Genomic DNA, 54,315 nt, shown 5'->3' with positions numbered 1-54,315 from the left:
AGGAGCTAGAAGAAAAATCGCAGGCAACAAAAAACCCGCACTAGGCGGGTTTCTTGTGTCGCTTCGGGTAACTTTGCAACCACCAGAAGCTGAAGGTGGTGCCCAGAGACGGAGTCGAACCGCCGACACGAGGATTTTCAATCCTCTGCTCTACCGACTGAGCTATCTGGGCGACGGGGTGAATTAAATAGATTTTCTCAGAGGCCGTCAACGACTTTTTCAAAAAAATTTAAATTAATTCCGTCGCTTACGTTTTCTGGGGTCAATTCGAGGGTGGAACGTAGCCTTCGGCCTGGGCGTAATCCTCGCCGGCGAAGAACTTGTCCATCTCGGCCTGGATGAACTTGCGGTCCTCGGCATTCATCATGTTCAGGCGCTTCTCGTTGATCAGCATGGTCTGGTGGTCCTGCCACTCCTTCCAGGCCTTCTGCGAGATGTGCTCGAAGATGTCCTGGCCCTTGGCGCCCGGGTAGGGTGGGCGGTCGAGGCCTGGGAGCTCTTCGTTGTACTTGCGGCACTTCACGGTGCGGGTCATCGCTTCTCTCCTGCAATCAGTTCGTCGGCCGCGCGTTGCAGCAGCTTCTTGACCGGGGCGGCGAGGCCCAGGCGCGGCGGGGTGGCGAGGTTATACCAGAGCCAGTCGGGCTCGGCCACGTGCGCGCCGGCGGGGTCGACACGCACCAGCCATGGCTCGATGGCCAGCTGGAAATGGCTGAAGGTATGGGTCAGGCCTGCCAGGGCCTGGCTGCCGGCCAGGCGCAGGCCGTGCTGGTAGGCGAGGTCTTCGAGCTGCTCGAGGCTGTCCAGCTCCGGCAGGCTCCACAGGCCGCCCCACAGGCCGGTGGAGGGCCGGCGGTAGAGCAGGATCGCGCCTTCGTGGTTGGTCAGCAGCGGCATCAGGGTCTTGCGCTGGGGCAAGGCCTTGCGCGGCTTTGGCTCGGGGTAGCGGGTCTCCTCGCCGTGCAGGTGCGCTTCGCAACCGCGCTGCAACGGGCAGATCAGGCAGCTGGGCTTGCTACGCGTGCACAACGTCGCGCCCATGTCCATCATCGCCTGGGTGTAGTGGTTGGCCCGGGCCATCGGCGTGAAGCGCTCGGCGCTGGCCCACAGCTGGTTGGCCACCTTCGGCTCGCCCGGGTAGCCGGCCTGGGCGGTGAAGCGGGCCAGTACGCGCTTGACGTTGCCGTCGAGGATCGGCGCGCGGATCCCCATGCTGATACTGGCGATGGCCCCGGCAGTGGAGCGGCCGATACCGGGCAGCTCGGTGAGCTGCTCGACGCTGCGCGGGAACTCGCCGCCATGCCGTTCGACGACGATCTTCGCGGCTTTCTGCAGGTTACGGGCACGGGTGTAGTAGCCCAGGCCCGTCCACAGGTGCAGCACCTCGTCCTCCGGCGCCTCGGCCAGCGCCTGCACGGTGGGCAGCGCCTGCATGAAGCGGTCGAAGTAGTTGAGCACGGTGCTGACCTGGGTCTGCTGCAGCATGATTTCCGACACCCACACCCGATACGGGGTGATGTCCTGTTGCCAGGGCAGGTCATGGCGACCGTGCTGGTCGTACCAGTCCAGCACGGCGCTGGAGAACTGCTGGGGTGTCATCGCTTGAACAGCCCCTTCAATGCATCTTTGAGTTCAGGGCTCACCTTGTCTCCGAGTTTCTCTTCGAGCTTTTCATCGATCTTGTCTTTCAGGCGATTGCCGGCCAGCTTCGCGGCCACCTTGCCCAGGCCGTCCTGGTCCAGGCGGCACGCCTTGGCACCCAGCTCCAGCGGGCCGCGGCAGCGCAGTGGCACTTCGACGCCGACATAGCGCTCGTTGACCTGGCAGGCCGGGTCGGGCATGGCGCGCTGGTCGCCTTCGACGACCACGCCGACGTTGTAGTCCATGCCCAGCACGCGCAGGTCGAGGTCGCCGTGGCCGTTGACGGTCAGGCCTGGGATACGCACCTTGAGGTCCGGGTTGCTGGCCACGCCGTTACGCATTACCAGGCTGCCGCGCAGCTCCTGGAACGGCGTGTCCTTGCCACGGGGTTCGCCGCTGAGCTGCTTGCGGTTGAGGGTGGCGATGGCCTGGCACAGTTGCTGTTCCAGGTTGGCGTTGACCAGCACGCCGTCGTTGATGGTGAAGCTGGCATTGCCATTGAGCGTATCGACCAGCGCCTTCTGGCTGTTGCCGGTGGCGGTGAGGTCGCTGTTCAGGGTCAGCAGGCCCTTGACCGGCGGCGCCTGCTCCGGGGATTCACGCTTGATGAAGTGTTCCACTGGCACGCGGTTGATCTTGGTGTTGACGCCGATCTGCGGCACGGCAGGGCGTACATCCACGGTGCCCTTGGCCTCGAAGGTGCCGTTGTACAGGGCACCGCGCAGGGTCTGCAGGGTGACCAGGCCGCCTTGGCCGCTGGCGGTCAGCTGCGCGTCGCTGATCGGCAGCTTGTCCAGCGTCAGGGCGCCGAACGACAGGTCGGCCTGCAGATCGAGGGCGCGCAGGCGGTCGACCGGCAGCAGCTTGTCACTGCTCCAGGCAACTTGCGTCGGTGCTTCGGGTAGCGGCGTGGAGCCGGCGCCGGCGACGGCAGTGGCTTCCTGCTGCTTGACCTCGGCCTGGCGCGCTGCGGTGGCACCCTTGGCTTCCTCGCTCTTGGCCGGCAGGTAGCGGTCGGCGTCGAACTTGTCGCCCTTGAGGCGCACGCGCAGGGCCTGCTTGGCGAAGTCTTCCACGGCGACCCGGCCGGTGAAGGTGCTGTCGTCCAGCTTCACCGCCAGGTCTTCGAGGGCGATGCTGTTCGGCGTGCCTTGCAGGCGGGTGACCAGTTCCAGCTTCTTGAACGCTGCCGCGTCGGCGGTGGCGGGCAGCGGGTGGCCGATACCGTCGAGGAAGGTGCGCAGGTCGAACTGGGCGATGGACAGGCCGCCGCTGACCTGCGGCGCCTTGTCGAGGTCGCGCACGTTCAGCTCGCCCAGGGCGCGCAACTGGTTGGCCGAGACCTTCAGGCCGCTCCAGGAGGCGACATTGGCCGCCAGGTCGACCAGCACCTGGCCTTGGGCGGCGAAGGTCATGGTCTTGCTGGCCAGTGGCTCGCCCGAGGTTTCGCCAGACAGGCGCATGTCCTCGAGGTTGTAGCGCTTGAGACGGCGATCGAAGCGCAGTTCGCCGGTCAACTCGGTACGCGCCTTCAGGTTCGGTTGGCTGGCGCTGAGGAAGGCGCTGGCCTTGAGCGGGATGTTCACGCCTTCGTGCACGGGGCCGGTGCTCAACTGAATGCTTTCGGCGCCGTAGGTTTGGCCGGCTTTCTCGTCGGTGTACAGCACCCGGGCGTTGTTGACGGTCAGGCTGTCGATGTCGAGCTTGACCGAGCGCTCGTTGCCTTGCGGTTTTTCCGCTTCGGCGGCTGCTGCTTCGCCTGGCGTGGCGGTCGGGGCATTGGCCACGGCCGGGTTGGGCAATGGCTTGCCGATGTCTTCCCAGTTGCCATGGCCGTTGGCATCGCGGGTCAGCGTCAGGTTGAGGCCTTCGACCCGCACGTCGCTCATCTGCACTTCACGGCGCAGCAGCGGCAGTACGCGTACCGACAGGCCGAGCATCTGCAGGTCGGCGAAAGGCACCTTGGGGTTGTTCAGCGTGGCGATGCTGGCCTCGTGCAGCTCCAGGCCCAGCCATGGGAACAGGCTCCAGCCGATATCGCCATTGAGGGTGAGCTCCACGTGGGCCTTGTCGCGGGCCAGCTGGCGGATTTCTTCTTTGTAGTCGTTGGGATCGAAGAGGTGGGTCAGGGCGAAGCCCAGCGCCACGATGATCAGCAACAACCCGAGAAGCCCCAGCCCCAGGATTTTGCCGAACGCTTTCATGGGCGAGTCCTTGTAGTCCGATTATGAATTTCAGCGGCGAGTATAGCGCCGTGGGTATAGGCACTGCTTATCCGACATTTCGACAATGGGATTGACGGCAGTTCATTTGTTGCCTGCTCTGGCCTCATCGCGGGGCAAGTCGCATCGGCGCACCGCCGCTCCCACGCAGATAGCACGCCTGCCTCGGCAATGCGTGGGAGCGGGCTTGCCCCGCGATAAGGCCAGAACAGGCGACACAACCTCACCTGAATACGCGAAATACCGATTCAGCTGACGAAAAAAACACGATATCAGATTGCTTTCATGTCACCCGCTGCTGGTAATCTTGCGCCCGCCCGTGCAGCCCCGCGACCCATTGTCGCGGGTGATGCCTGAAGCGGTCGGGCTGCCTTGCGTGCAGCCATACAGAGCCGTCCACGCGCACAGCCCACCTACAAAAGGATCAATCCATGAACAGCAGTATCACGGCGGGGGCGGCGGCAAGCACGCCGGGCTTCCTGTCGAAGGAGCGCATCATCGCCCGCCCGGGCTTCAACCGCTGGCTGGTGCCGCCGGCGGCCCTGGCCATTCACTTGTGCATCGGCATGGCCTATGGCTTCTCGGTGTTCTGGCTGCCGCTGTCCCAGGCTCTGGGTGTCAGCGCTCCGGTGGCCTGCGCCGCCGACATGGGCTTCGTCGCCCGCCTGTTCAGCGCCGAGTGCGACTGGCCGATCTCCATGCTCAGCTGGATCTACACCCTGTTCTTCGTGTTTCTCGGCTGCTCTGCCGCGGTGCTCGGCGGCTGGCTGGAGCACGCCGGCCCGCGCAAGGCCGGCCTGGTCTCGGCATTGTGCTGGTGCGGTGGCCTGCTGATCTCGGCGATTGGTGTGAAAACCCACCAGCTGTGGTTGATGTGGCTGGGTTCGGGGGTGATCGGGGGGATCGGCCTGGGCCTGGGCTACATTTCGCCGGTCTCGACCCTGATCAAGTGGTTCCCGGACAAGCGTGGCATGGCCACCGGCATGGCGATCATGGGCTTCGGTGGAGGTGCCATGGTGGGCGCTCCTCTGGCCACCGCGCTCATGGGCCACTTCGGCAGCGCGACCGAGGTGGGCGTATGGCAGAGTTTTGTCGCCATGGCCGCTATCTACTTCGTGTTCATGACCGCGGGTGCCCTGGCCTACCGCGTGCCGCCGACCGGCTGGAAGCCCGAAGGCTGGACTCCGCCGGCGAAGAAAGCCAACGCCATGGTTACCGACCGTCACGTGCATGTGAGCGTGGCCTGGAAAACCCCGCAGTTCGCCCTGGTGTGGCTGGTGCTGTGCCTGAACGTCTCGGCCGGTATCGGCATTCTCGGCATGGCTTCGCCACTGCTGCAGGAAGTGTTCGCCGGCAAGTTGCTGGGCAACGAGCTGACCTTCAGTGAGCTGAATGCCGCGCAGCTGGCGCAGATTGCCGCGATCGCCGCCGGTTTCACCGGTCTGCTGAGCCTGTTCAACATCGGCGGGCGCTTCTTCTGGGCGTCGTTCTCCGACTACATCGGCCGCAAGAACACCTACTTCGCCTTCTTCGCCCTGGGCGTGGGCCTCTACAGCCTAGTGCCGAACATGGGCCACATCGGCAACGTGGCGCTGTTCGTGGCGGCGTTCTGCATCATCCTGTCGATGTACGGCGGCGGCTTCGCCACCGTGCCGGCGTACCTGGCCGACCTGTTCGGCACGCAGATGGTCGGTGCCATCCATGGTCGCCTGCTGACTGCGTGGGCGGCGGCCGGCGTGCTCGGCCCGGTGCTGATCACCTACCTGCGCGAGGCGCAGCTGGCGGCGGGCGTGGAGCGGGCCGCGGCCTACGACATGACCCTGTACATCCTGGCCGGCCTGCTGGTGCTGGGGTTCATCTGCAACATGCTGGTGCGCCCGGTGGCGGACAAGTACTTCATGACCGACGCCGAACTGGCGGCCGAGCGCGCGCTGAGCCATGACAAGGGCGCCGATTCCGCGCGTTCGCTGGAGTGGCACGCGGCGCCGGGCAGCCTGCCACTGGTGCTGGTGGCCTGGGCGGTGGTGGTGATTCCGCTGGCCTGGGGGGTGTGGATTACCCTGCAGAAGACGGCCGTTCTGTTCCATTGATATAGCTGTACTGGCCTCATCGCCGGCAAGCCGGCTCCCGCAGCTATTGCACTGCCGCGAACTCTGTGGGGGCCGGCTTGTCGTGGCGAAAGGGCTGCAAAGCAGCCCCAACTACACGCTTGTATAGACCTGTAAGCCTGTTATCCCCCCGTAATTGCTTGCCCTGCCATATGTCATCCGCGTTTCAAGCCGGCGCGTTCTGGGCCTATAATGGAGCCCTTTTCGCCCAATGATTTTGCGGAGCTGGTGATGGTCGAACGTAAGGCTTCCGTCGAGCGCAATACCCTGGAAACCCAGGTCAAGTGCTCGATCAACCTCGATGGCAGCGGCAAGGCCCGATTCGAAATCGGTGTGCCTTTCCTTGAACACATGCTCGACCAGATCGCCCGGCATGGGCTGATCGACCTGGATATCGAGTGCAAGGGCGACCTGCATATCGACGACCACCATACCGTCGAGGACGTCGGCATCACCCTGGGCATGGCGTTCGCCCAGGCCATCGGCGACAAGAAAGGCATCTTCCGCTACGGCCATGCCTATGTGCCGCTGGACGAGGCCCTGTCGCGGGTGGTCATCGACTTCTCCGGCCGTCCGGGCCTGCAGATGCATGTGCCGTATACCCGTGCCACCGTGGGCGGCTTCGATGTCGACCTGTTCCAGGAGTTCTTCCAGGGCTTCGTCAACCATGCCCTGGTGACCCTGCATATCGACAACCTGCGTGGCCACAACACCCACCACCAGATCGAGACTGTGTTCAAGGCGTTCGGCCGCGCGCTGCGCATGGCCGTTACCCTCGACGAGCGCATGGCCGGGCAGATGCCTTCCACCAAAGGGTGCCTGTAAATGCAGACGGTAGCCGTGATCGACTATGGCATGGGCAACCTGCACTCGGTGGCCAAGGCCCTGGAGCATGTGGGCGCCGGCAAGGTATTGGTGACCAGCGATGCCGCGGTGATTCGTGAAGCCGACCGCGTGGTGTTCCCAGGCGTCGGCGCGATCCGCGACTGCATGGTCGAGATTCGCCGCCTGGGTTTCGACAGCCTGGTGCGCGAAGTCAGTCAGGACCGCCCGTTTCTCGGCATCTGCGTAGGCATGCAGGCGCTGCTCGAGCGCAGCGAGGAGAACGACGGTGTCGACTGCATCGGCCTGTTCCCAGGCCAGGTGCGCTTCTTCGGTAAAGACCTGAAGGAAGACGGCGAGCACCTGAAGGTGCCGCACATGGGCTGGAACGAAGTCGGCCAGACCATCGACCACCCGCTGTGGCATGACATCCCCGACCGTGCGCGTTTCTACTTCGTGCACAGCTACTTCATCGAGGCCGGCAAGCCGGGCCAGGTGGTCGGTCGCGGCCACTACGGCGTCGATTTCGCCGCGGCGCTGGCCGAAGGCTCGCGTTTCGCCGTGCAGTTCCACCCGGAGAAGAGTCATACCCATGGCCTGCAGCTGCTGCAGAACTTCGTCGCCTGGGACGGGCGCTGGTAAATGAGCCGATCGAAGACCAAGGCCCCGATCATCACCCTGACCCCGGAGCAGGAGCGCGAGGCGCTCGACACGCTCAAGCGCTTTCTCGAAGACCGCTTCGAGCTGGAGCTGGGGTCGTTCGAGGTGGCCGAGGTCCTCGAGCTGTTCAGCAAAGAGATTGCACCCCATTACTACAACAGGGCGATTGCCGATGTTCAGCTGCACCTCAAGGAGCGGTTCGAGAGCATCGAAAGCGACCTGTGGGCGCTCGAGAAGCCCTGAATTCCAACGATTAGACAGGTTCCTCACATGCTGATTATCCCCGCTATCGATCTCAAGGACGGTGCCTGCGTACGCCTGCGCCAAGGCCGCATGGAAGACTCCACGGTATTTTCCGACGACCCGGTGAGCATGGCCGCCAAATGGGTCGAAGGTGGCTGCCGCCGCCTGCACCTGGTCGACCTCAACGGCGCTTTCGAAGGCCAGCCGGTCAACGGTGAAGTGGTCACGGCTATCGCCAAGCGCTATCCGACCCTGCCGATCCAGATCGGCGGTGGCATCCGCTCGCTGGAGACCATCGAGCACTACGTCAAGGCCGGTGTCAGCTACGTGATCATCGGCACCAAGGCGGTCAAGCAGCCTGAGTTCGTCGCCGAAGCGTGCAAAGCGTTCCCTGGCAAGGTCATCGTCGGCCTGGACGCCAAGGACGGCTTCGTCGCCACCGACGGCTGGGCCGAAGTGAGCAGCGTGCAGGTCATCGACCTGGCCAAGCGTTTCGAGGCCGATGGCGTCTCGGCGATCGTCTACACCGACATCGCCAAGGACGGCATGATGCAGGGCTGCAACGTGCCCTTCACCAAGGCCCTGGCCGAAGCCACGCGCATTCCGGTGATCGCCTCGGGCGGCATTCACAACCTGGGCGACATCAAGGCCCTGCTGGACGCCAAGGCTCCGGGCATTATCGGCGCCATCACCGGCCGTGCCATCTACGAAGGCACCCTCGACGTCGCCGAGGCCCAGGCCTTCTGCGACAACTACCAAGGCTGAGGAGCGACCATGGCACTGGCCAAGCGCATCATCCCTTGCCTGGACGTGGACAACGGCCGGGTGGTCAAGGGCGTCAAGTTCGAGAACATCCGCGATGCCGGCGACCCGGTGGAGATCGCCCGGCGCTACGACGAACAGGGCGCCGACGAGATCACCTTCCTCGACATCACCGCCAGCGTCGATGGCCGTGACACCACCCTGCATACCGTCGAGCGCATGGCCAGCCAGGTGTTCATCCCGCTGACCGTGGGCGGTGGCGTGCGCACCGTGCAGGACATCCGCAACCTGCTCAACGCCGGTGCCGACAAGGTGTCGATCAACACCGCCGCGGTGTTCAACCCGGAGTTCGTCGGCGAGGCGGCTGACCGTTTCGGTTCGCAGTGCATCGTCGTTGCCATCGACGCCAAGAAAGTCTCCGGCCCGGGCGAAACCCCGCGCTGGGAGATCTTCACCCACGGTGGGCGCAAGCCTACCGGGCTGGATGCGGTGGAGTGGGCGAAGAAGATGGAAGGCCTGGGGGCTGGCGAGATCCTGCTGACCAGCATGGACCAGGATGGCATGAAGAATGGCTTCGACCTGGGCGTGACCCGCGCCATCAGCGATGCGCTGGGGATTCCGGTGATTGCTTCCGGTGGCGTGGGTAACCTGCAGCACCTGGCCGACGGCATCCTGGAAGGGCATGCCAGCGCGGTGCTGGCGGCGAGCATCTTCCACTTCGGCGAGTACACGGTGCCGGAAGCCAAGGCCTACATGGCTTCGCGGGGGATCGTCGTACGCTGATCCACTGATTGGGGCCGCAAGGCGGCCCCAATTAAATCACCCGTGATTCTTGCCGAGCAACGCGTGATACAACTCGGTATCCCCGAGTATCCCCACCACCTTGTCGTTATCCTGCAGCACCAGCTTGTTGCCGGTCTGGTAACGAATCTGCAGCGCTTCGCGCATGCCGATATCAGCGTGTACCACGGTTGGCCTGCGCTCCAGCAAGCCGACGTCCTGCCCCGGCGCCCAGTTCTGCATGTCCAGGCCATTCTGGCCCTGGCGTGCGCGCTTGAGCGAACCGCCTTCGCCAAGGTCCAGCCATGAGTCGATGCCCGGGTCCAGGCACACCGAACCGTTGACTCGCCGGCAATTGTCCAGGCTGCGCATCAGGCTGCGGCCACACAGCACGTTGAGCGGGTTGGTGTGGGCGACGAAGGTGCGCACGTATTCGTCGGCCGGGTTGAGCACGATCTCTTCCGGCTTGCTGTACTGGATGATGCGCCCGTCCTTCATGATGGCGATGCGGCTGCCCAGTTTCAGCGCCTCGTCCAGGTCATGACTGACGAACACGATGGTCTTGCTGAGTTTGCTCTGCAGGGCCAGCAGTTCGTCCTGCAGGCCCTGGCGGATCAGCGGGTCGAGGGCCGAGAACGGCTCGTCCATCAGCAGGATATCGGCGTCCATCGCCAGCGCCCGGGCCAGCCCCACGCGCTGCTGCATGCCACCGGAGAGTTCGTCCGGTTTCTTGTTGCGCCACTGGGTCAAGCCCACCAGCTCGAGCTTTTCATCCACCAGCTTGCGCCGTTCCTTCTCCGGCCGGCCCTGCATCTCCAGGCCGAAGCTGATGTTCTCGCGCACCGTCAGCCAGGGCATCAGGGCAAACTTCTGGAACACCATGGCGATGCGCTTGGTGCGCATCATCTTCAGCTCTGCCGGGGTGCAGTGGGCGATATCGATGTGCTTGCCTTCGTGCTCGACGAACAGCTTGCCGCGGCTCACGGTGTTGAGGCCGTTGATGCAGCGCAGCAGGCTGGATTTGCCCGAGCCGGACAGGCCCATGAGCACGCATATCTCGCCCTTGTTGATGTCCAGGTTGGCCTTTTCGACGCCGACCACCAGGCCCGTCTGCTTGAGGATCTGCTCGCGGGTCTGGCCTTGGTCGAGCAGGGCCAGCGCCTCGCGCGGCTTGCTGGAGAAGATGACGTCGACGTCTTCGAAACGAATGATGCTCATGCCTCACCCCTTACCGGCAGCTCCGGTTGCTTGCAGATACGGTCGAGCATGATCGCCAGCAGCACGATGGCCAGGCCCGCTTCGAAGCCCAGGGAGATATCGGCGGTGTTCAGTGCGTTGACCACGGGTTTGCCCAGGCCGTCGGCACCGACCAGGGCGGCAATCACCACCATCGACAGCGACAGCATGATGCATTGCGTCACCCCGGCGGCGATGCTCGGCATGGCGTGTGGCAGTTCGATGCGGGTCAGCAGCTGGCGGCGCGAGCAGCCGAAGGCCTTGCCGGCGTCCATCAGTTCCTGCGGCACGTCGCAGATGCCCAGATAAGTGAGGCGGATGGGCGCTGCGATGGCGAACACCACGGTGGAGATCAGCCCCGGCACCACGCCCAGGCCAAACAGGGTCAGGGTCGGGATCAGGTAGACGAAGGTGGGCACGGTCTGCATCAGGTCCAGCACCGGGCGCATGGCGGTGTAGAACATCGGCTTGTGCGCGGCGGCGATGCCCAGCGGCACGCCGATGACCACGCAGACCACCGTGGCGAAGGTGACCTGCGCCAGGGTTTCCATGGTTTCCTGCCAGTAACCCAGGTTAAGGATCAGCAGGAACGACAGGGCGACGAAGACGGTGAGCGCCCATTTGCGCTGGATCAGGTGCGCGAGGGCGGCGAACAGGGCGATTAGCACGAACGGGTTGAACCAGGTCAGGGCGCTGGTGACCCCATGGATCATGAATTCCAGGCCTGCGGCGATGGCGTCGAAGTAGCTGGCGCCATTCTGGGTCAACCATTCGACGAATGAGGCGATGTACTGCCCCAGGGGTATTTTCTGATCGATAAGCATGATAGCGAGCTTCCACCTGCAAAGATTGAAATCAGTCCGGGGTGGGCACGGTCCCACCCCGCGGTGTTGCCATGGCGTCTTGCGTTATTGCGTCAGTTTGGCCTTGGCCGCCTCAAGGCCGGGTTTGCCGTCCACGGTGGTCACGCCGGCGAGCCAGGCGTCGAGCTTGCCGGGGTTGTCCTTCAGCCATTTTTTCGCGGCCGCCTCGGGCTTCATCTTGTCGTCCAGGACATAGCCCATCATGGTGCTTTCATCCTTGAGCTCGAACGACAGGTTCTTCAACAGCTGGCCAACGTTGCCGCATTCCTGTGCGTAGCCCTTGCGGGTGTTGGTCAGCACGGTGGCCTTGCCGAAGTCGGGACCGAAATAGGCATCCCCACCGGTCAGGTACTGCATCTTGAAGCGGGTGTTCATCGGGTGCGGTTCCCAGCCGAGGAAGACGATCGCGTCTTCACGCTTCTGCGCCCGGTCGACCTGCGCCAGCATGCCTGCCTCGCTGGACTGCACGATCTGGAAGCCCGCGTCCTTCAGGCCGAAGGCGTTGTCGTCGATCATCTTCTGGATGGTGCGGTTGCCATCGTTGCCTGGCTCGATGCCGTAGATCTTGCCCTTGAGCTCCTGCTTGAACTTGGGAATGTCGGCGAAGTCTTTCAGGCCTTTGTCATACAAGGCTTGGGGCACGGCCAGGGTGTACTTGGCGTTTTCCAGGTTGGCGCGCACGGTCTCGACGGTGCCGGCATCGCGGTACTGCTTGATGTCGTTCTCCATGGTCGGCATCCAGTTGCCGAGAAATACGTCCAGGTCCTTGCCGGTGGCCAGCGACTTGTAGGTCACCGGTACCGAGATCATGGTGGTGTGGGTCTTGTAGCCCAGGGCTTCGAGCACGACGCTGGTGGTCGCGGTGGTGACCGTGATGTCGGTCCAGCCGACATCGGAGAACCGTACCGTCTGGCACTGCTCGGGTTCGGCGGCCTGGGCCAACAGCGGAGCGGACAGCAACGCGACCAGCAACAGCTTGGGTGAACCTTTCATGGATGGACTCCTGTGATTTTATCTTCGGGTTCGCGTGGGCCGCCGGGCGTTCTCAGGGCTCCGGTCGACCAGGCCTGCAGAGGGCAGGGTGCGAGGCCGTGCAATACGAGTCGCTTTCGATAATCCTCCAGCGTTCGGCAATCGCCTACTGGTGGCGTCGTATCCAGTACAGGACGGGTCGTATCCAGTACGGACGATGTCGCAACTGGGTTTTTCCACCCCCATACCTCGGTTTTTGCGTCGTCCCGCCGCTGGAAAACGGCGCACGAAAGGCCCGTGCAGCGGCGGCGCTGCTGGACAAAAGTACGTCGGTTGCAGACGGCGAAGGGCTGGGCAAAAGCCCGATGATGCGAGCATTCAAGGCGGCTCGACTGTTTCAGCCTAGCAGTTGCTCCGCCCTGCGCCTGGCGCGCAGAGACAAGCCCAGCAAGAGGTGATTCGACAATGGCCATCAGCGTGTTCGACCTGTTCAAGATCGGTGTCGGGCCCTCCAGCTCGCACACCGTCGGCCCCATGCGCGCCGGTGCGCTGTTCGTCCAGGGGCTGCGTGAGCGCGGCGAGCTGGAGCAGGTGCGGCGTATCGAAGTGAGGCTGTATGGCTCGCTGTCGGCCACCGGCGTCGGCCACGGCACCGACAACGCCACGATCATGGGCCTGATGGGCGAATGGCCGGACGCCATCGATCCCAGCCAGATCACCCCACGCATCGCCGACCTGCGCGAAACCAACGTGCTCAAGCTCGACAGTCGCCTGCCCATCGAGTTCGTCTGGGCCCGCGACATGCTGCTGTTGGACGAGAACCTGCCGTACCACCCCAATGCCATGACGCTGATTGCCGAAGGCGGGGCGGGCGAGCTGCACCGCGACACCTATTACTCGGTGGGTGGAGGCTTCGTGGTCGATGCCGCCCAGGCCGCCAGTGGCGTGCTGGACGCCGACCAGACCGTGCTGCCCTACGACTTCGACAGCGCCGCAGAACTGCTGCGCCTGTGCAGGCAAAACGACCTGCGCGTGTCGCAATTGATGCTGGAGAATGAAAAGGTCTGGCGCAGCGAAGCCGAGATCCGCGCCGGCCTGCTCAAGCTCTGGCAAGCCATGCAGGAGTGCGTGAACAACGGCCTCAAGCATGAAGGCATCCTGCCCGGCGGGCTCAATGTGCGTCGCCGCGCCGCCCGTCTGCACCGCAGCCTGCAGGAGCTGGGCAAGCCCAACGTGATCGGCTCGACCATGAGCGCCATGGAGTGGGTCAACCTGTTCGCCCTGGCGGTCAACGAAGAGAACGCCGCCGGCGGGCGCATGGTCACTGCGCCCACCAACGGCGCGGCGGGGATCATCCCGGCGGTGTTGCACTACTACATGCGTTTCTCCGACGCGGTGGACGAGTCCAATGTGGTGGACTTCTTCCTCGGCGCGGCGGCGGTGGGCATCCTGTGCAAGAAGAACGCCTCGATCTCCGGCGCCGAGGTTGGTTGCCAGGGCGAGGTCGGCTCGGCTTGCGCCATGGCCGCCGCAGGCTTGGCCGATGTCCTCGGCGCCACCCCGGCGCAGTTGGAAAACGCCGCCGAGATCGCCCTGGAACACAACCTCGGCCTGACCTGCGACCCGGTCGGTGGCCTGGTGCAGGTCCCGTGCATCGAGCGCAACGCAATCGCTGCGGTAAAGGCGATCAATGCCGTGCAGATGGCCCTGCGCGGTGATGGCGAACATTTCATCTCGTTGGACCAGGTGATCCGCACCATGCGCGACACCGGCGCCGACATGCACGACAAGTACAAGGAAACCTCCCGCGGAGGCCTGGCGGTCAGCGTCATCGAATGCTGATGCGCCGTTCTGGCCCGTGCGTGACCAATGCGCCACATTCTGGCGCATTGGTTGTCATCTACCGGCCGTCGCCTGTCGTTACCAGCAGGACCGTTGTCGGTGACACTTAAGTCTGTCGCATCTGGGCAAGCTTCCCACAAGTGCTACCGATTTGCTCAGGGGTGACGCGCAGAGGCGCTGGCTCGCCTGTTTGCGTTTGACGCAAGGCTGATTGCCCAGGCCGCTGGAAGGCGCGTGCCGACGTCGCTTTTGGGTTTTATTGGATGGGCGTTCAAATTCAGGCATGCCATTTGCGTTGAGATTGGCAAAGCCCCTGCATACGAAACGGGGCCATTACAAGAACAGTGCTCGCCTGAGGCACACCCTGCATTGTGTGAGGAGAAATCGCGATGACGTCGTACACCTCCGGGACCCCAACCCAGAACCGCACAGCACCCCAGTCCATCGGCTTTCTCCTGCTGGACAACTTCACCCTCATTTCCCTGGCGTCGGCGGTCGAACCGCTACGCATGGCCAACCAGCTGTCCGGTCGCGAGCTGTACCGCTGGCACACCCTGACCGTCGACGGTGGCCAGGTGTGGGCCAGCGACGGCCTGCAGATTACCCCCGACGCGGCCATGCACAGTGCCCCGCCGATAGACACCGTGATCGTCTGCGGTGGCGTCGGCATCCAGCGCACCGTCACCCGTGAGCACGTCACCTGGCTGCAAGCCCAGGCCCGGCAGTCGCGTCGCCTTGGCGCGGTGTGTACCGGCAGCTGGGCGCTGGCCTGCGCCGGCCTGCTCGACGGCTTCGATTGCAGCGTGCACTGGGAATGCCTGGCGGCGATGCAGGAGGCCTACCCGCGGGTGAACATGAGCACCCGCCTGTTCACCCTCGACCGCAACCGCTTCACCAGCTCCGGCGGCACCGCGCCGCTGGACATGATGCTGCACCTGATCAGCCGCGATCACGGCCGCGAGCTGTCGGCGGCGATCTCCGAGATGTTCGTCTACGAGCGCATCCGCAACGAGCAGGACCACCAGCGCGTGCCGCTCAAGCACATGCTCGGCACCAACCAGCCGAAGTTGCAGGAAATCGTCGCGCTGATGGAAGCCAACCTCGAGGAGCCGATCGACCTCGACGAGCTGGCGGTCTATGTGGCGGTGTCGCGGCGCCAGCTCGAGCGCCTGTTCCAGAAGTACCTGCACTGCTCGCCGTCGCGCTACTACCTCAAGCTGCGGCTGATCCGCGCCCGGCAGTTGCTCAAGCAGACGCCGATGTCGATCATCGAGGTGGCTTCGGTGTGCGGGTTCGTCTCCACGCCGCACTTCTCCAAGTGCTACCGCGAGTATTTCGGCATTCCACCGCGTGACGAGCGGGTGGGTTCGAACACAACTCAGCAAGTGGCGATGATGCCGATCCCGCAGGCCATGGCGCTGTCGCCCCATAGCGGGCCGATGGCGGCGCTGAGCCAGGCGCGCAATGAGTCGACCTTTGCCAGTGTGAGGCTCTGAACCCCGCGTTTTCGATGCGGGATAGCTGCAACCAAGCGCTTTCAATAGCGTAGCTGATTACTCTTCAGCCTGGTCGCTCATTGCGACCAGGCTTTTTTTTGAGTTACACCTGATATTTCTACTAGTTGTTGATATTGATCTGTGGGCGAATAATGCCTGGGAGCGAGTGTCCGAGTAACTCTTCTAATCCGGTAATTTGAATTTTTTGTATTGTGTTTGAGCGAGGTGAAGAAAGATGAAAGGAAGATGTTTTTGCATTGCCTCAATTCTTGCAGTGGGTAACTTCATGATAGAAGCGACGGCTGCATCGGAGCCGTTAGCCGAAAAAAGAACGTACAGCACAATAGCGGTGACAGCATTTAGGGCTGACTACCTGCAAGGTGAAAGATGTACTGTTAATGCGCAGCCGGCTTATAAAATAGAGATGTGTGATGTCGCAAAAAATAAAGAGATTCGATCATTGATGCTTACACAGCTTCCCAATAGCACTATGACACTCTGTTTGACAACTGAATCAAATGAGAACGCACTGTGCATAACAGGTTCGCGCAATGGTCAGGAATTCAAGAGCAGGGAGATTATTGTGCTGCGTCCACAAAACTTAGTTGGTCTCTCGCCTTATAGGGTCTCGTCGTATAATACGGCTTTGTATGACAAGGTCGCTTATGTGACTTACACGGCTTTAAGAGCCGTCACGGTAAGTATATATCCGCGGGTAAGTAGTTCGCCTATTTGTAAATTCGCGGTTGACGAAGGAGGCGAGGTTGATGTCAGGGCGATGTGCCCTGGGGCAGATTTTTCAAAGACGGATCTTCGCCTACAGATCTCCGAAAAACCTGTAAGTGGAAAGGTATGTTTTCAAGGGGCGACTAGTTCTGATAGCGCTTGCTACAGTACTGCTAGATCGGAATTTGAGGTGCCGGAGCTGGGCGGGCCCGCCCGTGGCGGGCAGGTGGAGCTTGAGACGAGAGGGGATGTCAGAGGTAAACTGCAGAAGGTGAAGTACTAGGCTCTGTACGAGAGAGATATTGCAAACACTGCATGGTACATGCCAGTGAGACCATGTCGGCGTAGCTTTTCGCGATTCTGTCGAAGCATTTCACGTTCAGGGGGCTGCCTTTCAGCCAGCCAAGCATGTGTTCGAGAATGCGCTGAGGCTCTTTGGACCGATCAATTAGTCTGGGTAAGTCAGATTGCGCTTTGCTTTGTCGAGCGCAGAGTGAAGAGAGGTGACTATGAAGTCCAATAAAATCATGGCGATGGTTGGGGCTATCTTGTGCATGGCGTCATCCGCTTTGTGGGGCGCACAGCCCGGTGTCGAAGGCGAGTATGACTTCATCATGCAATTTAGACTGTTTGACGGTGATCAGAAGGAACTTTGCAAAGTCAAACACTGGGGGTTCGATGAAGCGAAACCTTGCACATGGTCTGGCAAACCTGCTGAGTGGCTGGAGCTCTTTGCCGGCACTGATAATCGGGCCTATAGTTTCGGGCGCGTGTGTGGAAAAAAACCTACTGGAGAAAGCCTGTTTTGCGTGATGTTTGACCTGACTGATGGCGGTTATGGTGATCACGGTCTTCTCAAACTCATTCAACAGGACGAAAGATCTATGGCTTTTTATCAGTATCAGCCTTCTCCCTACTCGGAAGTCGAATTTACCTATGAGCATGGGGCAATGTTCGTTGATTTCTATCCTTTCCAGAATATGCAAGGAGATAAACTATGTACGATTGAAGTCGGGCGCGGCGCCTCCGTTTCAGCCTGTGGAGAAAGCGGTGAGCGTGCCCACTCTGCAAAAATAATCGGCCTTCCGAAAAATGCAAAGGCCTGTTTTCGAGCAGTGAAGGACGAGGCCAACCGGTGCTATGAGGGCGATCGACACAACTATGGCGTATATACACTTTCTATTCCGGACCTGAATAGCAAGGCCGTGCCTAGGGCAAAAGTAACGAGTAAAGGTGATGTATTAGCAACCAAGTTGTACAGTGTTGACCTGTTGCAATAACGCTTATTTGTCGGGAACCGGCCGATTGAGCATTGCTCGGCTTGCACAGGGTCTCGACCTCGCTGCCGCTGGCGGTCTTGGAACGCCACCGTGGTACTGTGATGTCGCGGTGGGGCGAGTCCATTCAATTACGATGGCCAGTCAAAGCTTCAGGCGCGCTTGTTGAACTGCGCCAACGCCGGCAGCAACTGCTTGTCGATAGCCTGACGCACTGCCGGGAGAATGGTCGCGCTGCCGGTGTACAACTGCTCGACCATGCCCTTCAGTGCCCGCACATTGGGCTCGGTCAGCCCGCGTATCACCACCTCGCAGGCCTGCTCGGCGCTGGCGCCGGCCGGAATGTCGAAACCCCGCGAGCGCAGTTGACCCAGTAGGTCATCCTGGTCGATCAAGTCCGCATGCATCATGACTAATGTCCTTCGCTGCTGTTGTTTGCCATCGATTCTGTGTCCGACGCACCAGCGTGGCAAGGGCGGATTGTCGCGATGGCCGCTTTGGCTAAGAACAGGTCGTTTACGGCTAAATCGCCGAAGAAGGAAGGCCGCACACTGAAGTCATTCACGGCACCGAGGGTTTGGTCACCCTCACTGCATGCACAGTGGATGTTGCTCGCTCTTGGCCCCGGATGCTCACGGCTTTCCGGGGTTGTTTTTTGGGCGACCTATAAATTCTGCTAGTTGTCGGCCGCCCTGCCTTCATCTCTAATGAGGTCATTCGAACAGGAGCAGCGGCATGGCCTCGCTATTAAGAATGATGTTAACAATGGCGTTAGCTATTTCCCTTCTTTCAGCTTGTTCCTTGACCCAGCAGACATCAGCGCCGACGGCGCGTGCGGCGCCAGCGCTTTTCGAGCTTGGGCCCACAATGGACCACCAAGGCTGGCTTGAAATGCAGCGTAAAATAAACCTTGGAGCTTATCTAAACGACTTGCTTGATGACCCTGCGAATCAGGAGATTCGTTTGGTGACCGTTTTCCCGGAAATTGTCGTGCATGGAACTCGAATGATTTCGGTGCTACTGCCGGGTGAAAAGCAGGTGCACTATCAGCTTCGCTGGTTCGGTGATGACAAACCGGGCAAGTCCTATTGGTATGGCGACAGGCCGTCTGATCGTAAACAACGCTTCTCGTCATCTGCGGAGGTGGACGTCGATCCATCAAGCTGGGTGTCGCTGGTTCGCTATGGCGATAAAGTATTTGGAGAGATACGTGTAGACGGACAACTTTACCGGCTCGATTATGTGGGGGCAGGGCAGCAGGTATTGATAAGAGTGGACGCTTCGAAATCCGTGCAGGCCCAGACTTGTATTCGAGTAGAAGACCCTGATCCGAGCCCCTCCGCCCATCCTTTTGTACGGCAGCAGAGCGCGCGATCGACGGCAGTCAGTACTGTCCGGGTAATGATGATGAGTACTGTCGAAGCCCGTGCGGGTTTTTCCCGCAGGCCCGCAGACTATCCCAGCCTGTCAGATATCATGGAAGATCATCTGATTTTTGCAAATCGCCAGTTGCAGGGCAGTGGTGTTGAAGTAAAGTATGATTTTGCCGGGTATGTTGAAAGTATCGCCAGCGAAAAAGGCCGGACACCCAATGCGGTCTTGAACCTGATCCGTATGAGTGGCAGCGATGTGTACACTCAGATGCAGGCAGCTCGTGATAGCTTGCGCGCCGATCTGGTGCTCACCGCCATTGTCGACCCAACGGTGTTCGGCAGGTATTACTTCGCGAGTCGTAAAGAGACTGGATTCAGCACCTGGAACGTATTGGGTGATTACCTGGACATGGGGCATGTTCTGGGTCACAACATCGGCGGTGAGCATTACTGGGAACCAGGCGACCCAGATTTTTTTGACCCGCCCTATCAGCACGGCTATCTACTCCCTGGCGGCAATGCCAGAACCATAATGACGGATTATGAAGACTGCCGGGGCTGCACGAGGCTCAACTACTACTCGAGTCCGCTCAAACAGTGGCAGGGTATACCATTAGGCACGGCAGAGCGCCATGACGTGGTGCGTCGACTGAATGAGCGGCGGGCGGCTGTTGAAGATTTTTATCCTTGATGGCTTATTTCCAAGGCCCAATAGGCAGGGCGTAGTAAAATTTTCAGCGCTGCAGGAAAATGCTGTGATGAAATTACTTATGAGGATTGGGCGTGTCTGCATGACCATTATTTATTCGACAGGGCTTTATGCTGGCGAACCGGTAAAGCCGCGGGTGAGTCTGATTGCTTATAAGGTATCAAAGTCGTTGGGGCTCTGTGCTCAGTCGACTATTTACAGTGACCTACATATGTGACATGGCCCTCGCCAGTAAGGGAGGGCCTTTCTGCGAGCGGGTGTTCAACGTGGGGCAAGTGAGATGGACCGGCCGATAAAGTCAGGGGGAAGGTCGGAATTCTGAGTTGCTACCAATTTTTCCAGTTTGTCCTTGCAGTCATCATCAAACGGCGCCGACTTCGGCCCCGCCAGATCCACATGCAGCAACATCTGCTCACTGGCCGCCAACGCCTCGTCAGACCCCTGCCGGTGCAGGCTGTGGTACAGGTGCAGGCGCTTCCTGTCGAAGCCGATGATCCGCGTCTGCACCCATACCTCGGTATCCAGTTTCACCTCATGCAGGTAGTTAATGTGTGCCTCCAGGGTGTACAGCGAATGTCCGCTCTGGCCCCGTGCATCAGCGTCCAGGCCGATACGCTCCATCAACGCATCGGTGGCATAGCTGAAGATCAGCAGGTAATAGGCATCGCGCAGGTGGCCGTTGTAGTCGACCCAGTCCGGCAGTACCGCAGTGCGATAAGTAATCAGTGCGGGCATCGTCGTTTCTCCTAGTCGCCGAAGGCCATGCCATGGCTGGCCTTGCTGTTCTTCACCGCCTCCAGAACAGCCAGCAGGGTGTCGTCACGATAACGCTCCAGCGCGGCGATGCTGCGTTCGCCCAATTGCTCCGAGGTGCCTTCAACCACGTCGTCAATCAGCTTGTCCGTCAGTTCCGGCGCTGGCAGGTAGGTCCAGGGTAGCTTCAATGCCGGGCCGAACTGGGCCATGAAATGGCGCATGCCGGCATCACCACCAGCCAGTGTGTAGGTGAGGAACGTACCCATGAACGACCAGCGCAGCCCAGCGCCAAAGCGAATCGCGTCGTCGATCTCGCCGGTGCTGGCGACACCGTCGTTGACCAGGTGCAGGGCTTCGCGCCATAGCGCTTCGAGCAGTCGATCAGCGATAAAACCGGGGACCTCCTTGCGCACATGCAGCGGGCGCATGCCCAGGCTGGTGTAGATGCTTTTCGCAGCTTCGACGGCTTCAGGGCTGGTCTTGCGACCGCCGACGATTTCCACCAGTGGCAGCAGGTAGACCGGGTTGAACGGGTGCCCCACCACGCAGCGTTCGGGGTGGGTCGCTGACTCGTAGAACTCGCTGGGCAGCAGCCCCGAGGTGCTGCTACCAATGATTGCATCCGGCTTGGCGGCGGCGCTGATCTTGCCATGCAGGTCGAGCTTGAGGTCCAGGCGTTCGGGGGCGCTCTCCTGAATGAAATCGGCGTCGCGCACGCATTCCTCGATAGTGGTCACGAACCTCAGGCGATCCTGCGATGCGCCGGGTGCCAAGCCTTGTTTTTGCAGCGCCGGCCAGGCGTTGGCGATGCGCTTGCGCAGCGCGGCCTCGGCACCGGGCGCTGGGTCCCAGGCGACCACGTCGAGGCCATGGGCCAGGGCACGGGCGACCCAGCCGCTGCCGATCACGCCGCTACCCAGTGCGGCGAAAGTCTTGATGTCGGTGATGAAAGGCATATTTGGCTCCTGCGGGGATATTAGCGACGCTTGAGGTTCATCTTTTCCCGGCCTTCGGCCGGGGTAAGCACACGGCCACCCATGCGGGTGATGATCTCGGCGGCCCGCTCGACCAGCTGGCCGTTGCTGGCCAGCACGCCACGGTCCAGGTACAGGTTGTCTTCCAGCCCGACCCGCACGTTGCCGCCAAGCAGGACCGCCTGGGCAGCCATCGGCATCTGCATGCGGCCGATGCCGAAACCGGCCCAGGTGACGTTGGCAGGCAGATTGTCGACCATGGCCTTCATGGTGGTGGTGTCGGCCGGGGCGCCCCACGGGATGCCCAGGCACAGCTGGAACAGCGGGTCTTGCAGCAGGCCTTCCTTGATCATCTGTTTGGCGAACCACAGGTGACCGGTGTCGAAGATCTCCAGCTCGGCCTTCACGCCCAGCTCGGTGATGCGCTTGGCGCCGGCACGCAGCTGCGCCGGAGTGGAGACATAGATGGCGTTGCCATCGCCGAAGTTGAGGGTGCCGCAGTCCAGGGTGCAGATCTCCGGCAGCAGCGCTTCGACATGGGCCAGGCGCTCCAGCGGGCCGATCAGGTCGGTGCCCGGGCCGAATTCCATGGGCAATTCGCCTGGGCCGATCTCCAGGTCGCCGCCCATGCCTGCGGTGAGGTTGACGATGATGTCCACGTCGGCCTCGCGAATGCGTTCCATCACCTCGCGGTAGAGGTTGACATCGCGGCTGAAGCGGCCGGTCTGCGGGTCGCGGACGTGGCAGTGGACCACCGTGGCGCCGGCCTTGGCGGCTTCGACGGCGGACTCGGCGATCTGTTTCGGCGTGACCGGGACCAGGTGGCTCTTGGCGACTGTGTCGCCGGCACCGGTAAGGGCGCAGGTGATGATGACGTCGTGGTTCATTGATCAGTTCCTTGGGGTGTCTTTGCTGGCCCTATCGGCGGCAAGCCGGCTCCCACAGGGTTGCCGATGAACCCTGGTCGTGTGGACGTCCCGTGGGAGCAGGCTTGCCTGCGATGAGGCCGTGTCAGTTGGCAGTGAACTTGAGGTTTTCCGCGGCTGGCTTGCCGTCGAAAGTGGTCACCCCGTCAAGCCAGCGGGCCTTGTCCTGGGGGTGGTCCTTGAGCCACTGGCGCGCGGATTCCAGCGCGTCCTTGTGATCGAGCAGCGGCTGCATCATCCGGCTCTCGTCCTCGGCGCTGAAGCTGAGGTTGGTCAGCAGGCGATGGGCGTTGGGGCAGCGCTGGGCATAGTCCGGCGCGGTCACCGTCCACACCGTGGCGCGGCCCTCGTCCGGGCCGAGGGCGTCCTGGCTGTCGCCCAGGTAGACCATGTCGATGTTCACGTTCATCGGGTGCGGCGCCCAGCCGAAGAACACCACCGCCTCCTTGCGCCGCACGGCGCGGTCGACGGCGGCGAGCATGCCGGCCTCGCTGGACTCGACCAACTGGAACTTGGCGAGGTCGAACTGGTTCTTGCTGATCATCGCCTTGATCTGGGTATTGGCGCCGGAACCGGGCTCGATGCCGTAGAGCTTGCCGCCCAGCTCCTTGTGGAACTTGTGGATGTCGGCAAACGTCTTCAGGCCCTTGTCGGCCAGGTATTTCGGCACAGCGAGGGTGGCGCGGGCATCTTCCAGGCTGGGCTTGTCGAGCACCTTCACCTGGCCGGCCTGGACGAACGGGGTGATGGTCTGGGTCATGATCGGGTTCCAGTACCCGAGGAACATGTCCAGGCGCTTGTCGCGGATTCCGGCGAAGATGATCTGCTGCGAGGCACTGGTCTGCTTGGTCTGGTAGCCCAGGCCGTCGAGGAGCACCTGGGCCATGGCGCTGGTGGCGATCACATCGGTCCAGTTGACCACGCCCAGGCGCACATCCTTGCAGGCGGCGGGTTCGGCGGCGAAAAGCGGCGTGGCTACGGTAGTGCTGAGCGCGAGGGACAACAGGCTGCGGCGGATAAAGCGATGCATGGTGGCTCTCCATCGGCAGTGCGTATTGTTATCGGATCCGGCCTCTGCGGGCCGTGAGAACACGCTACGCTGGCAGCAGGGTGGAAAATCGCACCCTGGCGACCAACACTTGCACGGAGGCGACCACCTTTGCCGCGGAGCACGCGATGCCGCAAACCATAGACTTCCTGTTGCTGCCAGGCTTCTCCGCCATGGGCTTCATCAGCGCCATCGAGCCGCTGCGCGTGGCTAACCGTTTTCGTGGCCCGCTGTACCGTTGGCGTGTGCTGAGCCTGGACGGTGGTGCGGTGCAGGCCAGCAATGGCATGTCGGTGAATGCCGACGGTGCGCTGGGGGAGGGTGAACACGGGCGCCTGTTGCTGCTGGTGGCGGGTTTCGAGCCGTTGGCGTGCTATGGGTTGAAGCTGCAGCACGTGCTGCGTCGTCTCGATCATGAGGGCGTGGTGCTGGGCGGGATCGACACCGGCGCGATGCTACTGGCCGAGGCCGGCCTGCTCGATGGCCACCGCGCCACCCTGCATTGGGAGGCACTGGAGGCGTTCAAGGAGCGTTACCCACGGCTGCAGGCAACCCAGGAGCTGTTCGAGATCGACCGCCGACGCATCACCTGCGCCGGCGGTACGGCCTCCATCGACCTGATGCTCGACCTGATCGCCCAGGCCCACGGCAGCGAACTGGCGGTGCAGGTGTCCGAGCAGTTCGTGCTCGGGCGCATCCGCCCGCGCCAGGACCACCAGCGCATGCAAATCGCAACGCGCTATGGGTTGCGCAACAAGAAGCTGGTGAAGGTGATCGGCGAGATGGAGCGCAATACCGAGCTGCCACTCAATACCCAGGTGCTGGCCGATGGCGTGCAGGTGACCCGGCGGCAGCTGGAGCGGCTGTTTCGCCTGCACCTGGACGACACGCCCAGTGGCTTCTATCTGCGCCTGAGGTTGGACAAGGCCAGGCAGCTGCTGCGCCAGACCGACATGAGTGTGCTGGAGGTGGGTGTCGCATGTGGGTTCGAATCGGCGTCGTACTTCACCCGCTGTTATCGGGCACGGTTCGAGCGCTGTCCCAGGGAGGATCGACGGCTGGCGGTGCCGTCATGACGCCTGGACCGGGTCGAGCCTCGGCAAGCCGGCTTCCACAGGTGCCGCGTAGCGCGAAACCTGAGGAAGCCGGTGAAGCTTAGCTGTTGGGCAGCAAGCGGCAGGTGATGCTCTTGATGTAGCGGGTCTCGGCGATGGCCGGGTGCACCGGGTGGTCCGGGCCCTGGCCGCCGCGCTCGAGCAGTTGCAGGTTGCGGTCCAGGTGGCGGGCGCTGGTCAGCAGGATGTTGTGCAGGTCGTCCTCGGGCAGGTGCATCGAGCACGAGGCGCTGACCAGGATGCCGTCCTTGGTGAGCATGCGCATGGCCTGTTCGTTGAGGCGGCGGTAGGCAGCCTCGCCGTTCTTCAGGTCTTTCTTGCGTTTGATGAAGGCGGGTGGGTCGGCGATGATCACGTCGAAGCGCTCTTCGGCGGCTTTCAGCTCGCGCAGTGCTTCGAACACATCGCCTTCGATGCAGGTCAGCTTCTCGCCGATGCCGTTGAGCGCGGCATTGCGCTCGACGCCATCCAGGGCGAAGCCCGAGGCGTCCACGCAGAACACCTCGCTGGCGCCGAACGCGCCGGCCTGCACGCCCCAGCCACCGATGTAGCTGAACAGGTCGAGCACGCGCTTGCCCTTGACGTAGGGGGCCAGGCGGGCGCGGTTCATGCGGTGGTCGTAGAACCAGCCGGTCTTCTGGCCTTCGCGCACCGGGGCTTCGAACTTGACGCCGTTCTCTTCAAGCGCGACCCAGTCCGGCACTTCGCCGTAGACGGTCTCGACATAACGCTCCAGGCCTTCGGCGTCGCGGGCGGCGGAATCGTTCTTGAACAGGATGCCGCTAGGCTTGAGCACCTGCACTAGCGCGGCGATCACCTCGTCCTTGTGTGCTTCCATGGTGGCCGACGCCAACTGGACCACGAGGATGTCGAAGAAGCGGTCGACCACCAGGCCTGGGAGCAGGTCGGAGTCGCCATACACCAGGCGGTAGCACGGCTTGTCGAACAGGCGCTCGCGCAGCGACAGGGCCACGTTCAGGCGGTGTACCAGCAGCGACTTGTCCAGCGGCAGCTTGGCATCGCGCGACAGCAGGCGGGCGCAGATCAGGTTGTTCGGGCTCATGGCCACAACCCCCAGCGGCTTGCCGTTGGCAGCTTCGAGAATGGCCTGCTGGCCGGCCTTCAGGCCTTGCAGCGGGGTCGCGGCAACATCGACTTCATTGCTGTAGACCCACAGGTGGCCGGCGCGCAGGCGGCGGTCGGCATTGGCTTTGAGGCGAAGGCTGGGCAGGGACATGACGTCGCTCCGGGAAAAAAGAGCGGGAGTATACCGTGTTGGCCCCAGGTTCGCTGGTGGGTGCGACCAAGTGGTCCATGCCCACGGCTAAAGAAATTCTTGGATCCAACGATTCACTGGTAGTCACCCTGCCGGCGTACAGGGTTAGAATCCCCCGTCCCCAGCGAGAATGCACGAATGTCCCAGGAACTCACCGCCGAACAGATCCAGCAAGCCCTGCAGGGCATCACCATCCCGCCACAGCCGCAGATCATGGTCGACCTGCAGTTCGAGCAGTACATGCCCGACCCGGATCTGGAGACCATCGCCAAGCTGATCGCGCAGGACCCAGGCCTGTCCGGCGCCCTGCTCAAGCTGGTCAACTCGGCGCAGTTCGGCCTGGCGAACAAGATCGGCTCGATCCAGCGCGCGGTAAACCTGCTGGGCAGCCGTTCGATCATCAACCTGATCAACGCGCAATCGATCAGGGGCGAGATGAGCGACGAGACCATCGTCACCCTCAACCCATTCTGGGATACCGCCCAGGACGTGGCCATGACCTGCCTGACCCTGGCCAAGCGCACCGGTATCCAGGCGGTGGACGAGGCCTACACCCTGGGCCTGTTCCACGATTGCGGCGTGCCGCTGATGCACAAGCGCTTCCCCAACTACATGGAAGTGCTGGAGGAATCCTACGCCAAGGCCAATGACGAGGTCCGCGTGGTGGACACCGAGAACCGCGTGTTCAACACCAACCATTCGGTAGTCGGCTACTTCACTGCCAAGTCCTGGCGTCTGCCCGAGCACATCAGCGCGGCCATCGCCAACCACCACAACGCCCTGGCGGTGTTCCGCGACGAATCCTCGCGCAACACCCAGACCCAGCTGAAGAACCTGCTGGCGGTACTGAAGATGTCCGAGCACATCTGCGCTTCGTACCGTGTGCTGGGCAACCAGAGCGTCGATCACGAGTGGAACATGGTGGGGCCGCTGGTGCTGGACTACATCGGCCTGACCGAATACGACTTCGAGCAGCTCAAGCAGAACATCCGCGAAATGGGCGGGCACTGAACCATGCCGGAGCTGCCAGAGGTCGAGACCACGCGGCGCGGCATCGCGCCTCATTTGCAAGGCCAGCGGGTCAGCCGCGTGGTGGTGCGTGACCGGCGCCTGCGCTGGCCGATCCCGGAAGACCTGGACGTGCGCCTGTCGGGGCAGCGCATCGTCAGTGTCGAGCGCCGTGCCAAGTACCTGCTGATCAACGCCGAGGTCGGTACCCTGATCAGCCACCTGGGCATGTCGGGCAACCTGCGCCTGGTCGAGGTGGGCTTGCCGGCGGCCAGGCACGAGCATGTGGACATCGAGCTCGAGTCGGGGCTGATGCTGCGCTACACCGACCCGCGCCGCTTCGGGGCGATGCTGTGGAGCCTCGATCCACTCAACCATGAGCTGCTGATTCGCCTGGGACCTGAGCCGCTGACCGACCTGTTCGACGGTGAGCGCCTGTTCCAGCTGTCCCGGGGGCGCTCGATGGCGGTCAAGCCGTTCATCATGGACAACGCGGTGGTGGTCGGCGTGGGCAACATCTACGCCACCGAGGCCTTGTTCGCCGCCGGGATCGACCCGCGCCGCGAAGCAGGCGGGATTTCACGGGCGCGCTATCTGAAGCTGGCGATCGAGATCAAGCGAGTATTGGCGGCGGCCATCGAACAGGGCGGGACCACCTTGCGTGACTTCATCGGTGGCGATGGCCAGCCGGGCTACTTCCAGCAGGAGTTGTTCGTGTATGGGCGTCGTGGGCAGCCGTGCAAACTGTGCGGCACCGAACTGCGCGAAGTGAAGCTGGGCCAGCGGGCGAGTGTGTTCTGTCCGAAATGCCAGCGTTGATGCCGCAGGCCTGATCGCGGGGCAGGCCCGCTCCCACCAAAGCGAGCCAAGCCAGTCGCAGTCGCGGGCTTGCCCCGCGATAGGGTCAGATCAGTCGACTACCGCTGCCTGCCCTACACCCCTGGGATCACTGGCCGCCTCCACAGTCCCGCCCGCCTTGTCCCAATAAAGCACCTGCTGATTGCCGTACTGACGCCCGACATCCTTCAACCGATACCCACGCCCTTCAAGCTCGGCCTTCTGCCGCGCACTGAACGTCCCCGGCTCATGCTCCACCACATCCGGCAGGTACTGATGGTGATAACGCGGTGTCGCTGGCCACTCGGCCACCGGCCGGCCCTCCAGGAACCCCAGCACCGACAGTAGCACCATGCTGGGTATGCGGCTGCCGCCCGGCGTGCCGAAAGTGGCAAGCTGGCTGGGGCTTTCGATGAAGGTCGGGCTCATGCTCGACAGGGGACGCTTGCCCGCCGCCACCGCATTGGCCTGGCTGCCGGCCAGGCCATAGCTGTTGCTGCCGGCTGGGTCGGCGGCGAAATCGTCCATCTCGTTGTTCAGCACCACACCGGTCCCAGGCACGCTGAACGCCGCGCCAAACGGCAGGTTTACCGACAGCGTGGCGGACACGGCGTTGCCGTCACCATCGATCACCGCGAAATGAGTGGTGTGGTCGCCTTCTCGCCAGGCCGGTGAGGGCGGCAGCGCGGTGCTGGGGGTGGCCTGGTGCACATCGATACTGTCGGCCAGCCCAGTCAGGTACTGGCGCGCCAGTAGCCGGTTGATCGGGTTGCTCACATAGTCCGGGTCGCCGAGCAGGCCGCGGTCGCGGTAGGCGCGGCGCAGCACTTCGATCACATAGTGGCTGCGTTGCACGGGCTCGGCGCTCTGCCAGGGCAGGCGCTGCAGCATGGCCAGGCTTTGTGCCAGGGCCACGCCGCCGGCCGAAGGCGGCGGGCTGCTGATCAGTTCACGCTGGTCGGCCAGTGGATAACGCAGCGGTTCACGCCAAGCCGTACGGTAGCCAGCGAGGTCGTCGAGGGTCCAGATACCGCCGGCCTGGCGCACGCCTTCGACCAGGCGGCGGGCCATCGGGCCACGGTAGAAACCGTCGCGGCCCTGCTCGGCCATGGCTTGCAGGGTGGCGGCCAGTTCGGGTTGGCGGATCAGCGTGCCCAGGGCCGGCACGTCGTGGTCACTGAGGAACAGCCGTGCGCTTTCGGCATCATCGCGCAGGGCGCTCAGGCGCATGGTGGCGCGATCGCGATAGATACGGTCGACGGCGAAGCCCTGGTTGGCCAGGCGGATGGCCGGGGCCAGGCTGTCCTTGAGCGATAGCTTGCCATGTGTGCTGGCGAGGTCAGCCAGGGCCTGGGGCAGGCCGGGGATCGCGGCGGCCAGCGGCCCGTTGATCGACAGGCCGGGCTGCACCTTGCCGTCCTTGAGGTACATGTCCGCCCTGGCCGCGGCCGGGGCGCGTTCGCGCGCATCGAGGAAGGTATATCGGGGCGTGACGCCGCTCTCGCGCAGGAGGAAGAAACCACCGCCACCCAGGCCCGAGCCATAGGGCTCGACCACGGCCAGCGTGGCGCTGACGGCCACGGCGGCGTCGAAGGCGTTGCCGCCTTGTTGCAGGATTTGTCGCGCCGCCGAGGTCGCTTCGCTGTGCGGGCTGGCGATGGCTGCACGCCCCGGGCCTTGCGCCTGGGCAGCGCAGGCCAGCAGGGCCAGGCAGGCGCCGAGGGCTGCGCGCTGTAACGCCGCGACGAACGGCATCAGGCCTTGCCGGTGATCCGGCGGTACTTGGCCATCAGCTCGTCTTCGGTTTCCGGGTGGGCTTCATCCAGGGGGATGCAGTCTACCGGGCAAACCTGCTGGCACTGTGGCTCGTCGTAGTGGCCCACGCACTGGGTGCACAGGTTTGGGTCGATCACGTAGATCTCTTCGCCTTGCGAGATGGCGGCGTTCGGGCACTCGGGTTCGCAGACGTCGCAGTTGATGCAATCGTCGGTGATGATCAGGGACATGGGGACTCCGGCCTGGGCATCGGGCCCGGGCATGTTTCAAAGCGATGGGCGCAATTGTGCCGGATTCGCGCCCGCAGTGCACGCGGGCGCGACGTCGTGACCGCGAGGGTTACTTGCGGAAGCGCTCGGTCAGCGCATCGGCCACGGCCGGGTGCACGAACTTGCTGATATCACCGCCCAACGCGGCAATTTCCCGAACCAGCGTCGAGGAAATGAACGAATAGCGCTCCGACGGCGTGAGGAACAGGCTCTCGACGTCCGGCGCGAGCTGGCGGTTCATGTTGGCCAGCTGGAACTCGTATTCGAAGTCGGAAACGGCACGCAGGCCGCGCAGGAATACGTTGGCGCCTTTTTCCTTGGCGAAATGCGCCAGCAGGGAGGAGAAGCCGATGACTTCGACATTGGGCAGGTGCTTGGTGACCTCGCGGGCCAGTTCGACCCGCTGTTCCAGGGGGAACAGGGGGTTTTTCTTCGGGCTGGCCGCCACGGCGATGATCACATGGTCGAACAGGCGCGAGGCGCGCTCGACCAGGTCTCCATGGCCTTTGGTAATGGGGTCGAAAGTACCCGGGTACAACACTCGGTTCATCGCGTCATCCTGGCTGGAGTGCGTTGGGGAGTCGGATGGTAGCGCAGCGATTGCGCCCGGCCAAGTCGTGAGGCTGGCTGATGGCACTATAGACAGCGTGGCTATTGGCTGTCATGCGCCACGTGCCAGGCGGCCGATCAGCGCATCGCTGAGCAGGGCCGTCAGGGCGTACACCGACAGCTGCGGGTTGGCGCCAATGCTGGTGGGGAACAGCGAACCGTCGTGGATCGACAGGTTTTCCAGCTGGTGATGCCGGCCCAGGCTGTCGCACACGGCCTGGCGCGGATCCTCGCCCAGGGCGCAGCCGCCCATGACGTGGGCGCTGCCTAGGCGCATGCGCAGCAGTTCCAGGGGCAGGCCGTCGATCAGCGCCTGGGCTTGTGCCGGGTCGCTGACATAGCGCGCATCGCCATGCACTGGCATCACATGGCGAGCACCGGCGGCGAACTGGATCTGCGCCATGCTGTGCCAGGCCCGGCGCAGGCCGTCGCGCAGGTAGTCGGTGACGGGGTAGTCCAGCACAGGCGAGCCATCGCCGCGCAGCTCCACCTGGCCGCCGGGGCTGTCGGGGTGGAAGCCGTCGCGCAGCAGCGCCAGCATCACATGGGTGTGGGGCAGTTCGGCCATGCGCTGGGCATTGTCCTGGCCATGGCCGCCCAGCAGGGTGCTGGCCAGGGCCGGGTGCAGCGGTGGCACTTCGAGTTTGTAGCCTACCGGGCCGGTGACACCGTCCTGCCACTGGAACTGGTCGCTGTAGATCGATTGCGGCGCCCCGTAGTACGGGTCGATCCTCGCTTCGAACTGTGCGGCGCTGAAGTTGACCAGATGCAGGAAGGTTCGCTTGCCCAGGCGCTGGTGCGGGTCAGGCGCGTCTGAGCGCAGTAGCAGTGCCGGGCTGTTGATACCGCCGCCGGCGAGCACATAGTGGCGGGCGCGTACGCGAACCTGGCGGCCCGTGGGCCGAATACCCCGGGCGTCCAGGGCCTGGCATTGCAAGTGGTCGATGCGCTGGCCGTCATGACTGAACCGCTCGGCACGGGCCAGGTAGAGCAGTTCACCGCCGTGCTCCAGGGTGGCCGGGATGCTGGTGACCAGCATCGACTGCTTGGCGTTGACCGGGCAGCCCATGCCGCAGTACCCCAGGTTCCAGCAGCCGCGCACGTTGCGCGGAATCACCGCCCAGCGGTGACCAAGCGCCTCGCAGCCGCGGCGCAACACGTCGTTGTTGGCATTGGGCGGCATCGCCCACGGGCTGATGCCCAGGTGCTGCTCCATGCGCTCGAACCACGGCTTCAGGGTGTCGTTGTCCAGGCCCTTGACTCCATGCTCGCGGGCCCAGTGTTCCAGGGTCTGTGGCGGTGTGCGAAAGCTCGATGTCCAGTTGACCAGGGTGGTGCCGCCCACCGCCCGGCCCTGCAAAATGGTAATGGCGCCGTCTTTGCTCAGACGACCCAGGCCCTCCTGGTAGAGGTCGGCGTAGGCCTCGTGCTCGAGCAGGTGGAAGTCACTGCTGGTTTTCAGCGGCCCCTCTTCGATCAGCAGCACCTTCAAGCCGGCGGCGCTGAGCCGTTCGGCGGTGGTGGCACCGCCTGCGCCGCTGCCGATGACGGCGACGTCGACGGCGAGGGTCAGGTCCTGTTCCAGGCGCGAGCCGTCGTGGGTGATCCAGCCTCGTTGGAGGCCTTGGCGGAATGGGTCGGGGACGGGCATTCGGCGGTGCTCTTGTCTGGTGTTCAGATCTTTGGTGGGCCGGGGTAGCCGCACGCTGCCCAGGCTTCGGGGCGTTCGTACCAGGCCATCAGCAGCAGTTGCAGCAACGAGGCGTGACCCTGGCGCAGCAGGTTCAACGAGCTGTCGCGCCAGCGTTCGAGGAAGCGTTCAACCTCGGCACCGGTGGTATCGGCCCAGCCGCCCCAGACCCCGGTCAGTGGTCCGCGAGTGAGGGACAGGGTGAGCACGTCGAACAATTGCCGGGTCAGCTTGAGCATGGCGGGCGACAGCGCCGCCAGCTTGTGGTCGAGGCTTTGCAGCACAGACGCCGTGGACGCCTGGGTACCGGCCAGCACGACGGGAATCAGTGCCTGCAACAGCGGCAAGTCGTCGTCGCGCAGCGCCTGGTAACCAGCCGACGGCCTCTGCTGGCTGCAGCCGATCATGCTGGTCGCCCCCAGAAACAGGCTGGCGCCCAGGCCGAAGCGCAGCAGGTCGCGGCGCTGCATCAGCGGATGAACAGCTTGTAGACCAGTCGTTGCAAGGCCTTGCCATAGGGCGGGTAGATCACCTTGGCGGCATTGATGCGTTGCTTGGCCAGCACGGCCTTGGCCTTGCTGAAGGTCAGGAAACCTTCGTGACCGTGGTAGTGGCCCATACCGGACGGGCCGATGCCGCCAAATGGCAGGTCATCCTGGGCCACATGCAGCAGGGTGTCGTTGAGGCAGACACCGCCGGAGTGGGTGTCGCGCAGTACCCGGGCCTGCTCGCCACGGTCATAGCCGAAGTAGTAGAGCGCCAGGGGGCGAGGCCGCTGGTTGATGTAGGCCAGGGCGTCGTCCAGGCGCTCGTAGGGCACCACGGGTAGCAGGGGGCCGAAAATCTCGTCCTGCATCACCTGCATGCTGTCGTTTACGTCCAGCAGCAGGTGAGGGGGCAGTCGGCGACCCTGGCGCGGCTCGTCGGGATAGAGGTCGAGCACCTGGGCTCCCTGCTCGCGGGCATCGTCCAGCAACCGGTTCAGGCGGCCAAGCTGGCGCTCGTTGATGATCGCGCTGTAGTCGGGGTTGCCGGTCAGGCGCGGATAGAGGCGGCGCACAGCGCGCTGGTAGGCGTCGGCGAAGGCGCCCAGGCGCTCGCGGGGCACCAGCACGTAATCGGGGGCGACGCAGGTCTGGCCGGCGTTGAGGGTCTTGCCGAAGGCGATGCGTTCGGCGGCGGTGTCCAACGGCACGTCGGCCGAGACGATAGCCGGCGACTTGCCGCCCAGCTCAAGGGTCACTGGCGTGAGGTTTTGCGCGGCGGCCAGCATCACATGGCGGCCGACGCTGGTGGCGCCGGTGAACAGCAGGTGGTCGAAGGGCAGGCGGGCAAAAGCCTGGCCGACTTCCACCTCGCCCAGCGCGACGCTCACCAGATCATTGGGGAATACGCGCGCTAGCAGGTTCTTCAGGGCCTGGCCACTGGCCGGGGTCGACTCGCTGAGTTTGAGCATCACCCGGTTGCCGGCGGCCAGGGCGCCGGTCAGCGGGCCGATGGCGAGAAACAGTGGGTAGTTCCACGGCACGATGATGCCCACCACGCCCAGTGGCTGGTATTGCACCCGGGCGCTGGCGGGTTGGAAGGCCAGGCCGACCTTGCGCCGCGATGGACGCATCCAGCGGCTCAGCTGTTTCTCCGCGTCGCGCAGGCCCATGACCGACGGCATCAGTTCGGCGAGCAGGGTTTCGTCACGGCTGCGGCCACTGAAGTCGGCATCGATAGCTGTAATCAGGCGCTCCTGGTCCGCCAGCAGTGCCTCGCGCAGGCTTTTCAACCACTGCCGGCGTTGCGTGGCCGGGGGCATCGGGTTGCCGGCGAACGCCTGTCGCTGAGCGTCGAACGTCGCTTGCAGGTCGAGGTCGGATTGTACAGGGGGAAGTACGGCAGGCGAGGTCATGGCGGCTCCGGGGCTGACGAGTGAATAGAGCATATACTCTAATTGGTACTATCGTGCATCTTTTTCACTGGGTCGGCGGTGCACCCGACGGGCTGGAAGCCGTAAGATGGGCCCGATCCTTACACGCTGGAGACTGGAGCTGAGCATGGCCCCGCGCATGAAGACCCGAGAGCGCATCGTGCAGAGCAGCCTGGAGCTGTTCAACCAGCAGGGCGAGCGTTGCGTCAGCACCAATCACATTGCCGCGCACATGGAAATCTCGCCCGGCAACCTGTACTACCACTTCCCCAACAAGCAGGCGATCATCGCCGTGCTGTTCAATCAGTACGAAGAACTGGTCGACAGTTTTCTGCGCCCGCCCCAGGGCCGCACCGCCACCGTCGAGGACAAGCGCTTCTACCTCAAGGCGCTGCTGGCGGCGATGTGGAACTACCGCTTCCTGCACCGCGACCTCGAGCACCTGCTCGACAGCGACCCGGAACTGGCGGCCCGCTATCGGCGCTTCTCGCAGCGCTGCCTGCAGCAGGGGCAGGCCATCTACCGCGGCTTTGTCGAGGCCGGCATCCTGAACATGGACGCTGCGCAGGTGGAGTCGCTGACCATCAACGCCTGGATCGTGCTGACTTCCTGGGTGCGTTTTCTCAGCACCACCCGCGAGCATTCCGCGCACCTGGGTGAAGAAGCGTTCAAGCGCGGCGTCTATCAGGTGGTGGTGCTGGAGCTGGGGTATGTCACCCCCACCGCGCGTGTCGCGGTACAGGCGCTGTGCGCTGAGTTCCATGTCCCGTTCAACCAGGCCCTGGAGCATTGATCCGGGGTTTCGAGCCATTCATCAGGAGATTGTCATGCCCCTCGCGCAATTGATCACCCCGCAACAGCTGGCCGAACGCCTGGACGCGCCCGGCCTGGTGATCCTCGACTGCCGGTTTGCCTTGGAAGATGTCGACTACGGTCAACGCAGCTACGCCGAAGGGCATATTGCCGGGGCGCACTTCGCCGACCTCGAACGCGACCTGAGCGGGCCGGCGCTCAAGGGCAGCACAGGCCGCCACCCGCTGCCCGACCCGCAGCGGCTGGTGGAGCGCCTGCGCGAGTGGGGCGTGGACAACGACAGCCAGGTGGTGCTCTACGACGACGGCCCCGGCGCCTTTGCCGCCCGTGCCTGGTGGCTCCTGGCCTGGCTGGGCAAGCGCGATGCAGTGTTCATTCTCGATGGCGGCCTGAAGGCCTGGCACGCCGCTCACCTGCCGCTGAGCCTGGACCCGCCGGTACGCCGCGAAGGCAATTTCAGCGGTGAGCCGGACATGGCGCTGCTGATTGATGCCGCCCACCTGGCCAAGCGCCTGGACGACCCCGCGATGACCTTGATCGACGCGCGCGGCCTGCCGCGTTTCCGTGGCGAGGTCGAGCCGATCGACCCGGTGGCCGGGCATATCCCTGGCGCCCGGTGCGCGGCGTTCACCGACAACCTTGGCGCGGACGGGCGGTTCCTGCCGGCCGCCCAACTGAAACAGCGTTTTGCCGAAAAACTGGGCGACCGGGCGCCGGAGGACCTGGTGGCTTATTGCGGCTCTGGCGTGACGGCTTGCCATAACCTGTTTGCCCTGGCGCTGGCGGGTTATCCGCTGGGGCGGTTGTATGCCGGGTCGTGGAGTGAATGGATCAATGATCCACAGCGTGGCATAGCCACTGGCGAGTAATTCGTAATGTGGGAGCGGGCTTGCCCCGTGATGGTCTGGTGATGCTATCGCGGGACAAGCCTGCTCCCACAAATTCCCTCTTTCACCTCTTCCTGGAGGGGGCCTATCGCCCTTCCATCAGCCACTGCGGAATCCTTCGTTCCAGGTAATACCCCGGATTGCGCAGGCTGCCCTCGACGAACCCCACATGCCCACCCCGGCTGTGCAGTTCGAACTGCGTCTGTGCCGCCAGCTCACCGGCATTGGGCAGGCTGTGACCAAACACGAACGGATCATCGTTGGCGTGGATGATCAGCGTCGGTGTGCGGTTCTCGCCCAGGTAGTAGCGGCTGGAGGCGCGCCGGTAGTAGTCATGGGCATCGCTGAAGCCATTGAGGGGCGCGGTCACCTTGCCATCGAAGTCCCAGAACGTGCGCAGGTTGCGCAGCGAGCCCAGGCGTTCGAGGGTGGCCAGCCCTTCATGGTGGCCCTTGTCGCGGAAGTGCTGTTGCTTGTCCTGCACGTAGGCCAGCATCTGGCGCATGAAATGCGCCTGGTAGACCTTCGAGAAACCCAGGCCGATACGGTCGGCGCACTGGTCCAGGCGAAACGGCACCGACACCGCTACCGCTGCCTCCAGCTGGCTGGCCGCGCCGCTTTCCCCCAGGTACTTGAGCAGCACATTGCCGCCCAGCGAATAGCCCACGGCATACAGCGGCGCCAGCGGCCGCTGCGCCCGCAGGTGACGGATGGTTTCGGCCAGGTCTTCGCTGGCCCCGGAATGGTAGCTGCGCGCCAATAGGTTGGGTTCGCCCGAGCAGCCGCGCCAGTTCACCGCGACACTGGCCCAGCCGCGTGCCTGCAGGGCCAGTTGCAGGCCTTTGACATACGGCGAATTGGACGACCCGGTCAGGCCGTGGAGTACCAGCACCAAGGGCGCATCGGCCTGGTGCGGGCCGTGCCAGTCGAGGTCGAGAAAGTCGCCGTCCGCCAGCCATAGGCGCTCGCGATTGCGCGGCAGGTCCGGGAGCTTGCGCCAGAGTGGCCCCCACAATGTCTGCAAGTGGGGGTTGGACAGCCCGGCGGCCGGGCGGAAGGTGGCGGTGAGGCTGGGCATGCTGAGCGGCTCGTGATGTGCCTGCCTAGAGTGCCATGAAACACCGCCCTCGCGCCTGCGCTATTGATCGCCAGCCTTGCGTCGCCACAGGGCGTAATGCACCTGGCCGGTCTTCTTCTCGCGGTGCAGGCGCCAGTTGCCCGGCATTGGCAGCGAAGAGGGCACGGCTTCGCTTTCGGTATAGATCCACGCCTGCTCGTGCAGCCACTGGCCCTGCTCCAGCAGGTTGCAGGTATTGGCCAGCAAATCCTGGTGGAACGGCGGGTCGAGGAACACCACGTCGAATTGTTGCTTGGCCGGGCCTTGCAGGTAGCGCAGGGCGTCAGTCTGCAGGATCTGCCCGCGCGGGCAGCGCAACACTTCGAGGTTGTCCTTGAGGTTGGTGGTGGCCGCAGGGTTGCTGTCCAGCGCCACGGCATCCTTCGCGCCACGGGACAACGCTTCGAGCACCAGCGCGCCGCTGCCGGTGAAGGCATCGAGCACAAGGGCGCCTTCGATGTAGGGGGCCAGCCAGTTGAACAGGGTTTCGCGCACGCGATCAGGGGTCGGCCGCAGGCCTTCGCCTTCCGGCACGGCCAGGCGGCGGCTGCGCCACTCGCCGGCGATGATGCGCAGTTGGCCGGGGCCCTTGCTGGCGCCCGGTGCCGGGCGCGCGGGGGTGTTGGGTCTTGCCATTAGTGCTCCGGTACGCCGAGCGGCTGCTCGGCGGGTTTGTCAGTGGGGGCCGGCAGCGGCTGCTGCGCCACCTTCGGGCCGACGGTGACGATCACCAGCTTGTCTGCCGCTAGATGCTTGTTCATGGCGGCCTTGACCTGCTCGACGCTCAGTGCCTGGGACTGTTGCATGAAGTCCTCCAGCCAGCTCAGCGGCAGGTTGTAGAAGCCGATCGCGCCCAGCTGGCCGACGATGCTGGCGTTGCTGGCATTGGACAGCGGAAAGCTGCCGGCCAGCTCGCGCTTGGCATCGTCCAGTTCCTGCTGGGTCGGGCCGCTCTTCAGGTAGTCGGCCAGAATATCCTGGACCAGCTTGAGCGTGCCCTCGCTGAGTTCGGCCCGGGTCTGCAGGTTGATCATGAACGGGCCGCGCACCTGCATCGGGCTGAAGACCGAGTACACGCCGTACGTCAGTCCGCGTTTCTCGCGAACCTCGCTCATCAGGCGGGTGCCGAATGCGCCACCGCCGAGGATCTGGTTGCCCAGCGACAGGGCCGGCCAGTCCGGGTCGTTGCGGTCGATGCCCAGCTCGGCCAGCATCAGGTGAGTCTGCTTGGACGGGAAGTCGATATGCGTAATCCCCGGCTTGGGCTCGACCGGTTGCTCCGGCTTGGCCAGTGCAGCGCCCTTGGGCAGGCCGGTGGAGACCTGCGCGGCGATGGCCTCGGCTTCGCCGCGGCTGAGGTCGCCGACCAGGGCGATCACCGCGTTGCCGGCGGCGTAGGCCTTGCCGTGGAAGGTGCGCAGCTGGGCCAGGGTGATGCCCGGAATGGACTCGGCGGTACCGTCGCTGGGGCTGGCATAGGGGTGCTGGCCATAGAGATTGGCGAACAGCGTCTTGCCGGCAATCTTGCCCGGGTTCTGCTTCTCGTACTCGAAGCCCGCCAGCAACTGGTTCTTGATGCGCTTGAGGGCGTCCTCGGGGAAGGTCGGCTGGCCCACCACCTCGGTGAACAGTTCCAACGCCGGCTCGCGTTTTTCCGTGGCGCTGAGGCTGCGTAGCGAGGCCACGGCCATGTCGCGGTAGGAACCGTTGCCGAAGTCGGCGCCCAGGCCTTCGAAGCCTTCGGCAATGGCGGTGACGTCCTTGCCGGCCACGCCCTCGTTGAGCATGGCGTTGGTCAGGGTGGCCAGGCCCGGGGTACCGCCGTCCTGGCTGCTGCCGGCGGCGAAGGTCACGCGCAGGTCGAACATCGGCAGCTCACGGGCCTCGACGAACAGCACCCGGGCGCCTTCGGCAGTGGTCCAGTGCTGGATGTTCAACTGGCGTCGGCTGGGGGCCTTGCCGTCCAGTTCGGCCAGCGATTGCAGGGTGTTGGCCGGGCGTGCCGCGGCGTCGGCCTGGCTTTGGCTGTCGGACTGGGCAGGGCGCGCCAGCAGCGCGGCGATGGCCACCACCAGCACGATGATCGCCAGGCCGAACATAGTGTAACGGGGTGCGCTGCGATCACTCATGAGCGGACTCCTCGGGCAGTACATGGGCAACGCTCAGGCGTTCGCGGGTGAAATAGGTGCGGGCGGCGGCCTGGATGTCCTCCGGGGTCACGCGCTTGAGGTCGTCGAGTTCGCTGTCGATCAGCTTCCAGGACAGGCCGACCGTCTCCAGTTGGCCGATGGTGGTGGCCTGGCTGCTGATCGAGTCGCGGTCGTAGACCAGGCCGGCGATTACCTGCGCGCGTACGCGCTCGAGCTCTTCGGCGGTCGGTGGCGTGGTCTTGAGCTCGTCGAGCAACTGCCAGATACCTTTCTCTACTTCGGCCAGGGTCTTGTGTTTCTGCACGTTGGGTGTGGCCGAGATCATGAACAGGCTGTCGCCGCGGGTGAAGGCGTTGTAGCTGGACGAGGCACCGGCCACCAGTTCCTGGCCGCGCTCCAGGCGTGCCGGCATGCGGGCGCTATAGCCGCCGTCGAGCAGGGCCGAGATCAGCCGCAGGGCGTTGACGCTGCGTGGGTCCTTGGCGGTGGCCAGGGCCGGGACATTGAAGCCGTAGATCAGGCTGGGCAGTTGCGTACGCAGGTGCAGGGTGAGCAGGCGCTGGCCCGGCTCGGCCAGTTCCAGCGGCAGTTTGCTCGGCGGCACGGCGCGTTTGGGGATGGGGCCGAAGTACTTCTGCGCCAAGGCCCTGACCTCGTCCGGCTTGACGTCGCCGACCACCACCAGGGTGGCGTTGTTCGGGGCGTACCAGGACTCGTACCAGTGACGCAGTTCCTCGACCTTCATGCGCTCGAGGTCGGCCATCCAGCCGATGGTCGGCGTGTGGTAGCCGCTGGCCGGGTAGGCCATGGCGCGGAATAGCTCGAAGGCCTTGGCGTTGGGCTGGTCGTCGGTACGCAGGCGGCGCTCTTCCTTGATCACCTCGATCTCACGGCTGAATTCGTCGGCTGGCAGGCGCAGGCTGGCCAGGCGGTCGGCTTCGAGCTCCAGGGCCACCGGCAGGCGATCGCGGGCCAGCACCTGGTAGTAGGCGGTGTAGTCGTCGCTGGTGAAGGCGTTTTCCTCGGCGCCGAGATCGCGCAGGATGCGCGAGGCCTCTCCGGGGCCGATCTTGGCGCTGCCCTTGAACATCATGTGTTCCAGGGCATGGGACAGGCCGGTCTGGCCCGGCGTCTCGTAGCTGGAACCGACCTTGTACCAGATCTGCGAAACCACCACCGGCGCCCGGTGGTCCTCGCGCACGACCACTTTCAGGCCGTTGTCGAGGATGAATTCGTGGGTGGGTTGCACATCGGCGGCGAAAGCCGCCAGCGGCAGGCACAGCGTGCCGAGCAACAGGCCAGCGGCGCGGCGGGCTAGAGCATTCATACGGTGTTCAACCTGTTCGGCGGCCCGCTTGGGTTTAGCGTCGGCGGGCCAGGAGGTGCTAGGATACTGATCCGGTTGCCTGGCGACCATGCCTGTCGCCGTTCTGGCCTGCAGGCCCTTACGACAAAACGTTGCGCATGAACCCGCTGGCTTCCCAGTAGTCTGTTCTGCGTGAGTTAAGAATTCCCGATGCGCCGCTGCTGGCCCATCGCTACCCTGAGATAGCCGTCTTCCATGTTTGGTTCCAACGACGACAAAAAAGCGCCGGCCGCGGCTGGCGAGAAGAAAGGCCTGTTCAGCTGGTTCCGCAAGAAGCCGGAACAACCTGCCGCCGAACAGCCGCAAGCCCCTGCACCGCAAGCGCCCGTCGAGCAGACCGCACCGGTTGCCGAGCCGTCGCAGGCACCTGTTCCTGAACCGGTCGTTGCCACGCCGCAGCTGGAGCCCGTGCCAGAACCGGTGGTTGTAGCGCCGCAGCCGGAGCCTGTGCCAGAGCCGGTGGTTGTAGCGTCGCAGCCGGAGCCTGTGCCAGAACCGGTGGTTGTAGCGCCGCAGCCGGAGCCCGTGCCAGAGCCGGTGGTTGTAGCGCCGCAGCCGGAGCCCGTGCCGGAGCCCGTGCCAGAGCCGGTGGTTGCTGCACCGCAGCCGGAGCTCGCGCCAGAGTCGGTGGTTGCAATGCTGCAACCGGTCGAGGTCGAAGTGACCGCGGCCCCGGTCAGCAACCTGGTCTTGCCTGTCGCTGAAGAGCCGGTGGCATTGGTCGAGGACCTGGAACCCAAGGCGCCGCCCGTCATCCCCGCCCGGCCGTCCGTCGAAACGGTAGCCGCTGCCATTGTCGCTCCAGCACCGGTTGTCGAAACCGCGCCGGTCGTTGCGTCGGCTCCAGTCGACCCAGAGCCTGTCGTCGTGGCGGCCGCCGAGCCGGCCAAACCTGGTTTCTTCGCCCGCCTCAAGCAGGGCCTGTCGAAGACCAGCGCCAGCATCGGCGAAGGCATGGCCAGCCTGTTCCTCGGCAAGAAGGTCATCGACGACGACCTGCTCGATGAAATCGAGACCCGGTTGCTGACCGCCGACGTCGGCGTAGAGGCCACCTCGACCATCGTCCAGAACCTGACCCAGAAAGTTGCCCGCAAGCAGTTGGCAGACGCCGATGCGCTGTACAAGTCGCTGCAGGAAGAACTGGCCGCGCTGCTGCGCCCGGTCGAGCAGCCGCTGAAGATCGAGGTGCAGAAAAAGCCCTACGTGATCCTTGTGGTTGGCGTGAACGGGGCTGGCAAGACCACCACCATCGGCAAGCTGGCGAAGAAGCTGCAGCTCGAGGGCAAGAAAGTCATGCTCGCGGCCGGCGACACCTTCCGCGCCGCCGCGGTAGAGCAGTTGCAGGTGTGGGGCGAGCGTAACCAGATCCCGGTGATTGCCCAGCACACCGGTGCCGACTCGGCTTCGGTGATCTTCGATGCGGTGCAGGCCGCCAAGGCCCGTAACGTCGATGTGCTGATCGCCGATACCGCTGGTCGTCTGCACACCAAGGACAACCTGATGGAAGAGCTGAAGAAGGTCCGTCGGGTCATGGGCAAGCTAGATGTCGAGGCGCCGCACGAGGTGCTGCTGGTGCTCGATGCTGGCACCGGACAGAACGCCATCAGCCAGGCCAAGTACTTCAACCAGAGCGTCGAGCTGACCGGCCTGGCCCTGACCAAGCTGGATGGTACCGCCAAGGGCGGCGTGATCTTCGCCCTGGCCAAGCAGTTCAACATCCCGATCCGCTTCATCGGTGTGGGCGAGGGTATCGACGACCTGCGCACCTTCGAAGCCGAACCTTTCGTCAAGGCGCTGTTCGCCGAGCGTGAACCTTCATGATCCGATTCGAACAGGTAGCCAAGCGCTATCCCAACGGCCATGTCGGCCTGCACGAACTGAGCTTCCGGGCGCGTCGTGGCGAGTTCCTGTTCGTCACCGGCCACTCCGGCGCCGGCAAGAGCACCCTGTTGCGGCTGCTGCTGGCCATGGAGCGTCCGACCAGCGGCAAGCTGCTGCTGGCCGGGCAGGACCTGGGCCAGATCAGTAACGCGCAGATCCCGTTCCTGCGTCGGCAGATCGGCGTGGTGTTCCAGAACCACCAGTTGCTGTTCGACCGCACGGTGTTCAACAACATTGCCCTGCCGTTGCAGATTCTCGGGCTGTCCAAGGCCGAGATCGCCAAACGCGTCGACTCGGCGCTGGAGCGTGTGTCGCTGAGCGACAAGGGCGAACTGTTCCCGGCCGACCTGTCCACCGGCCAGCAACAGCGGGTCGGCATTGCCCGGGCCATCGTGCATCAGCCGGCCCTGCTGCTGGCGGATGAACCCACCGGTAACCTCGACCCGCGCCTGGCCGCCGAGATCATGGGCGTGTTCGAGGACATCAACCGCCTGGGCACCACGGTACTGATCGCCAGTCACGACCTGGCGCTGATCGCGCGCATGCGCCACCGCATGCTGACGCTGCAACGCGGCCGCTTGATCGGCGATGGGGAGGCCGGGCAATGAGCACCACACGTACACCAAAGGTTTCCGAGCGGGTCGCGCCGAAAGCCGCCGATCCGCAGCCGTCGAAGAAGAAACGTGGCGATCACGATGACGATGGCCCGGACTTCCGCAGCCTCCTGCACGCCTGGCTGGAAAGCCACCGTGCCAGTTTGGCCGACAGCTTGCGCCGCCTGGGCAAGCAGCCGATCGGCAGTTTCTTCACCTGCCTGGTGATGGCCGTGGCGCTGAGCATGCCCATGGGCCTGTCGTTGTTGCTCAAGAATGTCGAGAAACTCGGCGGCTCCTGGCAGCGCGCGGCGCAGATCTCGCTGTACCTCGAGCTCGATGCCAGCAGCCGCGACGGGGAGGCCCTGCGTGACGAGATCAAAGGCATGCCGGGCGTCGCGGAGGCCCAATACGTCAGCCGCGAGCAGGCCCTGGAAGAGTTCCAGCAACAGTCAGGCCTGGGCGAGGCGTTGCGTGAACTGCCGGACAACCCACTGCCCGGCGTGGTGGTGGTGACCCCGACCGAGGTCGACAAGCCGGCCCTGGAAGCCTTGCGTCAGCGCCTCTCCGAGCTACCTCGCGTGGAAGCGGCGCAGCTGGACCTGGTGTGGGTCGAGCGTCTGGCGGCGATCCTCAAGTTGGGTGACCGGTTTGTCTTCGGTCTGGCGGTGATGCTGATTTCTGCGCTGCTGTTAGTAATCGGTAACACAATTCGTCTACATATCGAAAACCGTCGGGTCGAGATCGAAGTGATCAAGCTCGTCGGTGGCACCGACAGCTACGTACGCCGGCCTTTCCTGTACATGGGCGCCCTGTATGGACTGGGTGCGGGCGTGCTGGCCTGGGGCATCCTGGCGTTCGGCCTGAACTGGCTGAACGACGCGGTGGTCGGGCTTTCCGGCCTTTATGGCAGTGATTTCGCCCTGGGTGGCGTACCGGCCTCGGATGGCTTTTCACTCTTGATCGGGGCGGTACTGTTGGGGTATATCGGTGCATGGATCGCAGTCGCTCGTCACCTGAACGAGCTTGCACCGCGATAAATGTTTCATGGCCAGTATTGACAAATTTTTCATTCTGGAACTTGTACAACGGTTCCTTGTCTATGCTGGCAGTGCCCAAAAGGCATGAGTCTGTAAGCCGGAGGTACTTGAATGACCAATTCGTTGCAACCTGCCTATGCCCTGGTTCCCGGTGCAAACCTGGAAGCCTATGTGCACACGGTCAACAGCATCCCCTTGCTGACGCCGGAGCAGGAGCGTGAACTGGCCGAGCGTCTCTATTACGAGCAGGATCTCGAGGCCGCTCGGCAAATGGTGATGGCCCACCTGCGTTTCGTCGTACACATCGCGCGTAGCTATGCGGGCTACGGGCTGGCCCAGGCCGACCTGATCCAGGAAGGCAACGTGGGCCTGATGAAGGCGGTAAAGCGCTTCAACCCGGAAATGGGCGTGCGTCTGGTGTCCTTCGCCGTACACTGGATCAAGGCCGAGATCCATGAGTTCATCCTGCGCAACTGGCGCATCGTCAAGGTGGCCACCACCAAGGCCCAGCGCAAGCTGTTCTTCAACCTGCGCAGCCAGAAAAAGCGCCTGGCCTGGTTGAACAATGACGAAGTGCATCGCGTGGCCGAGAGCCTGGGTGTCGAGCCGCGTGAAGTGCGCGAGATGGAAAGCCGCTTGAGCGGCCAGGACATGGCCTTCGACCCGGCGGCGGAAGCCGACGACGACAGCGCCTTCCAGTCGCCTGCGCACTACCTGGAAGACCACCGTTACAACCCGGCCGTGCAACTGGAGGACGCTGACTGGAGCGACAACTCCACCAGCAACCTGCATGAAGCGCTGCAGGGCCTGGATGATCGCAGCCGCGACATCCTCTACCAGCGTTGGCTGGCCGAAGAAAAGGCCACGCTGCATGAGTTGGCAGAGAAGTACAGTGTGTCGGCCGAGCGTATTCGCCAGCTGGAGAAGAACGCGATGAACAAGGTCAAGGCATTGATCACGATCTGATCGGCGCCCTGGCTGGATTGAAAAGCCGCTGCTCTCGAAAGAGACAGCGGCTTTTTTGTGTTGATTGTCCCGGACCTGTTGCGGGCTTGGCAGCTCAGGGCCTGAGCTGCATCAAGTAGCTCGGCCCACCCAGCTGGCTCATCTGCCGCCTGATCCATCCCGCCCGGCTCGCCACATAGGCGCTGGGCCGGCTGGCACTCCACTTGAGCGGGCTTGGCAGCACCGCCGCGAGCTGTGCGGCCTGTTGTCGCGTCAGGCGGCTCGCATCCACGCCGAAGTGATAACGCGCCGCCGCCTGGGCACCGAACACGCCCTTGCCCCATTCGGCACTGTTCAGGTACACCTCGAGTATCCGCTCCTTCGACCAGAACAGCTCGATCAGTGCGGTGAACCAGGCTTCCAGCCCCTTGCGCAGCCAGCTGCGGCCAGACCACAGGAACAGGTTCTTGGCCACTTGCTGGGTCAGCGTGCTGGCGCCACGCACCTTGCCGCCACGCTCGTTGTAGGCCAGCGCCGCCTGTATTGCCGGGATATCGAAGCCCCAGTGGCTGGCGAACTTCTGGTCTTCGCCGGCGATGACCGCCACCTTGAGCTCGTCGGAGATTCCCTCCCACGGCGTCCAGTCACGTTGCAGGTCGATCGGCTCGCCGCTGGCCCATGACTGCACCTTGCGCTCGGCCATCAGCGCGGTGCCGGGCGGCGGCACCCAGCGCAACACCAGGACCACGGCGATGCTGCCAGCTGCGAACCAGAGCAGGGCGCGGGAAAGGCGGCGAAGAAGGGATGACAGCATGGTGATGGCTTGGCCGGACCGTTGGAACGGGCCATTATACAGACCCCTCCCGAGGAGTCGTCCCATGCTTCGCAGCTTCCTGATGCTCGCCGCGTTCTTCGGCTTTACCGGCGTTGCCCTAGGCGCCTTCGCCGCCCATGGCTTGAAAAACCGCCTCAGCACCGACTACCTGGCGATCTTCCATACCGGTGTCACCTATCAACTGGTGCATGCCCTGGCGATCCTGGGCGTGGCGGTGCTGTCGGCGCACTTGCCCGGGCGCCTGGTCGGCTGGGCCGGTGGCTTGTTCGCCGTGGGTATCCTGCTGTTCTCCGGTAGCCTCTACGCCCTCACGCTCAGCGGCCTGGGCAAGCTCGGCATGATCACCCCGCTGGGCGGCCTGTGCTTCCTTGCTGGCTGGTTATGCCTGGGGCTGGCCGCCTGGCGGCTGGGCTGACCGGTCGGTCCACAATCGCGACTAATGGCGTTTGTCGCCCTTGGGTTGCAGGGCGGATCGGGGCTAGAATGCGGGCCCCCAAAGAACAATGGTGGCCGTGCGCATGCGCATTCAATTGAACGGTGAACCTTACGAACTGCCCGCGGGCGAGAGCGTCGCGGCGCTGCTGGGCCGGCTGGAGCTGGCCGGTCGCCGGGTGGCGGTGGAACTGAACCTGGACATCGTGCCGCGCAGCCAGCACGAGAGCACGCAGCTCAAGGACGGCGACCAGGTCGAGGTGGTCCACGCCATCGGTGGCGGCTAACCGCCCCTGAAACCTCGCCAGCAAAGTCCCGCAATCTTTCCTGAGGAACAACGATGAGCAACGTTCGCAGCGACAAGCCCTTCATCCTGGCCGGGCGCACTTTCCAGTCGCGCCTGCTGGTCGGCACCGGCAAGTACCGTGACATGGAAGAAACCCGCCTGGCCACCGAGGCCTCGGGTGCCGAGATCGTCACCGTCGCCGTGCGCCGTACCAACCTGGGCCAGAACGCGGGTGAGCCGAACCTGCTCGACGTGCTGTCGCCAGACAAGTACACCATCCTGCCGAACACCGCCGGTTGCTTCGATGCGACGGAAGCGGTGCGCACCTGCCGCCTGGCCCGTGAACTGCTCGATGGCCGCAAGTCCCATGAGTCCAGGACGCTGGTGAAGCTGGAAGTGCTGGCCGACCAGAAAACCCTGTTCCCCAATGTGATCGAAACCCTCAAGGCCGCCGAAGTGCTGGTCAAGGAAGGTTTCGATGTGATGGTCTACACCAGCGATGACCCGATCATCGCCCGTCAGCTGGCCGAAGCCGGCTGTATCGCCGTCATGCCGCTGGCCGGCCTGATCGGCACCGGCCTTGGCATCTGCAACCCGTACAACCTGCAGATCATCCTGGAGGAATCCAAGGTGCCGGTGCTGGTCGATGCCGGCGTGGGTACCGCCTCCGACGCCACCATCGCCATGGAAATGGGTTGCGAAGCGGTGCTGATGAACTCGGCCATTGCCCATGCCCAGCAGCCCGTACTGATGGCCGAAGCCATGAAACACGCCATCGTTGCCGGTCGCATGGCCTACCTGGCCGGCCGCATGCCGAAAAAACTCTATGCCAGCGCCTCTTCGCCGCTGGATGGTCTGATCAAGTAAGAGCTCCTGATGACTGAATCGCAAGAAACGCCGATCTCCGAAGACGGCGAAACCCGCCCGCACCGCCGTATCAAGAGCTTCGTGATGCGCGCTGGGCGCATGACCGAAGGCCAGCAGCGCGGCCTGGACCAGGGCGGCCCGCAGTTCATCCTGCCGCTGGCCGACAGCCCGGTGGACTATGATCGGGTGTTCGGCCGTTCGGCACCGCGCACCCTGGAGATCGGCTTCGGCATGGGCCACTCGTTGCTGGAAATGGCTGCCGCATCGCCTGAGCTGGACTTCATTGGTGTCGAAGTGCACCGCCCGGGTGTCGGCGCGCTGCTCAATGGCGTGCTGACACAGGGGCTGAAGAACCTGCGGGTGTACGACTGCGATGCCATCGAAGTGCTCAACCGGTGCGTGGCGGACAACAGCCTTGACCGTCTGATGTTGTTCTTCCCCGATCCTTGGCACAAGGCGCGTCACCACAAGCGCCGGATCGTTCAGCCGGAGTTCGCCGAGCTGGTGCGCAGCAAGCTGAAAGTCGGCGGTGTGTTCCATATGGCCACCGACTGGGAGCCCTATGCCGAGCACATGCTTGAAGTAATGAAAGTGGCGCCAGGCTATCGCAACCAGGCGGCTGATGGCGCCTACGTGCCGCGTCCGGAAGAACGTCCGATCACCAAGTTCGAGCGTCGCGGTGAGCGCCTTGGGCATGGGGTGTGGGATCTGAAGTTCGAGAAGGTGAGCTGAGCCGGGTTCGTTCGGTGCTGCCCTTCAAACCTGCGAAATTGCAGGTACAAAAAAACCGCCTTGGCAAGGGCGGTTTTTTTATGCGGGCTTTGGGTTACGAATCCTTGGCCTGCGTACTTTGGTTTCACTGGAGACAACCCACGGGTGAAATATTAGGGCAGCCTCAAAACAGCGTCAATCATGGGAATATTCGGCATTATCTGTGACTGAGCTGGTAACAGTCTTGAACTTTCGATTGTCGTAAGATCGCTGCGCTCTCATGTGAGGATATCCAGTGGCGGGCCGGGAAACCAATGACTTTGCTGTCTCGGCCCCTTCGACGCGGCCTACGAACCGCGCCGGTGTGATTTTCGAAGGGCCATCCACCTGGCCACTTCACTGGCGATAACCCACATGATCACCGAAGGCGTCGAAGTGCCGGTCAGACGCTGGAAGATTGGCCCAGCCAGCACGGAGGCCAAGGCATATGAAGCGTTTGCTGAATACGCTGAGCCGCGTCTGGAAGCTCATTCGGATCCTGATCATTTTCAGGACCGTCAGGGACTTCCTGCGTGATCACTTCGACGATGCCCGTTAAGGGGTTAGTCGGGTGAGAAGCCGCCCTGGCCTGCCAGGGCGGCTTTTAGCGGACGCTCACCCCCGCCGATCAGCGACCACGCCGATCAAAACCAGCACCACCAGCAGCACCGGTGCCAGCGCATAGTTGTTGAACTGCCCCAGCCCCTTGACGATCCACGGCGTTGCATAGATCAGCGCCGCGCCGCTGCCGATCATCACCAGCAGTGCCATGAATGGCACGCGCAGGGCGCCGGCCAGGCCGCCCAGGCGCCCCTCGACCCAGCCTTTGATATCGGTGCCGAACAGCACCAGCAGGCAGCCCACCAGGGCCAGCGAAATCTCTGAGAGGTTGCTGCGGCTCCAGCGGGAAACGGTCGAGAGCAGGTCAAGTACCAGGTCCATGGGTCATCCTTAATTCAAGAAGTACTGCAGCAGGTCGTTGAGGAACAGCTGGCCGCGTGGCGTGGCGGCCAGACGATCCGGTTCGACCCGCAAAAGGCCTTTTTGTTCGGCTTCACGGCGGGCTTCGGCCAGTTGTGCAAGAGGCAGGCCGGTACGCAGGTTGAACAGCTCGGCATCAACTCCGTCGGTGAGGCGCAGCGCGTTCATCAGGAACTCGAAGGGTAGCTCATCGGCCGGCAACAGCTTCTCGCCGGCCTTGAACGGCTTGGACGGGTTCAGGTAGTCCTTGGGCAGGCGGGTCTTCCAGGTGCGTAGGATGCGCCCGTCCGGGAACGACAGCTTGCCATGGGCGCCGGCACCGATGCCGATGAAGTCGCCGAAGCGCCAGTAGTTCAGGTTGTGCCGCGCAGCACGACCGGCTTGGGCGTAGGCCGAGACTTCATACTGGCGGTAGCCGTGGTCCGCCATCAGCGCCTGGCCGGCTTCCTGGATATCCCAGAGGATGTCGTCCTCGGGCAGCTCAGGCGGCTGGTTCCAGAACACCGTGTTGGGTTCCACCGTCAGCTGGTACCAGGACAGGTGCGTCGGCGCCAGCTCGATGGCCTGGCGCAGGTCGCCCAAGGCGTCGTCGAGCGACTGGTCTGGCAAGCCGTGCATCAGGTCCATGTTGAAGTTGTCGAAGCCCGCGGCGCGGGCCATATCGGCGGCGCGCACCGCTTCGGCGCCATTGTGGATGCGCCCGAGTCGTTCGAGCTTGGCGGGCTGGAAACTCTGCACGCCGATGGACAGCCGATTGATGCCGGTCTGACGGTAGGCCTTGAACTTCTCCTGCTCGAAGGTACCCGGGTTGGCCTCGAGGGTGATCTCGATGTCCGGGGCGAGCGGGATGCGTTGCTCGATACCGCGCAGCAGGCGCCCAAGCGCGTCGGCGCTGAACAGGCTCGGGGTGCCGCCGCCGAAGAAGATCGTGCTGATCGGACGGCCCTGCACGGCATGCATTTCCTGGTCGAGGTCGGCGAGCAGGGCGTCGATGTACTCGGCTTCCGGCAGGGTCGGGCCGGCCTGGTGCGAGTTGAAGTCGCAGTACGGGCATTTGCGCACGCACCAGGGAATATGGATATAGAGTGACAGCGGCGGGAGTTCGGGAAGGATCAGGCCCGCCGGCTGTACCAACAGCTTTTCGCTCATGCCAGGCCCAGGCGCTGACGCAGCAGGGCCATGGCGCGGGCGCGGTGGCTGAGTTGGTTCTTGTCGACAGGGTCAAGGTCGGCGCTGGAGCATTTGCGTTCCGGCACCCAGAACAGCGGGTCGTAGCCGAAGCCGTGTTCGCCGCTGGCCTCGAACAGGATGCTGCCGTGCCACAGGCCTTCGCAGAGGATCGGCAGCGGGTCGTCGGCGTGCCGCACCAGGGCCAGAACGCAGACGAACTGCGCGCCGCGCTGGCCTTCAGGCACGTCCCTGAGCGCATCGAGCAGCTTGGCGTTGTTCGCCGCGTCGCCCTTGCCGTCGGCATAGCGCGCCGAGTAGATACCCGGCGCGCCGCCGAGGAAGTCCACCGCCAGGCCCGAGTCGTCGGCCAGGGCCGGCAGGCCGGAAATGCGCGCGGCGTTGCGCGCCTTGAGGATGGCGTTCTCGACGAACGACAGGCCGGTCTCCTCCGGCTCAACCTGGCTGAATTCACCAATCGAGCGCAGGTTCACGGACTCGCCGAGCATGGCCTGCAGTTCCTTGAGTTTGCCGGCGTTATGGCTGGCCAATACGAGTTGCTGGAAATTCATCATTCGCCTGGGAACACTTCCTGGTTGAAGCTGAGTTTATTGCTGACGCCGCCGCTCTCGACGTTGAGGTCGAAGGTGACGGTCTCGGCCTGGTCGATCTTGAACTGTGCGATGTAGTACACCGCACCCTGATCGGTAATCTGCTTGAACGACAACGGACTGCTGCGCCCGGTGAGATCTTTCACTGTGCCGCTGACTACCGCCATCGCGGGCTTGCCGGCCTTGAGCACGGCGATGTTGAGCACGCCCTGGTTCTTGCTGCGGGTCAGGCCCGTGGCGGCAGCGATGTCGGGTTGCAGCATGCTTGAGGTGAAGGCGCTGTAGTGGACCGTCACATCACCGAACACTTCCTTGCGCTCGGGCCTGGCGGCATCGGCAGCCAGTACCGGCAAGGCCAGGCACAGGCTGATCAGAAACAGTGCTAGTCGACGCATGATGCCATTCCTCCGTTGAGGGTCAGACCGCGAGCTGATGCTCCTGCAGGCCCGGGCTGCTGACCCGATAGATACCGATCTCACCTAGAAGATTAGGCCAAAGCCGGCCGCCCAACCCGTTACGGTGCAGGTGGTCGACGGCAAGGCGGTCGAGGACCTTGGCCTTGCGCTCATGGCACAGGTTCTCGAAGTCCTCGAAGGTGCAGAAGTGGATGTTCGGCGTGTTGTACCAGGTATACGGCATGAAGTCCGAGACTGGCATACGACCCTTGGTCGCCAGGTACCAGCGGCAGCGCCAGTGACCAAAGTTGGGGAAGGTGATGATGCACTGGCGGCCCACCCGCAGCATTTCGTCGAGGATCCGGTCGGGGTACTCCACGGCCTGCAGGGCCTGGGTCATGACCACCACGTCGAAGCTGTTGCTGGCGAAGTTGCCCAGGCCCTTGTCCAGGTCCTGTTCGATGACGTTGACGCCCTTGGCCACGCAGGCGGCGATGTTGTCGGCGTCGATCTCCAGGCCGTAGCCGGTGACGTTCTTGCGTTCACGCAGCGAGGCCAGCAGTTCGCCGTTGCCGCAGCCCAGGTCGAGTACCCGGCTGCCGGCGGGGATCCAGTCTTGGATGATTTCCAGGTCGGCTCTCATGGGGTCCTCAGACGGCGATGCGGTTCATGTAGTTGGCGAAACCCTGCATGTAGCGGGGGGTCGGGATGAGGAAGGCGTCGTGGCCGTAAGGCGAGTCGATGTCCAGGTAGCAGACGTTCTTGCGCGCGGCCATCAGGGCGTCGACGATCTCCCGTGAACGGGCCGGCGAGAAGCGCCAGTCGGTGGTGAACGACATGATGCAGTAGTCCGCCGTGACGTGGGCCAGGGTTGCCGCCAGGTCACCGCCGTTGGCGGCGGCCGGGTCGTAATAGTCCAGGGCCTTGGTCATCAGCAGGTAGGTGTTGGCGTCGAAGCGGCCGGAGAATTCCTCGCCCTGGTAGCGCAGGTAGCTCTCGACCTGGAATTCGACGCTGTGGAAGTCGTAGTTGAGCTTGTCGCTCTTGAGCTCGCGGCCGAATTTTTCGCCCATCGAGTCGTCGGACAGGTAGGTGATGTGGCCGACCATGCGCGCCAGCATCAGGCCGCGCTTGGGGATCACGCCCTGGTCCTGGAACGAGCCGCCGTGGAACTCGGGGTCGGTGAGGATGGCCTGGCGCGCCACTTCGTTGAAGGCGATGTTCTGCGCCGACAGCTTGGGCGCCGAGGCGATGTCCACGCAATGGCGCACCCGATCCGGGTAGGTGATGGTCCATTGCAGCGCCTGCATGCCACCCAGGCTGCCGCCGACGATGGCGGCCCAGGTATGGATCCCCAGGCGATCGGCCAGGCGCGCCTGGCTGTGCACCCAGTCTTCCACGGTCAGTACCGGGAAATCGGCGCCGTAGGGCTTGCCGGTGGCCGGGTTGAGGCTGCTGGGGCCGGTGCTGCCATTGCAACCGCCGAGGTTGTTCAGGCTGACCACGAAGAAGCGGTTGGTGTCGATCGGCTTGCCGGGGCCGATGCAGCTGTCCCACCAGCCCGGCTTGCGGTCGGTGGCGGCATGGTAGCCAGCGGCATGATGGTGGCCGGACAGCGCATGGCAGATCAGCACGGCATTGCTGGCGCTGCTGTTGAGGGTGCCATAGGTTTCGTAGATCAGCTCGTACGAGGCCAGGGCGCGGCCACAGGCCAGGGCCAGCGGTTCATCGAACCGGGCGATCTGCGGTGTTACCAGACCGACGGAATCTTCGGGAAGGACAGTGGACATCGACCCTGCTCACGCTTGACGGAGGCGTAAGTCTAAAGAGCGCTACCCCCAGCGGCAAGCAAAGGCTTGCCGCTGGATGCAGGGTCGGTCAGATCATCCGCCACAGCTCTTGCGGCATGCCGGCGTAAGCTGCCAGCTGGGGCATGAGGAACGACTGGATCACTTGGATGGCGATGAAGGCGAAGATCGGCGAGATGTCCATGCCGCCGAGGTTTGGCACCAGGCGGCGGAACGGCGCCAGTACCGGTTCGCTGATCTGGTAGGCCAGTTCTGCAGCCGGGTTATGGCTGTTCGGCGCGACCCAGGAGACGATCACCATGACGATCATCGCCACCCAGAAGATCTTCAGGAACAGCGAGGTGATGCCCAGGATCGACCACATCAGCAGGTGCAGGACGTCGCCGAAGGTACCGTAGGTGACCATCAGCACGAAGGCCATCAACAGCGCCTGGATGATGATCGACAGCAGCAGCGAGGAGGTATCCAGGCCCGCGATGCTGGGGACCACGCGGCGCAGCGGCTTGAGCAATGGCTGGGTGGCGCGCACGGCGAACTGGCTCAGCGGATTGTAGAAGTCGGCCTTGACCAGTTGCAGCACGAAGCGCAGCAGGACGATCACCAGGTACAGGCTGACCAGGGTTTGCACCACGAAGATCGCGGCGCCGGACAGTGCATTCATCAAAGGCTCCTTATTTGCCCAGTTTCTCGGCCAGCTCGGCCGAGCGCTTCGCCGCGGCCTGCAGGGCCTTTTCGACGATGGCCTCGAAGCCGTTGGCCTGGAACGATTTGATCGCCGCTTCCGTGGTGCCGGCCGGCGAGGTCACGCGGCGACGCAGCTCGGCGGCGTCGACGTCGCTGGAGACCGCCATGCGGGCGGCGCCCAGGGCGGTTTGCAGGGTCAGTTGCGAGGCGGTCTCGCGCGGCAGGCCGAGTTTTTCGCCGGCAGCGGTCATGGCTTCGATCAGCAGGAAGAAGTACGCCGGGCCGCTGCCGGAAACTGCGGTCACGGCGTCCAGCTGCCGTTCTTCATCAAGCCACAGGGCGGTGCCCACGGCTGATAGCAGTTGTTCGGCCTGGCGGCGTTGCTCCATGGAAACTTCCCAGGTTGCGTACAAGCCGCTGACGCCTTGGCGCAGCAGCGCCGGGGTGTTCGGCATGCAGCGCACCAGGGGGATCGCGCCCAGCCAGGCCTGAAGGCTGGCGCAGGTGATGCCAGCGGCAATGGAAACCACCAGCTGGCCCGGTTTCAGGTTCGGCTTCAGTGTTTCGCAGACCGCTTTCATGACTTGCGGTTTGACTGCCAGGACGATCACGTCCACGCCATCGATAGCCTTGGCGTTGTCTTCAAAGGCTTCGATGCCGTGCTCGGCAGTGATGCGTGCGCGGGTTTCGGCACCTGGGTCGCTGGCGCGAATCAGTGCGGTGTCCAGGCCCTGGGCGCGCAGGCCGCCGATCAGGCTGGCGGCCATGTTGCC

Annotated in this window: 56 protein-coding genes and 1 tRNA gene (1 of these 57 running past the window's edge); 25 read left to right on the top strand and 32 right to left on the bottom strand. The window is 63.7% G+C overall.

Translation table 11 applies throughout. The features are described 5' to 3' along the window. Positions 1–96: 96 nt before the first annotated feature. From KHO27_RS20710 to KHO27_RS20695, 4 genes are all read right to left on the bottom strand, one after another. Positions 97–172 (bottom strand) — tRNA-Phe (locus KHO27_RS20710). Between the two features lie 90 nt (positions 173–262). Continuing rightward, on the bottom strand, positions 263–535 hold the full coding sequence (locus KHO27_RS20705; protein ID WP_011536185.1) for an oxidative damage protection protein: 273 nt from the start codon (positions 533–535) through the stop codon (positions 263–265). Next, a complete protein-coding gene (gene mutY / locus KHO27_RS20700) occupies positions 532–1,599 on the bottom strand; it encodes an A/G-specific adenine glycosylase (RefSeq protein ID WP_214500708.1) in 1,068 nt (355 codons plus the stop codon). Before mutY ends, KHO27_RS20705 begins: the two co-directional genes overlap by 4 nt. Further along, the gene (locus KHO27_RS20695; protein ID WP_214500707.1) at positions 1,596–3,845 is read right to left on the bottom strand and encodes an AsmA family protein; all 2,250 of its coding nucleotides are present in this window, start codon (positions 3,843–3,845) and stop codon (positions 1,596–1,598) included. Before KHO27_RS20695 ends, mutY begins: the two co-directional genes overlap by 4 nt. 449 nt (positions 3,846–4,294) lie before the next feature. Here KHO27_RS20695 and KHO27_RS20690 point away from each other — a divergent pair, with 449 nt between their 5' ends. The 6 genes from KHO27_RS20690 to hisF all read left to right on the top strand — a co-directional run bounded on the left by KHO27_RS20690 (position 4,295) and on the right by hisF (position 9,241). Next, complete coding sequence (locus tag KHO27_RS20690) at positions 4,295–5,953, top strand: OFA family MFS transporter (RefSeq protein WP_046853801.1); 1,659 nt, start codon at positions 4,295–4,297, stop codon at positions 5,951–5,953. A 249-nt stretch (positions 5,954–6,202) separates the two neighbouring features. Continuing rightward, entirely contained in the window at positions 6,203–6,796 is a 594-nt protein-coding gene (hisB, locus tag KHO27_RS20685; RefSeq protein WP_028688464.1) for an imidazoleglycerol-phosphate dehydratase HisB, read from the top strand. Then, positions 6,797–7,435: an imidazole glycerol phosphate synthase subunit HisH gene (gene hisH, locus KHO27_RS20680; protein WP_214500706.1), complete on the top strand. Its 639-nt coding sequence runs from the start codon at positions 6,797–6,799 to the stop codon at positions 7,433–7,435. Then, a complete protein-coding gene (locus tag KHO27_RS20675; RefSeq protein WP_023629859.1) occupies positions 7,436–7,696 on the top strand; it encodes a DUF2164 domain-containing protein in 261 nt (86 codons plus the stop codon). A 27-nt stretch (positions 7,697–7,723) separates the two neighbouring features. Continuing rightward, positions 7,724–8,461 carry a 1-(5-phosphoribosyl)-5-[(5-phosphoribosylamino)methylideneamino]imidazole-4-carboxamide isomerase gene (hisA, locus tag KHO27_RS20670; protein ID WP_046853804.1) on the top strand — a complete coding sequence of 246 codons (738 nt, stop codon included), beginning with the start codon at positions 7,724–7,726 and terminating at the stop codon, positions 8,459–8,461. 9 nt (positions 8,462–8,470) lie between these two features. After that, positions 8,471–9,241 carry an imidazole glycerol phosphate synthase subunit HisF gene (gene hisF, locus KHO27_RS20665; protein ID WP_023629858.1) on the top strand — a complete coding sequence of 257 codons (771 nt, stop codon included), beginning with the start codon at positions 8,471–8,473 and terminating at the stop codon, positions 9,239–9,241. A gap of 36 nt (positions 9,242–9,277) precedes the next feature. Here the strand turns inward: hisF and choV are convergent, their stop codons facing one another. The 3 genes from choV to KHO27_RS20650 form a co-directional block, all read right to left on the bottom strand. Then, complete coding sequence (gene choV / locus KHO27_RS20660; protein WP_102681807.1) at positions 9,278–10,456, bottom strand: choline ABC transporter ATP-binding protein; 1,179 nt, start codon at positions 10,454–10,456, stop codon at positions 9,278–9,280. After that, complete coding sequence (gene choW, locus KHO27_RS20655; protein ID WP_172402369.1) at positions 10,453–11,301, bottom strand: choline ABC transporter permease subunit; 849 nt, start codon at positions 11,299–11,301, stop codon at positions 10,453–10,455. The genes choV and choW overlap by 4 nt, the downstream gene beginning before the upstream one ends. A gap of 81 nt (positions 11,302–11,382) precedes the next feature. Beyond that, on the bottom strand, positions 11,383–12,330 hold the full coding sequence (locus KHO27_RS20650) for a choline ABC transporter substrate-binding protein (protein ID WP_023629855.1): 948 nt from the start codon (positions 12,328–12,330) through the stop codon (positions 11,383–11,385). A 444-nt stretch (positions 12,331–12,774) separates the two neighbouring features. Here KHO27_RS20650 and KHO27_RS20645 point away from each other — a divergent pair, with 444 nt between their 5' ends. The 4 genes from KHO27_RS20645 (at position 12,775) to KHO27_RS20630 (ending at position 17,653) form a co-directional block, all read left to right on the top strand. Further along, positions 12,775–14,151 carry an L-serine ammonia-lyase gene (locus KHO27_RS20645; RefSeq protein WP_110697298.1) on the top strand — a complete coding sequence of 459 codons (1,377 nt, stop codon included), beginning with the start codon at positions 12,775–12,777 and terminating at the stop codon, positions 14,149–14,151. 389 nt (positions 14,152–14,540) lie between these two features. Beyond that, on the top strand, positions 14,541–15,647 hold the full coding sequence (gene gbdR / locus KHO27_RS20640) for a choline metabolism transcriptional regulator GbdR (RefSeq protein ID WP_028688457.1): 1,107 nt from the start codon (positions 14,541–14,543) through the stop codon (positions 15,645–15,647). A 235-nt stretch (positions 15,648–15,882) separates the two neighbouring features. Next, positions 15,883–16,656: a hypothetical protein gene (locus KHO27_RS20635; protein WP_214500705.1), complete on the top strand. Its 774-nt coding sequence runs from the start codon at positions 15,883–15,885 to the stop codon at positions 16,654–16,656. Between the two features lie 226 nt (positions 16,657–16,882). Next, complete coding sequence (locus tag KHO27_RS20630) at positions 16,883–17,653, top strand: hypothetical protein (RefSeq protein WP_214500704.1); 771 nt, start codon at positions 16,883–16,885, stop codon at positions 17,651–17,653. Between the two features lie 149 nt (positions 17,654–17,802). Here the strand turns inward: KHO27_RS20630 and KHO27_RS20625 are convergent, their stop codons facing one another. Further along, entirely contained in the window at positions 17,803–18,060 is a 258-nt protein-coding gene (locus tag KHO27_RS20625; protein WP_110697302.1) for a hypothetical protein, read from the bottom strand. Between the two features lie 325 nt (positions 18,061–18,385). Between KHO27_RS20625 and KHO27_RS20620 the strand changes: the two genes are divergently transcribed. After that, positions 18,386–19,714, top strand: coding sequence for a hypothetical protein (locus KHO27_RS20620; RefSeq protein WP_110697304.1), 1,329 nt, complete (start codon positions 18,386–18,388; stop codon positions 19,712–19,714). Between the two features lie 279 nt (positions 19,715–19,993). Here the strand turns inward: KHO27_RS20620 and KHO27_RS20615 are convergent, their stop codons facing one another. The 4 genes from KHO27_RS20615 to choX all read right to left on the bottom strand — a co-directional run bounded on the left by KHO27_RS20615 (position 19,994) and on the right by choX (position 23,418). Next, positions 19,994–20,467, bottom strand: coding sequence for a thioesterase family protein (locus tag KHO27_RS20615; protein WP_110697306.1), 474 nt, complete (start codon positions 20,465–20,467; stop codon positions 19,994–19,996). Between the two features lie 11 nt (positions 20,468–20,478). Further along, the gene (locus tag KHO27_RS20610; protein ID WP_110697308.1) at positions 20,479–21,444 is read right to left on the bottom strand and encodes an L-carnitine dehydrogenase; all 966 of its coding nucleotides are present in this window, start codon (positions 21,442–21,444) and stop codon (positions 20,479–20,481) included. 20 nt (positions 21,445–21,464) lie between these two features. Further along, positions 21,465–22,349, bottom strand: a complete 885-nt coding sequence (gene cdhC, locus KHO27_RS20605; protein ID WP_110697310.1) for a 3-dehydrocarnitine:acetyl-CoA trimethylamine transferase CdhC — start codon at positions 22,347–22,349, stop codon at positions 21,465–21,467. Between the two features lie 124 nt (positions 22,350–22,473). Then, positions 22,474–23,418, bottom strand: a complete 945-nt coding sequence (choX, locus tag KHO27_RS20600) for a choline ABC transporter substrate-binding protein (protein WP_214500703.1) — start codon at positions 23,416–23,418, stop codon at positions 22,474–22,476. Positions 23,419–23,564: 146 nt separating this feature from the next. Between choX and KHO27_RS20595 the strand changes: the two genes are divergently transcribed. After that, positions 23,565–24,512, top strand: coding sequence for a GlxA family transcriptional regulator (locus tag KHO27_RS20595; protein WP_110697314.1), 948 nt, complete (start codon positions 23,565–23,567; stop codon positions 24,510–24,512). 79 nt (positions 24,513–24,591) lie between these two features. Here KHO27_RS20595 and KHO27_RS20590 read toward each other — a convergent pair whose 3' ends face one another. Continuing rightward, positions 24,592–25,788 carry a class I SAM-dependent rRNA methyltransferase gene (locus tag KHO27_RS20590; protein ID WP_046853814.1) on the bottom strand — a complete coding sequence of 399 codons (1,197 nt, stop codon included), beginning with the start codon at positions 25,786–25,788 and terminating at the stop codon, positions 24,592–24,594. 231 nt (positions 25,789–26,019) lie between these two features. Here KHO27_RS20590 and KHO27_RS20585 point away from each other — a divergent pair, with 231 nt between their 5' ends. Both KHO27_RS20585 and mutM read left to right on the top strand, forming a co-directional pair. Next, on the top strand, positions 26,020–26,838 hold the full coding sequence (locus KHO27_RS20585; RefSeq protein WP_172670915.1) for an HDOD domain-containing protein: 819 nt from the start codon (positions 26,020–26,022) through the stop codon (positions 26,836–26,838). Between the two features lie 3 nt (positions 26,839–26,841). Continuing rightward, on the top strand, positions 26,842–27,654 hold the full coding sequence (gene mutM, locus KHO27_RS20580; RefSeq protein ID WP_110697317.1) for a bifunctional DNA-formamidopyrimidine glycosylase/DNA-(apurinic or apyrimidinic site) lyase: 813 nt from the start codon (positions 26,842–26,844) through the stop codon (positions 27,652–27,654). A gap of 90 nt (positions 27,655–27,744) precedes the next feature. On the opposite strand, the gene ggt is transcribed toward mutM, so the two are convergent. The 6 genes from ggt to KHO27_RS20550 form a co-directional block, all read right to left on the bottom strand. After that, positions 27,745–29,427, bottom strand: a complete 1,683-nt coding sequence (gene ggt, locus KHO27_RS20575; RefSeq protein ID WP_178081998.1) for a gamma-glutamyltransferase — start codon at positions 29,425–29,427, stop codon at positions 27,745–27,747. Continuing rightward, a complete protein-coding gene (locus tag KHO27_RS20570) occupies positions 29,427–29,678 on the bottom strand; it encodes a YfhL family 4Fe-4S dicluster ferredoxin (RefSeq protein WP_011531711.1) in 252 nt (83 codons plus the stop codon). The genes ggt and KHO27_RS20570 overlap by 1 nt, the downstream gene beginning before the upstream one ends. A 109-nt stretch (positions 29,679–29,787) precedes the next feature. Continuing rightward, a complete protein-coding gene (gene coaD, locus KHO27_RS20565) occupies positions 29,788–30,267 on the bottom strand; it encodes a pantetheine-phosphate adenylyltransferase (protein ID WP_023631729.1) in 480 nt (159 codons plus the stop codon). A 111-nt stretch (positions 30,268–30,378) separates the two neighbouring features. After that, positions 30,379–31,977 carry a GMC family oxidoreductase gene (locus KHO27_RS20560; protein ID WP_110697319.1) on the bottom strand — a complete coding sequence of 533 codons (1,599 nt, stop codon included), beginning with the start codon at positions 31,975–31,977 and terminating at the stop codon, positions 30,379–30,381. A 23-nt stretch (positions 31,978–32,000) separates the two neighbouring features. Next, entirely contained in the window at positions 32,001–32,486 is a 486-nt protein-coding gene (locus tag KHO27_RS20555) for a twin-arginine translocation pathway signal protein (RefSeq protein ID WP_110697321.1), read from the bottom strand. Further along, entirely contained in the window at positions 32,486–33,916 is a 1,431-nt protein-coding gene (locus tag KHO27_RS20550) for a coniferyl aldehyde dehydrogenase (RefSeq protein ID WP_214500702.1), read from the bottom strand. The genes KHO27_RS20555 and KHO27_RS20550 overlap by 1 nt, the downstream gene beginning before the upstream one ends. 145 nt (positions 33,917–34,061) lie before the next feature. Here KHO27_RS20550 and KHO27_RS20545 point away from each other — a divergent pair, with 145 nt between their 5' ends. Continuing rightward, entirely contained in the window at positions 34,062–34,727 is a 666-nt protein-coding gene (locus KHO27_RS20545; RefSeq protein WP_110697325.1) for a TetR/AcrR family transcriptional regulator, read from the top strand. Between the two features lie 34 nt (positions 34,728–34,761). Further along, on the top strand, positions 34,762–35,616 hold the full coding sequence (locus KHO27_RS20540; protein WP_110697327.1) for a sulfurtransferase: 855 nt from the start codon (positions 34,762–34,764) through the stop codon (positions 35,614–35,616). Positions 35,617–35,719: 103 nt separating this feature from the next. On the opposite strand, the gene KHO27_RS20535 is transcribed toward KHO27_RS20540, so the two are convergent. From KHO27_RS20535 to KHO27_RS20520, 4 genes are read right to left on the bottom strand one after another with little or no spacing between them, the layout of a single operon-like run. After that, a complete protein-coding gene (locus tag KHO27_RS20535) occupies positions 35,720–36,712 on the bottom strand; it encodes a hydrolase (protein WP_214500701.1) in 993 nt (330 codons plus the stop codon). A 60-nt stretch (positions 36,713–36,772) separates the two neighbouring features. Next, positions 36,773–37,387, bottom strand: coding sequence for a 16S rRNA (guanine(966)-N(2))-methyltransferase RsmD (gene rsmD, locus KHO27_RS20530; protein WP_111531997.1), 615 nt, complete (start codon positions 37,385–37,387; stop codon positions 36,773–36,775). Beyond that, entirely contained in the window at positions 37,387–38,880 is a 1,494-nt protein-coding gene (locus tag KHO27_RS20525) for a M16 family metallopeptidase (RefSeq protein ID WP_214500700.1), read from the bottom strand. Before KHO27_RS20525 ends, rsmD begins: the two co-directional genes overlap by 1 nt. Then, the gene (locus tag KHO27_RS20520) at positions 38,873–40,228 is read right to left on the bottom strand and encodes a M16 family metallopeptidase (protein ID WP_102681789.1); all 1,356 of its coding nucleotides are present in this window, start codon (positions 40,226–40,228) and stop codon (positions 38,873–38,875) included. The genes KHO27_RS20525 and KHO27_RS20520 overlap by 8 nt, the downstream gene beginning before the upstream one ends. 234 nt (positions 40,229–40,462) lie before the next feature. Between KHO27_RS20520 and ftsY the strand changes: the two genes are divergently transcribed. The 4 genes from ftsY (at position 40,463) to rpoH (ending at position 44,747) form a co-directional block, all read left to right on the top strand. Beyond that, positions 40,463–42,088, top strand: coding sequence for a signal recognition particle-docking protein FtsY (gene ftsY, locus KHO27_RS20515; protein WP_214500699.1), 1,626 nt, complete (start codon positions 40,463–40,465; stop codon positions 42,086–42,088). Next, positions 42,085–42,756: a cell division ATP-binding protein FtsE gene (ftsE, locus tag KHO27_RS20510; protein ID WP_011531723.1), complete on the top strand. Its 672-nt coding sequence runs from the start codon at positions 42,085–42,087 to the stop codon at positions 42,754–42,756. The genes ftsY and ftsE overlap by 4 nt, the downstream gene beginning before the upstream one ends. After that, the gene (gene ftsX / locus KHO27_RS20505; RefSeq protein ID WP_214500698.1) at positions 42,753–43,781 is read left to right on the top strand and encodes a permease-like cell division protein FtsX; all 1,029 of its coding nucleotides are present in this window, start codon (positions 42,753–42,755) and stop codon (positions 43,779–43,781) included. The genes ftsE and ftsX overlap by 4 nt, the downstream gene beginning before the upstream one ends. Before the next feature lie 111 nt (positions 43,782–43,892). Continuing rightward, a complete protein-coding gene (gene rpoH, locus KHO27_RS20500; RefSeq protein ID WP_023630664.1) occupies positions 43,893–44,747 on the top strand; it encodes an RNA polymerase sigma factor RpoH in 855 nt (284 codons plus the stop codon). Between the two features lie 94 nt (positions 44,748–44,841). On the opposite strand, the gene mtgA is transcribed toward rpoH, so the two are convergent. Next, positions 44,842–45,540, bottom strand: a complete 699-nt coding sequence (gene mtgA / locus KHO27_RS20495) for a monofunctional biosynthetic peptidoglycan transglycosylase (protein WP_110697341.1) — start codon at positions 45,538–45,540, stop codon at positions 44,842–44,844. Between the two features lie 64 nt (positions 45,541–45,604). Between mtgA and KHO27_RS20490 the strand changes: the two genes are divergently transcribed. From KHO27_RS20490 to KHO27_RS20470, 5 genes are all read left to right on the top strand, one after another. Further along, the gene (locus tag KHO27_RS20490) at positions 45,605–45,976 is read left to right on the top strand and encodes a DUF423 domain-containing protein (protein WP_110697343.1); all 372 of its coding nucleotides are present in this window, start codon (positions 45,605–45,607) and stop codon (positions 45,974–45,976) included. Positions 45,977–46,079: 103 nt separating this feature from the next. After that, entirely contained in the window at positions 46,080–46,280 is a 201-nt protein-coding gene (thiS, locus tag KHO27_RS20485; RefSeq protein WP_038707614.1) for a sulfur carrier protein ThiS, read from the top strand. Positions 46,281–46,333: 53 nt separating this feature from the next. Next, positions 46,334–47,146 (top strand): thiazole synthase, encoded by an 813-nt coding sequence (locus KHO27_RS20480; RefSeq protein WP_046853827.1) that lies wholly within the window; start codon positions 46,334–46,336, stop codon positions 47,144–47,146. A 9-nt stretch (positions 47,147–47,155) separates the two neighbouring features. Continuing rightward, positions 47,156–47,878 (top strand): tRNA (guanosine(46)-N7)-methyltransferase TrmB, encoded by a 723-nt coding sequence (gene trmB / locus KHO27_RS20475; protein WP_110697345.1) that lies wholly within the window; start codon positions 47,156–47,158, stop codon positions 47,876–47,878. A 393-nt stretch (positions 47,879–48,271) separates the two neighbouring features. Then, on the top strand, positions 48,272–48,433 hold the full coding sequence (locus KHO27_RS20470; protein WP_158539545.1) for a hypothetical protein: 162 nt from the start codon (positions 48,272–48,274) through the stop codon (positions 48,431–48,433). Positions 48,434–48,511: 78 nt separating this feature from the next. Here KHO27_RS20470 and KHO27_RS20465 read toward each other — a convergent pair whose 3' ends face one another. From KHO27_RS20465 to proC, 8 genes are all read right to left on the bottom strand, one after another. Continuing rightward, complete coding sequence (locus KHO27_RS20465) at positions 48,512–48,838, bottom strand: DUF3392 family protein (protein WP_011531731.1); 327 nt, start codon at positions 48,836–48,838, stop codon at positions 48,512–48,514. Positions 48,839–48,847: 9 nt separating this feature from the next. Continuing rightward, positions 48,848–50,026 carry a radical SAM family heme chaperone HemW gene (hemW, locus tag KHO27_RS20460; protein ID WP_214500697.1) on the bottom strand — a complete coding sequence of 393 codons (1,179 nt, stop codon included), beginning with the start codon at positions 50,024–50,026 and terminating at the stop codon, positions 48,848–48,850. Beyond that, complete coding sequence (gene rdgB / locus KHO27_RS20455; protein WP_110697349.1) at positions 50,023–50,619, bottom strand: RdgB/HAM1 family non-canonical purine NTP pyrophosphatase; 597 nt, start codon at positions 50,617–50,619, stop codon at positions 50,023–50,025. The genes hemW and rdgB overlap by 4 nt, the downstream gene beginning before the upstream one ends. Further along, on the bottom strand, positions 50,616–51,050 hold the full coding sequence (locus KHO27_RS20450; protein ID WP_110697351.1) for a DUF4426 domain-containing protein: 435 nt from the start codon (positions 51,048–51,050) through the stop codon (positions 50,616–50,618). The genes rdgB and KHO27_RS20450 overlap by 4 nt, the downstream gene beginning before the upstream one ends. 22 nt (positions 51,051–51,072) lie before the next feature. Next, positions 51,073–51,693: a methionine biosynthesis protein MetW gene (gene metW / locus KHO27_RS20445; RefSeq protein WP_110697353.1), complete on the bottom strand. Its 621-nt coding sequence runs from the start codon at positions 51,691–51,693 to the stop codon at positions 51,073–51,075. A gap of 7 nt (positions 51,694–51,700) precedes the next feature. Further along, a complete protein-coding gene (gene metX / locus KHO27_RS20440) occupies positions 51,701–52,840 on the bottom strand; it encodes a homoserine O-succinyltransferase MetX (RefSeq protein WP_214500696.1) in 1,140 nt (379 codons plus the stop codon). 88 nt (positions 52,841–52,928) lie between these two features. After that, positions 52,929–53,519, bottom strand: a complete 591-nt coding sequence (locus tag KHO27_RS20435; RefSeq protein WP_023630880.1) for a YggT family protein — start codon at positions 53,517–53,519, stop codon at positions 52,929–52,931. A 10-nt stretch (positions 53,520–53,529) separates the two neighbouring features. Continuing rightward, on the bottom strand, positions 53,530–54,315 hold the 3' portion of the coding sequence (proC, locus tag KHO27_RS20430; protein ID WP_110697355.1) for a pyrroline-5-carboxylate reductase. Its footprint extends 33 nt past the window's final position; only the last 786 of its 819 coding nucleotides appear in the window; its start codon lies beyond the right edge, outside the window; the stop codon is at positions 53,530–53,532.

It is taken from the genome of Pseudomonas sp. RC3H12 (genome assembly GCF_018596375.1).
GTDB lineage: Bacteria > Pseudomonadota > Gammaproteobacteria > Pseudomonadales > Pseudomonadaceae > Aquipseudomonas.
This window is presented reverse-complemented; position numbering and strand designations above follow the sequence as displayed.

Excerpts from the sequence above, each read along its gene's own strand:
- gbdR (WP_028688457.1), top strand. The coding sequence starts at position 14,541 with ATGACGTCGTACACCTCCGGGACCCCAACCCAGAACCGCACAGCACCC.
- mtgA (WP_110697341.1), bottom strand. The coding sequence starts at position 45,540 with ATGCTGTCATCCCTTCTTCGCCGCCTTTCCCGCGCCCTGCTCTGGTTC.
- KHO27_RS20555 (WP_110697321.1), bottom strand. The coding sequence starts at position 32,486 with ATGCAGCGCCGCGACCTGCTGCGCTTCGGCCTGGGCGCCAGCCTGTTT.
- choV (WP_102681807.1), bottom strand. The coding sequence starts at position 10,456 with ATGAGCATCATTCGTTTCGAAGACGTCGACGTCATCTTCTCCAGCAAG.
- ftsE (WP_011531723.1), top strand. The coding sequence starts at position 42,085 with ATGATCCGATTCGAACAGGTAGCCAAGCGCTATCCCAACGGCCATGTC.
- KHO27_RS20645 (WP_110697298.1), top strand. The coding sequence starts at position 12,775 with ATGGCCATCAGCGTGTTCGACCTGTTCAAGATCGGTGTCGGGCCCTCC.
- KHO27_RS20595 (WP_110697314.1), top strand. The coding sequence starts at position 23,565 with ATGCCGCAAACCATAGACTTCCTGTTGCTGCCAGGCTTCTCCGCCATG.
- hemW (WP_214500697.1), bottom strand. The coding sequence starts at position 50,026 with ATGAGCGAAAAGCTGTTGGTACAGCCGGCGGGCCTGATCCTTCCCGAA.
- KHO27_RS20620 (WP_110697304.1), top strand. The coding sequence starts at position 18,386 with ATGGCCTCGCTATTAAGAATGATGTTAACAATGGCGTTAGCTATTTCC.
- hisA (WP_046853804.1), top strand. The coding sequence starts at position 7,724 with ATGCTGATTATCCCCGCTATCGATCTCAAGGACGGTGCCTGCGTACGC.
- trmB (WP_110697345.1), top strand. The coding sequence starts at position 47,156 with ATGACTGAATCGCAAGAAACGCCGATCTCCGAAGACGGCGAAACCCGC.
- hisF (WP_023629858.1), top strand. The coding sequence starts at position 8,471 with ATGGCACTGGCCAAGCGCATCATCCCTTGCCTGGACGTGGACAACGGC.
- mutM (WP_110697317.1), top strand. The coding sequence starts at position 26,842 with ATGCCGGAGCTGCCAGAGGTCGAGACCACGCGGCGCGGCATCGCGCCT.
- KHO27_RS20545 (WP_110697325.1), top strand. The coding sequence starts at position 34,062 with ATGGCCCCGCGCATGAAGACCCGAGAGCGCATCGTGCAGAGCAGCCTG.
- coaD (WP_023631729.1), bottom strand. The coding sequence starts at position 30,267 with ATGAACCGAGTGTTGTACCCGGGTACTTTCGACCCCATTACCAAAGGC.
- ftsY (WP_214500699.1), top strand. The coding sequence starts at position 40,463 with ATGTTTGGTTCCAACGACGACAAAAAAGCGCCGGCCGCGGCTGGCGAG.
- KHO27_RS20490 (WP_110697343.1), top strand. The coding sequence starts at position 45,605 with ATGCTTCGCAGCTTCCTGATGCTCGCCGCGTTCTTCGGCTTTACCGGC.
- KHO27_RS20540 (WP_110697327.1), top strand. The coding sequence starts at position 34,762 with ATGCCCCTCGCGCAATTGATCACCCCGCAACAGCTGGCCGAACGCCTG.
- KHO27_RS20480 (WP_046853827.1), top strand. The coding sequence starts at position 46,334 with ATGAGCAACGTTCGCAGCGACAAGCCCTTCATCCTGGCCGGGCGCACT.
- KHO27_RS20450 (WP_110697351.1), bottom strand. The coding sequence starts at position 51,050 with ATGCGTCGACTAGCACTGTTTCTGATCAGCCTGTGCCTGGCCTTGCCG.
- KHO27_RS20570 (WP_011531711.1), bottom strand. The coding sequence starts at position 29,678 with ATGTCCCTGATCATCACCGACGATTGCATCAACTGCGACGTCTGCGAA.
- KHO27_RS20650 (WP_023629855.1), bottom strand. The coding sequence starts at position 12,330 with ATGAAAGGTTCACCCAAGCTGTTGCTGGTCGCGTTGCTGTCCGCTCCG.
- KHO27_RS20560 (WP_110697319.1), bottom strand. The coding sequence starts at position 31,977 with ATGCCCGTCCCCGACCCATTCCGCCAAGGCCTCCAACGAGGCTGGATC.
- mutY (WP_214500708.1), bottom strand. The coding sequence starts at position 1,599 with ATGACACCCCAGCAGTTCTCCAGCGCCGTGCTGGACTGGTACGACCAG.
- cdhC (WP_110697310.1), bottom strand. The coding sequence starts at position 22,349 with ATGAACCACGACGTCATCATCACCTGCGCCCTTACCGGTGCCGGCGAC.
- KHO27_RS20675 (WP_023629859.1), top strand. The coding sequence starts at position 7,436 with ATGAGCCGATCGAAGACCAAGGCCCCGATCATCACCCTGACCCCGGAG.
- KHO27_RS20635 (WP_214500705.1), top strand. The coding sequence starts at position 15,883 with ATGAAAGGAAGATGTTTTTGCATTGCCTCAATTCTTGCAGTGGGTAAC.
- KHO27_RS20625 (WP_110697302.1), bottom strand. The coding sequence starts at position 18,060 with ATGATGCATGCGGACTTGATCGACCAGGATGACCTACTGGGTCAACTG.
- choX (WP_214500703.1), bottom strand. The coding sequence starts at position 23,418 with ATGCATCGCTTTATCCGCCGCAGCCTGTTGTCCCTCGCGCTCAGCACT.
- ftsX (WP_214500698.1), top strand. The coding sequence starts at position 42,753 with ATGAGCACCACACGTACACCAAAGGTTTCCGAGCGGGTCGCGCCGAAA.
- KHO27_RS20435 (WP_023630880.1), bottom strand. The coding sequence starts at position 53,519 with ATGAATGCACTGTCCGGCGCCGCGATCTTCGTGGTGCAAACCCTGGTC.
- thiS (WP_038707614.1), top strand. The coding sequence starts at position 46,080 with ATGCGCATTCAATTGAACGGTGAACCTTACGAACTGCCCGCGGGCGAG.
- KHO27_RS20470 (WP_158539545.1), top strand. The coding sequence starts at position 48,272 with ATGATCACCGAAGGCGTCGAAGTGCCGGTCAGACGCTGGAAGATTGGC.
- metX (WP_214500696.1), bottom strand. The coding sequence starts at position 52,840 with ATGTCCACTGTCCTTCCCGAAGATTCCGTCGGTCTGGTAACACCGCAG.
- KHO27_RS20610 (WP_110697308.1), bottom strand. The coding sequence starts at position 21,444 with ATGCCTTTCATCACCGACATCAAGACTTTCGCCGCACTGGGTAGCGGC.
- KHO27_RS20630 (WP_214500704.1), top strand. The coding sequence starts at position 16,883 with ATGAAGTCCAATAAAATCATGGCGATGGTTGGGGCTATCTTGTGCATG.
- hisB (WP_028688464.1), top strand. The coding sequence starts at position 6,203 with ATGGTCGAACGTAAGGCTTCCGTCGAGCGCAATACCCTGGAAACCCAG.
- rpoH (WP_023630664.1), top strand. The coding sequence starts at position 43,893 with ATGACCAATTCGTTGCAACCTGCCTATGCCCTGGTTCCCGGTGCAAAC.
- metW (WP_110697353.1), bottom strand. The coding sequence starts at position 51,693 with ATGAGAGCCGACCTGGAAATCATCCAAGACTGGATCCCCGCCGGCAGC.
- rdgB (WP_110697349.1), bottom strand. The coding sequence starts at position 50,619 with ATGATGAATTTCCAGCAACTCGTATTGGCCAGCCATAACGCCGGCAAA.
- KHO27_RS20465 (WP_011531731.1), bottom strand. The coding sequence starts at position 48,838 with ATGGACCTGGTACTTGACCTGCTCTCGACCGTTTCCCGCTGGAGCCGC.
- KHO27_RS20690 (WP_046853801.1), top strand. The coding sequence starts at position 4,295 with ATGAACAGCAGTATCACGGCGGGGGCGGCGGCAAGCACGCCGGGCTTC.
- rsmD (WP_111531997.1), bottom strand. The coding sequence starts at position 37,387 with ATGGCAAGACCCAACACCCCCGCGCGCCCGGCACCGGGCGCCAGCAAG.
- KHO27_RS20695 (WP_214500707.1), bottom strand. The coding sequence starts at position 3,845 with ATGAAAGCGTTCGGCAAAATCCTGGGGCTGGGGCTTCTCGGGTTGTTG.
- KHO27_RS20525 (WP_214500700.1), bottom strand. The coding sequence starts at position 38,880 with ATGAGTGATCGCAGCGCACCCCGTTACACTATGTTCGGCCTGGCGATC.
- KHO27_RS20590 (WP_046853814.1), bottom strand. The coding sequence starts at position 25,788 with ATGTCCCTGCCCAGCCTTCGCCTCAAAGCCAATGCCGACCGCCGCCTG.
- hisH (WP_214500706.1), top strand. The coding sequence starts at position 6,797 with ATGCAGACGGTAGCCGTGATCGACTATGGCATGGGCAACCTGCACTCG.
- KHO27_RS20520 (WP_102681789.1), bottom strand. The coding sequence starts at position 40,228 with ATGAATGCTCTAGCCCGCCGCGCCGCTGGCCTGTTGCTCGGCACGCTG.
- KHO27_RS20705 (WP_011536185.1), bottom strand. The coding sequence starts at position 535 with ATGACCCGCACCGTGAAGTGCCGCAAGTACAACGAAGAGCTCCCAGGC.
- KHO27_RS20615 (WP_110697306.1), bottom strand. The coding sequence starts at position 20,467 with ATGCCCGCACTGATTACTTATCGCACTGCGGTACTGCCGGACTGGGTC.
- ggt (WP_178081998.1), bottom strand. The coding sequence starts at position 29,427 with ATGCCGTTCGTCGCGGCGTTACAGCGCGCAGCCCTCGGCGCCTGCCTG.
- KHO27_RS20550 (WP_214500702.1), bottom strand. The coding sequence starts at position 33,916 with ATGACCTCGCCTGCCGTACTTCCCCCTGTACAATCCGACCTCGACCTG.
- KHO27_RS20535 (WP_214500701.1), bottom strand. The coding sequence starts at position 36,712 with ATGCCCAGCCTCACCGCCACCTTCCGCCCGGCCGCCGGGCTGTCCAAC.